This is a genomic window from Enterobacter quasimori (genome assembly GCF_018597345.1).
GTDB lineage: Bacteria > Pseudomonadota > Gammaproteobacteria > Enterobacterales > Enterobacteriaceae > Enterobacter > Enterobacter mori.
The window spans coordinates 458,159-503,814 of the sequence record NZ_JAHEVU010000004.1 but is presented as its reverse complement, the minus strand read 5'-3'; the positions used below and the strand labels follow the sequence as shown (position 1 = coordinate 503,814).

44 protein-coding genes, 3 tRNA genes and 1 rRNA gene (1 of these 48 cut by a window edge) are annotated in these 45,656 nt (G+C 55.5%); 25 read left to right on the top strand and 23 right to left on the bottom strand.

Annotated elements, in window-relative coordinates; genetic code table 11:
- Together rrf and KK102_RS18030 are read left to right on the top strand one after the other, a co-directional pair.
- Nucleotides 1-90 (top strand): 5S ribosomal RNA (gene rrf / locus KK102_RS18035); the annotation flags it as partial.
- A 762-nt stretch (nucleotides 91-852) separates the two neighbouring features.
- The gene (locus tag KK102_RS18030) at nucleotides 853-1,524 is read left to right on the top strand and encodes a DNA-methyltransferase (RefSeq protein WP_216358151.1); all 672 of its coding nucleotides are present in this window, start codon (nucleotides 853-855) and stop codon (nucleotides 1,522-1,524) included.
- 177 nt (nucleotides 1,525-1,701) lie between these two features.
- Here KK102_RS18030 and KK102_RS18025 read toward each other — a convergent pair whose 3' ends face one another.
- The 7 genes from KK102_RS18025 to aspA all read right to left on the bottom strand — a co-directional run bounded on the left by KK102_RS18025 (nucleotide 1,702) and on the right by aspA (nucleotide 8,089).
- Entirely contained in the window at nucleotides 1,702-2,166 is a 465-nt protein-coding gene (locus KK102_RS18025; RefSeq protein ID WP_216358150.1) for a DUF6538 domain-containing protein, read from the bottom strand.
- Nucleotides 2,167-2,295: 129 nt separating this feature from the next.
- A tRNA-Phe gene (locus KK102_RS18020) sits at nucleotides 2,296-2,371 on the bottom strand.
- 127 nt (nucleotides 2,372-2,498) lie between these two features.
- Nucleotides 2,499-3,074: a transcriptional regulator gene (locus tag KK102_RS18015; protein ID WP_089601520.1), complete on the bottom strand. Its 576-nt coding sequence runs from the start codon at nucleotides 3,072-3,074 to the stop codon at nucleotides 2,499-2,501.
- Nucleotides 3,075-3,123: 49 nt separating this feature from the next.
- Nucleotides 3,124-4,821, bottom strand: a complete 1,698-nt coding sequence (locus KK102_RS18010; RefSeq protein WP_216358149.1) for a protein-disulfide reductase DsbD — start codon at nucleotides 4,819-4,821, stop codon at nucleotides 3,124-3,126.
- The gene (gene cutA, locus KK102_RS18005) at nucleotides 4,797-5,120 is read right to left on the bottom strand and encodes a divalent cation tolerance protein CutA (protein ID WP_010427778.1); all 324 of its coding nucleotides are present in this window, start codon (nucleotides 5,118-5,120) and stop codon (nucleotides 4,797-4,799) included. Before cutA ends, KK102_RS18010 begins: the two co-directional genes overlap by 25 nt.
- Nucleotides 5,121-5,233: 113 nt before the next feature.
- The gene (locus KK102_RS18000; RefSeq protein WP_028016415.1) at nucleotides 5,234-6,535 is read right to left on the bottom strand and encodes an anaerobic C4-dicarboxylate transporter; all 1,302 of its coding nucleotides are present in this window, start codon (nucleotides 6,533-6,535) and stop codon (nucleotides 5,234-5,236) included.
- 117 nt (nucleotides 6,536-6,652) lie between these two features.
- Complete coding sequence (gene aspA / locus KK102_RS17995) at nucleotides 6,653-8,089, bottom strand: aspartate ammonia-lyase (RefSeq protein WP_003855923.1); 1,437 nt, start codon at nucleotides 8,087-8,089, stop codon at nucleotides 6,653-6,655.
- 335 nt (nucleotides 8,090-8,424) lie between these two features.
- On the opposite strand from aspA, the gene KK102_RS17990 reads away from it, so the two are divergent.
- Nucleotides 8,425-8,889 carry an FxsA family protein gene (locus tag KK102_RS17990; protein ID WP_010427775.1) on the top strand — a complete coding sequence of 155 codons (465 nt, stop codon included), beginning with the start codon at nucleotides 8,425-8,427 and terminating at the stop codon, nucleotides 8,887-8,889.
- Nucleotides 8,890-8,922: 33 nt separating this feature from the next.
- Here the strand turns inward: KK102_RS17990 and yjeH are convergent, their stop codons facing one another.
- Nucleotides 8,923-10,161: an L-methionine/branched-chain amino acid transporter gene (gene yjeH / locus KK102_RS17985; protein ID WP_216358148.1), complete on the bottom strand. Its 1,239-nt coding sequence runs from the start codon at nucleotides 10,159-10,161 to the stop codon at nucleotides 8,923-8,925.
- 178 nt (nucleotides 10,162-10,339) lie between these two features.
- On the opposite strand from yjeH, the gene KK102_RS17980 reads away from it, so the two are divergent.
- Nucleotides 10,340-10,633: a co-chaperone GroES gene (locus KK102_RS17980; RefSeq protein WP_003855929.1), complete on the top strand. Its 294-nt coding sequence runs from the start codon at nucleotides 10,340-10,342 to the stop codon at nucleotides 10,631-10,633.
- Between the two features lie 39 nt (nucleotides 10,634-10,672).
- Nucleotides 10,673-12,316, top strand: coding sequence for a chaperonin GroEL (groL, locus tag KK102_RS17975; RefSeq protein WP_023310114.1), 1,644 nt, complete (start codon nucleotides 10,673-10,675; stop codon nucleotides 12,314-12,316).
- 65 nt (nucleotides 12,317-12,381) lie between these two features.
- Here the strand turns inward: groL and iadA are convergent, their stop codons facing one another.
- The 3 genes from iadA to KK102_RS17960 are packed head-to-tail and all read right to left on the bottom strand — an operon-like array spanning nucleotide 12,382 to nucleotide 14,660.
- Nucleotides 12,382-13,545, bottom strand: coding sequence for a beta-aspartyl-peptidase (gene iadA / locus KK102_RS17970; RefSeq protein WP_216358147.1), 1,164 nt, complete (start codon nucleotides 13,543-13,545; stop codon nucleotides 12,382-12,384).
- Nucleotides 13,546-13,555: 10 nt separating this feature from the next.
- Nucleotides 13,556-14,017 (bottom strand): YjiG family protein, encoded by a 462-nt coding sequence (locus tag KK102_RS17965; RefSeq protein WP_126545673.1) that lies wholly within the window; start codon nucleotides 14,015-14,017, stop codon nucleotides 13,556-13,558.
- On the bottom strand, nucleotides 13,998-14,660 hold the full coding sequence (locus tag KK102_RS17960; protein WP_126545672.1) for a nucleoside recognition domain-containing protein: 663 nt from the start codon (nucleotides 14,658-14,660) through the stop codon (nucleotides 13,998-14,000). Before KK102_RS17960 ends, KK102_RS17965 begins: the two co-directional genes overlap by 20 nt.
- Before the next feature lie 231 nt (nucleotides 14,661-14,891).
- Between KK102_RS17960 and KK102_RS17955 the strand changes: the two genes are divergently transcribed.
- The gene (locus KK102_RS17955; protein WP_010427771.1) at nucleotides 14,892-15,245 is read left to right on the top strand and encodes a DUF4156 domain-containing protein; all 354 of its coding nucleotides are present in this window, start codon (nucleotides 14,892-14,894) and stop codon (nucleotides 15,243-15,245) included.
- 52 nt (nucleotides 15,246-15,297) lie between these two features.
- On the opposite strand, the gene epmB is transcribed toward KK102_RS17955, so the two are convergent.
- The gene (gene epmB / locus KK102_RS17950) at nucleotides 15,298-16,326 is read right to left on the bottom strand and encodes an EF-P beta-lysylation protein EpmB (protein ID WP_126545671.1); all 1,029 of its coding nucleotides are present in this window, start codon (nucleotides 16,324-16,326) and stop codon (nucleotides 15,298-15,300) included.
- A 40-nt stretch (nucleotides 16,327-16,366) separates the two neighbouring features.
- Between epmB and efp the strand changes: the two genes are divergently transcribed.
- From efp to ecnB, 3 genes are all read left to right on the top strand, one after another.
- A complete protein-coding gene (gene efp / locus KK102_RS17945; protein WP_008502940.1) occupies nucleotides 16,367-16,933 on the top strand; it encodes an elongation factor P in 567 nt (188 codons plus the stop codon).
- A 58-nt stretch (nucleotides 16,934-16,991) separates the two neighbouring features.
- Nucleotides 16,992-17,123, top strand: coding sequence for an entericidin A/B family lipoprotein (locus tag KK102_RS17940; protein ID WP_126545670.1), 132 nt, complete (start codon nucleotides 16,992-16,994; stop codon nucleotides 17,121-17,123).
- A gap of 108 nt (nucleotides 17,124-17,231) precedes the next feature.
- Nucleotides 17,232-17,378, top strand: coding sequence for a lipoprotein toxin entericidin B (gene ecnB / locus KK102_RS17935; RefSeq protein ID WP_003855942.1), 147 nt, complete (start codon nucleotides 17,232-17,234; stop codon nucleotides 17,376-17,378).
- A gap of 40 nt (nucleotides 17,379-17,418) precedes the next feature.
- On the opposite strand, the gene KK102_RS17930 is transcribed toward ecnB, so the two are convergent.
- Complete coding sequence (locus tag KK102_RS17930) at nucleotides 17,419-18,018, bottom strand: helix-turn-helix transcriptional regulator (protein ID WP_126545669.1); 600 nt, start codon at nucleotides 18,016-18,018, stop codon at nucleotides 17,419-17,421.
- A 262-nt stretch (nucleotides 18,019-18,280) separates the two neighbouring features.
- Here KK102_RS17930 and sugE point away from each other — a divergent pair, with 262 nt between their 5' ends.
- Entirely contained in the window at nucleotides 18,281-18,598 is a 318-nt protein-coding gene (gene sugE / locus KK102_RS17925) for a quaternary ammonium compound efflux SMR transporter SugE (protein ID WP_126545668.1), read from the top strand.
- Here the strand turns inward: sugE and KK102_RS17920 are convergent.
- A complete protein-coding gene (locus KK102_RS17920; RefSeq protein ID WP_100165645.1) occupies nucleotides 18,595-19,125 on the bottom strand; it encodes a lipocalin family protein in 531 nt (176 codons plus the stop codon). The genes sugE and KK102_RS17920 overlap by 4 nt on opposite strands.
- A gap of 121 nt (nucleotides 19,126-19,246) precedes the next feature.
- The gene (gene blaACT / locus KK102_RS17915; RefSeq protein WP_216358146.1) at nucleotides 19,247-20,392 is read right to left on the bottom strand and encodes an ACT family cephalosporin-hydrolyzing class C beta-lactamase; all 1,146 of its coding nucleotides are present in this window, start codon (nucleotides 20,390-20,392) and stop codon (nucleotides 19,247-19,249) included.
- Nucleotides 20,393-20,524: 132 nt separating this feature from the next.
- Here blaACT and ampR point away from each other — a divergent pair, with 132 nt between their 5' ends.
- Complete coding sequence (gene ampR / locus KK102_RS17910; RefSeq protein WP_216358145.1) at nucleotides 20,525-21,400, top strand: LysR family transcriptional regulator AmpR; 876 nt, start codon at nucleotides 20,525-20,527, stop codon at nucleotides 21,398-21,400.
- 29 nt (nucleotides 21,401-21,429) lie between these two features.
- On the opposite strand, the gene frdD is transcribed toward ampR, so the two are convergent.
- From frdD to frdA, 4 genes are read right to left on the bottom strand one after another with little or no spacing between them, the layout of a single operon-like run.
- Nucleotides 21,430-21,789: a fumarate reductase subunit FrdD gene (gene frdD, locus KK102_RS17905; RefSeq protein WP_126545665.1), complete on the bottom strand. Its 360-nt coding sequence runs from the start codon at nucleotides 21,787-21,789 to the stop codon at nucleotides 21,430-21,432.
- A 10-nt stretch (nucleotides 21,790-21,799) separates the two neighbouring features.
- Nucleotides 21,800-22,195, bottom strand: a complete 396-nt coding sequence (gene frdC, locus KK102_RS17900) for a fumarate reductase subunit FrdC (protein WP_090419405.1) — start codon at nucleotides 22,193-22,195, stop codon at nucleotides 21,800-21,802.
- A 10-nt stretch (nucleotides 22,196-22,205) separates the two neighbouring features.
- A complete protein-coding gene (locus KK102_RS17895) occupies nucleotides 22,206-22,940 on the bottom strand; it encodes a succinate dehydrogenase/fumarate reductase iron-sulfur subunit (protein WP_126545664.1) in 735 nt (244 codons plus the stop codon).
- Complete coding sequence (gene frdA / locus KK102_RS17890; RefSeq protein WP_126545663.1) at nucleotides 22,933-24,723, bottom strand: fumarate reductase (quinol) flavoprotein subunit; 1,791 nt, start codon at nucleotides 24,721-24,723, stop codon at nucleotides 22,933-22,935. The genes KK102_RS17895 and frdA overlap by 8 nt, the downstream gene beginning before the upstream one ends.
- Before the next feature lie 310 nt (nucleotides 24,724-25,033).
- Here frdA and epmA point away from each other — a divergent pair, with 310 nt between their 5' ends.
- The gene (epmA, locus tag KK102_RS17885) at nucleotides 25,034-26,011 is read left to right on the top strand and encodes an elongation factor P--(R)-beta-lysine ligase (protein ID WP_216358144.1); all 978 of its coding nucleotides are present in this window, start codon (nucleotides 25,034-25,036) and stop codon (nucleotides 26,009-26,011) included.
- 178 nt (nucleotides 26,012-26,189) lie between these two features.
- Nucleotides 26,190-27,689, top strand: a complete 1,500-nt coding sequence (gene yjeM / locus KK102_RS17880) for a glutamate/gamma-aminobutyrate family transporter YjeM (protein WP_216358143.1) — start codon at nucleotides 26,190-26,192, stop codon at nucleotides 27,687-27,689.
- A 36-nt stretch (nucleotides 27,690-27,725) separates the two neighbouring features.
- On the opposite strand, the gene mscM is transcribed toward yjeM, so the two are convergent.
- The 3 genes from mscM to rsgA form a co-directional block, all read right to left on the bottom strand.
- Nucleotides 27,726-31,049 (bottom strand): miniconductance mechanosensitive channel MscM, encoded by a 3,324-nt coding sequence (mscM, locus tag KK102_RS17875; RefSeq protein WP_216358142.1) that lies wholly within the window; start codon nucleotides 31,047-31,049, stop codon nucleotides 27,726-27,728.
- A gap of 19 nt (nucleotides 31,050-31,068) precedes the next feature.
- Nucleotides 31,069-32,037, bottom strand: a complete 969-nt coding sequence (gene asd, locus KK102_RS17870) for an archaetidylserine decarboxylase (RefSeq protein ID WP_126545659.1) — start codon at nucleotides 32,035-32,037, stop codon at nucleotides 31,069-31,071.
- A 96-nt stretch (nucleotides 32,038-32,133) separates the two neighbouring features.
- Complete coding sequence (gene rsgA, locus KK102_RS17865) at nucleotides 32,134-33,186, bottom strand: small ribosomal subunit biogenesis GTPase RsgA (protein WP_185805612.1); 1,053 nt, start codon at nucleotides 33,184-33,186, stop codon at nucleotides 32,134-32,136.
- 107 nt (nucleotides 33,187-33,293) lie between these two features.
- On the opposite strand from rsgA, the gene orn reads away from it, so the two are divergent.
- From orn to KK102_RS17850, 3 genes are all read left to right on the top strand, one after another.
- Nucleotides 33,294-33,839 carry an oligoribonuclease gene (gene orn / locus KK102_RS17860; protein ID WP_126545657.1) on the top strand — a complete coding sequence of 182 codons (546 nt, stop codon included), beginning with the start codon at nucleotides 33,294-33,296 and terminating at the stop codon, nucleotides 33,837-33,839.
- A 196-nt stretch (nucleotides 33,840-34,035) separates the two neighbouring features.
- Nucleotides 34,036-34,111: transfer RNA gene (locus KK102_RS17855), tRNA-Gly, on the top strand.
- A gap of 45 nt (nucleotides 34,112-34,156) precedes the next feature.
- Nucleotides 34,157-34,232, top strand: a tRNA-Gly gene (locus tag KK102_RS17850).
- A 269-nt stretch (nucleotides 34,233-34,501) separates the two neighbouring features.
- Here KK102_RS17850 and queG read toward each other — a convergent pair.
- A complete protein-coding gene (gene queG / locus KK102_RS17845) occupies nucleotides 34,502-35,641 on the bottom strand; it encodes a tRNA epoxyqueuosine(34) reductase QueG (protein ID WP_216358141.1) in 1,140 nt (379 codons plus the stop codon).
- Here queG and nnr point away from each other — a divergent pair.
- The 9 genes from nnr to hflC all read left to right on the top strand — a co-directional run.
- Nucleotides 35,640-37,163, top strand: coding sequence for a bifunctional ADP-dependent NAD(P)H-hydrate dehydratase/NAD(P)H-hydrate epimerase (gene nnr / locus KK102_RS17840; protein WP_216358140.1), 1,524 nt, complete (start codon nucleotides 35,640-35,642; stop codon nucleotides 37,161-37,163). The two genes, queG and nnr, sit on opposite strands and share 2 nt — an antisense overlap.
- Nucleotides 37,156-37,617, top strand: coding sequence for a tRNA (adenosine(37)-N6)-threonylcarbamoyltransferase complex ATPase subunit type 1 TsaE (gene tsaE, locus KK102_RS17835; RefSeq protein WP_126545655.1), 462 nt, complete (start codon nucleotides 37,156-37,158; stop codon nucleotides 37,615-37,617). Before nnr ends, tsaE begins: the two co-directional genes overlap by 8 nt.
- 16 nt (nucleotides 37,618-37,633) lie before the next feature.
- Nucleotides 37,634-38,977, top strand: coding sequence for an N-acetylmuramoyl-L-alanine amidase AmiB (amiB, locus tag KK102_RS17830; RefSeq protein WP_126545654.1), 1,344 nt, complete (start codon nucleotides 37,634-37,636; stop codon nucleotides 38,975-38,977).
- A gap of 9 nt (nucleotides 38,978-38,986) precedes the next feature.
- The gene (gene mutL, locus KK102_RS17825; protein WP_216358139.1) at nucleotides 38,987-40,831 is read left to right on the top strand and encodes a DNA mismatch repair endonuclease MutL; all 1,845 of its coding nucleotides are present in this window, start codon (nucleotides 38,987-38,989) and stop codon (nucleotides 40,829-40,831) included.
- Nucleotides 40,824-41,774, top strand: a complete 951-nt coding sequence (gene miaA, locus KK102_RS17820) for a tRNA (adenosine(37)-N6)-dimethylallyltransferase MiaA (RefSeq protein ID WP_126545652.1) — start codon at nucleotides 40,824-40,826, stop codon at nucleotides 41,772-41,774. Before mutL ends, miaA begins: the two co-directional genes overlap by 8 nt.
- Nucleotides 41,775-41,859: 85 nt before the next feature.
- The gene (hfq, locus tag KK102_RS17815) at nucleotides 41,860-42,171 is read left to right on the top strand and encodes an RNA chaperone Hfq (protein ID WP_008502919.1); all 312 of its coding nucleotides are present in this window, start codon (nucleotides 41,860-41,862) and stop codon (nucleotides 42,169-42,171) included.
- Nucleotides 42,172-42,245: 74 nt separating this feature from the next.
- Nucleotides 42,246-43,526, top strand: coding sequence for a ribosome rescue GTPase HflX (gene hflX, locus KK102_RS17810; RefSeq protein WP_010427502.1), 1,281 nt, complete (start codon nucleotides 42,246-42,248; stop codon nucleotides 43,524-43,526).
- Nucleotides 43,527-43,582: 56 nt separating this feature from the next.
- A complete protein-coding gene (hflK, locus tag KK102_RS17805; RefSeq protein WP_010427500.1) occupies nucleotides 43,583-44,842 on the top strand; it encodes an FtsH protease activity modulator HflK in 1,260 nt (419 codons plus the stop codon).
- Between the two features lie 2 nt (nucleotides 44,843-44,844).
- Nucleotides 44,845-45,656: the 5' portion of a protease modulator HflC gene (hflC, locus tag KK102_RS17800; RefSeq protein WP_010427498.1), read on the top strand. Its footprint extends 193 nt past the window's final position; 812 of the gene's 1,005 nt are visible here — the first part of the coding sequence; its start codon is at nucleotides 44,845-44,847; its stop codon lies off the right edge, out of view.

Genomic DNA, 45,656 nt, shown 5'->3' with positions numbered 1-45,656 from the left:
ACCTGACCCCATGCCGAACTCAGAAGTGAAACGCCGTAGCGCCGATGGTAGTGTGGGGTCTCCCCATGTGAGAGTAGGGAACTGCCAGGCATCAATTAAGAAGAACCCCGTACCGAAAGGTGCGGGGTTTTTTGCTTTGTGCGTCAGAAATGATGCCGGGTGGCTTTGTAGGCCCGGTAAGCGCAGCGCCAGCGGGCAAATTAGGCCACACGATCTTACTGGAATAAAAGCAGGGAAGGTTTTGATAAACGCAGAAAAGCAAAAACCCAGCCATAGGCTGGGTTCTTTAAATAGTGGTGCCCGGACTCGGAATCGAACCAAGGATTCGTTTCTAAAACAATGAAATCACCGAATAACGGTAAGTTACCCACACGTTTCAATTCCGAATGTACCACCGCTCTGTACCATTACTCAAGCTTTCTTAGCGGGAAATCATGAACGTTTATTTTATGTGATAACCCCCAAAAATTTGGGGCCGTTAATAGTTGACTAAGTTTAGTCAATCCTCGATAAAGTTAGATTTCAGGATTTCTCTTACGAGCGAATCATTTTTATCAGGTTTGTAAAGGAGTTACAGATGGCGAAATGTAGTTGTTGTGGTAAGGTACTGAACCGCGGGATTTGGACTGCTGATGGGAAACATAAAAGCTGCCCGTTGTGTTCAGCTACGCATGGGGTTCAGCACGTCTTCCGACGTTACCCTGAGGATTTTGGCACTACTGATGCCCGAGTCACAGCGTCAAATCCTGATGGTGCTCAGAGTTATTGTATTGACTGTCGCGGAGTTGATACAGGACAACCATCTCCGGTCGATCTCACCAAACAGAGATTGTGTAATACAGTGAAAACTTAATGATTTTAAATCAATTAGATGCAGTCGAGTGGTTGAAGACACTCCCTTCTGGGAGTGTTGATCTGTTTGTCACAGACCCTCCGTATGAATCCCTAGAAAAACATAGAAAAATCGGTACAACAACACGATTAAAAGTTAGTAAATCTTCGAGTAATGAATGGTTTGCAATCTTTCCAAATAGTAGATTTGGAGAGCTGCTGACTGAAATGTACCGAGTTTTGAAAAATAATCGTCATTTGTACATTTTCTGTGATCAGGAAACGATGTTTCATTTGAAGCCAGTTGCCGAAGAGGTTGGGTTTAAGTTCTGGAAGCCGATCGTTTGGAACAAGATGGCCATCGGTATGGGGTACCATTACCGCGCCAAGTACGAATTTGTCCTGTTTTTCGAGAAAGGGAAGAGAAAACTCAATAACTTAGGCATACCCGATATTTTAGAAGCCAAGAGAGTTATGCGTGGTTATCCGACTGAAAAACCAGTTGATCTCATTAAGATTTTGATCGAGCAAAGTACCATTCAGGGTGAGTCTGTATGTGATCCTTTTTTTGGGTCTGGTTCTGCCCTGATTGCCGCTTCTGAGCTAGAACGTACGTTTATGGGGAACGATATCTCTTCATCAGCACATGATTATTTTAAAAAAAGGTTGTCTGAAACGGTTCCTGGTAAATGATGTTTTTTATGATAGTACGCCTTTAACTACTAATTCTGGCTCGTACACCAGATAGTTTTATTGCATACATCAAGGCAGGAGGTGAGGTTAGGTTGTCACTGTGCACTTAGTTGACAAGCACGGTCATTCCTGGTGCGAACACCTAACCTCAAAAGCTTTTAAATCAAACACTAACTATCATACGGTCATCATTTTGCAGATGGATTCGTCACATTCAGTCTGCAATGCTTCTGATTTGTAGAGGGGCTTGCGTTTGCTGTCTTCCAGCCAGTCGTGAATTATGTCGTTTTCCGGCGAGTGGAACATTCCTGTTTTACCATTGAGTACGTCTTCAATGATGTATCGCTCCCGGATTAGCTCGTCATTCTGCATGGCACGTGAAGCCCATACATCAGCGATCATCTCGATATCGGCATCAGTTAATGACTCTTCCGCTTCAAGCTGCTTTTCTGCCAGCCTTAGCATCATGTCGATCTGAATGATTTTTGCGGGTGCTCGTTCTCTGGCCTCCCTTACGTCTTTGGTATCAAGGGTAAACTTGATCTCACGTTTATTGAGGATGCCTTGCAGGTGTTTTGGGACGGCCTTACGGACGAGGTAAACGCCGAAGCAGTTCTTTGTTGGCTGTATCATAATGCCCATTTTGTACCACCTTTCTGTACCACCGGGTAGCGGGGCCGGAGGAAATTAAAAAGAGGTAACTACTGGTAAACCAACAAGTTGTTGACCTAAAAAGCAAAAACCCCCGCCTAAGCGAGGGTTCCAAATGAGTGGTGCCCGGACTCGGAATCGAACCAAGGACACGGGGATTTTCAATCCCCTGCTCTACCGACTGAGCTATCCGGGCAACGGAGCGCATTAAACCGCAATCACGCTCGAGCGTCAACATTATTTCGGGAAAAGCTGTTCAACTGCTTAAGTTTGCGGCAATCTGGCGGTTTACGCGCCGAATACGTCGAATTTAACAGGTTCGCTTAAGTCAGTGCCCCGCCCATACGGCACTGGGCGAAGCGCAGAATGTCCTCCGCCAGACGGTGAGCAGTATCCACATCCGCCTGACTACGGTTCACCAGCATGCGGCTCAGGCAACCTTCCAGCACCAGCTCCATCTGCTTCGCCACCATCGCCGGGTCATCCACTTCAAGCGTGGTCAGCAGTTCGTGGGTAAAATCATGCGCCGCACGTTTTTGCTGATCCGCCAGCTGATGGATGGGGTGGCCTGGATCGGGGAAGTACGTACAGGCGGCAATGAACAGACAGCCCGGATAGCGGTTGTTGCTGACGCATTCCGTCAGGGCGGTATAACGCGCCAGCAGCTTTTGCTCTGCCGTGAGCTCTTCATTCAGCATCAACTGCCTGCGCCAGATATCCACCTGCTGGCTGAGGTAGCGCAGGGCGTCATAGAGCAGCGCCTCTTTATCGGGCCAGAAGCGGGTAAGCTCGTCCAGAGGGTAATCGATACGGTCGGCGACCATCTCAAGCGTGGTGCTGGCGATCCCTTGAATCTCAAGTAATTGCAGGGCTTGTCCCAGTACGTCTTCACGTTGCACGGTTATCTCCTCCGCTATTCCCAACGGTTTGTCCCGTTTAAAGTGTTGTTTACGGTTGGCGATTGCGCAAATGCGCGTTAAATGCCGCTGCATCCATAAACCCGGTTACACGCTGTTCTGGCTGCTCCTGACCCTGCTGATTGAAGAACAGAATGGTTGGCAGCCCGAGCACGTTAAGCTGCTTCAGCAGAGCCTTATCCTGCGCATTATTGGCGGTCACGTTCGCCTGAAGCAAAACGGTCTCTTTCAGGGCACTTTGCACCTGCGGATCGCTAAAGGTATATTTCTCAAACTCTTTGCAGGCAACGCACCAGTCGGCATAGAGATCGAGCATCACCGGTTTGCCTTTTGCCTGTGCGAGCGCGCTGTTGAGCTCATCAACGTTCTTAATCTGGATGAAGTTCAGATGCGCCTGCGTCTGGCCTACCGGCGAGCCGAACGCCCAGTCCTGAAGAGGACGCACGCTCACCAGCGCGGCGGCGAGCAGGAGGATTTGCACCAGGCGCATCCACGTTTTTTTTGCGCCCAGGCTGACGATAAATGCCCAGGCGAAGAAGGCCACGCCGAGCATTGCCCACAGGCGAATGCCCCAGGCGTCACCGATGATGCGCTCCAGCAGAAACACAGGCAGCGCCAGAATCACAAAGCCAAACGCCGTTTTTACCGTCTCCATCCACGGGCCACTCTTCGGCAGCAGACGGTTGCCGAACACCGTCACCAGAATCAGCGGCAGGCCCATGCCCAGCGCGTAAAGGTACAGCGTACCGCCGCCGAGCCACATGTTGCCGCTCTGGGCGATATACAGCAGGATGGCGCTCAGCGGCGCGGTGGTGCAGGGGGAGCAGATCAGCCCTGCTATCGCGCCCATCGCAAACACCCCGCCTGCCGAACCGCCCTGCTGACGGTTACTCATCAGCGTTAAGCGGGTTTGCAGCGAGGAGGGCAGCTGCAGCGTGAACAGGCCAAACATCGACAGCGCCAGCAGGATAAACACCACCGACAAGCCAATAAGGACGTAAGGATGCTGCAGTGCGGCCTGGAACTGTAACCCGGCAGCGGCAACCACAAGGCCGAGCGCGGTGTATGTCAGCGCCATACCCTGCACGTAGATGAAGGCCAGCAGCAGCGCGCGGGCGGTAGAGAGGCGTTGTTTGCCGCCCAGCACGATGCCGGAAATGAGCGGGTACATCGGCAGGACGCACGGCGTAAAGGCGATGCCGATGCCGATCAGTAAGGCCCACAGCGCGGAGAACGGAAGGTCTGACGCGGCTTCACTTTTACCGCTCTCCCCAGAGGGGAGAGGGGAGAAATCGGCGGCAGCCTTAACTTCGCTGAGCGGAACGACCTTCGTTTCAGGCGGATAGCAGAATCCGGCATCCGCGCACCCCTGATAGGTCACCGTCAGGGTCGCACCTTTATCGGCCTGATTCACCGTAACGGGCACGCTTAAGCGCTGGCGGTAGATTTCACTCTTACCGTAAAACTCGTCCTCGTGCCACTCGCCCGCGGGCATCTGCAGTGCGCCCACCTTCGCCTGGGCAGGCGTAATGCTCACCTGCTTGCGGTAGAGGTAGTAACCTTCTTTCACCTGCCAGGTAAGATTGAGATCGTGCTTGTTTTGCTGAAAGTCGAAAACGAACGCCTGGTCGGCAGGAATAAAGTTCGAACGGCCGGGTGCGTCAAACAACCCGGCAAAAGCTGACGTGCTGCACAGCAGCAGGATCAGCGTAAGGAAGCGTTGAGCCATGAGAGATAGTCGTTATCGCCGTGGACCACTGGCAGCACCAGCAGTTCCGGAGTTTGGTAAGGATGATGAGATTTGAGGCAGTCGAGAAGCGCCTGCTGATTCGCCGGATTGGTTTTGAGCAACATCTGGACTTCGTACTCCTGCTCCAGCTTGCCTTCCCAGTAATAAAGGGAGGTGGCTCCGGGGAGGAGCGTCACGCAGGCAGCCAGTTTTTCGGCCAGCACTTTGGCGGCGAGATCCTGGGCAGTGGCTTCATCAGGGGCGGTGCACAGTACGACAACAGCATCAGGCGTGTTCACAAGTCGACCTCCTCATCACGAAAGTCTTCACTATATCACGCAAGGCAGTTGGTCATTAATGAAACGGGCCGCAGAGCGGCCCGATTTTAACTATTTTTACAACGGCAATCCGTTTACAGCACAATGCCGCCGATGATAAAGCCGAGGATCACGCAAAGCGTAATAGCGACGACGCCCGGGATCAGGAACGCGTGGTTAAACACGTACTTACCGATACGCGTTGAACCTGTGTCATCCATTTCAACCGCCGCCAGCAGGGTTGGGTAGGTTGGCAATACGAACAGCGCAGAAACCGCCGCGAAAGAGGCAATTGCCGTCAGCGGCGTCACACCCAGCATCAGAGCCGCAGGCATCAGCGCTTTGGTGGTGGCGGCCTGAGAGTAGAGCAGGGTCGCCGCAAAGAACAGCACGACGGCCAGCAGCCACGGATAGTTGTGCAGCAGGTCGCCGGCAACGGTCTGGATGTCGCTGATGTGCGCTTTCACGAAGGTATCACCGAGCCAGGCTACGCCCAATACGCACACGCAGGCGCTCATACCGGACTTGAAGGTGCTGGCGTTCAGCACTTCGCTGGTGTCAATTTTACAGGTGATGCTAATCAGCGTTGCGATGGTCAGCATGAACACCACAATCGCTTCGTTACGCGGCAGGACCGGGTTCTGGATCAGGCCCACGGTGTCGCTGATGGCGGTCGCGTAGAACATGACCGCGACAATACCGATCAGGAACAGCAGCACGGAGCGTTTTGCGTGTGGCTTCAGCTCGAAGACCTGGCTGCCGCGCAGCTTCACTTCACCTTTCGCCAGGCGTTCCTGGTAAACCGGATCGTCTTTCAGCTCGGCACCAAGGAAATTACACAGCACGGCGGTGATCATGACCGCAATCAGCGTCACCGGAATACAGATCGCCAGCAGCGTCAGGTAGCTCACGCCCATCGGCTCAAGGATACCGGCGAAGAAGACCACCGCAGCGGAAATCGGCGAGGCGGTAATCGCAATCTGGGACGCGACGACGGCAATAGAGAGCGGACGCGACGGGCGAATACCTTGTTCCTTCGCCACTTCAGTAATCACTGGCAGCGTAGAGAAGGCGGTGTGGCCCGTACCGGCGAGAATGGTCATAAACCAGGTCACCAGCGGGGCAAGGAAGGTAATGTATTTTGGATGGCGGCGCAGCATACGCTCCGCCAGGCTCACCAGGTAGTCCATACCGCCTGCGACCTGCATGGCCGCGATAGCCGCAATAACAGCCATGATGATTTCGATAACGTCAAAAGGGATTGCGCCGGGTTTAATCTGAAAGATAAGGGTAAGAACGAGCACCCCGAGACCCCCGGCAAAACCGATGCCGATCCCCCCGAGTCGTGCGCCCAAATAAATCGCCAACAAGACGATGACGAGTTCTGCTCCAAACATAAGTGCCTTCCTTGTTTATTAACAAGTTGATATTGAAATGTTGTGTAATTGGTAATGCTTAAAAAGAAAAAAGGCACGTCACAAGTGACGTGCCTTTCGGAAGCTTAGCCTGAACTGTTACTGTTCGCTTTCATCGGTATATCGTTTCGCTTTATACGCCGGGTGCATCAGGTTCTGGGCCGAGAAGATATCGTCCAGCTCAGCTTCGGTCAACAGTCCGCGCTCCAGCACGACTTCACGCACGCTCTTACCGGTTTCGGCACAGATCTTACCGACAATATCGCCGTTGTGGTGGCCGATGAACGGGTTGAGGTAGGTGACGATCCCGATGGAGTTATAGACGTAGCCTTCACACACTTCTTTATTCGCGGTGATACCGTTGATGCATTTTTCCAGCAGGTTGTAGCAGGCGTTGGTCAGGATATGAATGGATTCAAACATCGCCTGGCCAATCACTGGCTCCATCACGTTCAGCTGCAGCTGACCCGCTTCAGAGGCCATGGTCACGGTGGTGTCGTTACCGATGACTTTGAAGCAAACCTGATTCACCACCTCTGGCACGACCGGGTTCACCTTGGCCGGCATGATGGATGAACCCGCCTGCAGTTCTGGCAGGTTGATTTCATTCAGGCCAGCGCGCGGACCGGAAGAGAGCAGGCGCAGGTCGTTACAAATTTTGGACAGTTTCACCGCCAGACGTTTCAGGGCGCTGTGAACCATGACGTAGGCGCCGCAGTCGGAGGTCGCTTCAATCAGGTCTTCTGCAGGCACAACCGGCAGGTTGGACACTTCAGCCAGCTTCTGTACCGCCAGCTGCTGATAGCCATCCGGGGTGTTCAGGCGTGTACCGATGGCGGTGGCGCCCAGGTTCACTTCCAGCAGCAGCTCGGAGGTACGCAGCAGGTTTTTGGTCTCTTCGTTCAGCAGCACGTTAAACGCGTGGAATTCCTGACCGAGGGTCATGGGTACTGCGTCCTGCAGCTGGGTACGACCCATTTTCAGGATATCCTGGAACTCAACCGCTTTACGCTGGAAGCCATCGCCCAGCTGGTTGATTGCGTCCACCAGTTTCACCACGGAGGCATACACCGCGATGCGGAAGCCGGTTGGGTAGGCGTCGTTGGTAGACTGACACTTGTTAACGTGATCGTTCGGGTTGAGGTACTGGTATTCACCTTTCTGGTGTCCCATCAGCTCCAGGCCAATGTTTGCCAGCACTTCGTTGGTATTCATGTTGACGGAGGTGCCCGCGCCGCCCTGGTAGACGTCAACCGGGAACTGATCCATGCATTTGCCGTTGTTCAGCACTTCATCGCACGCGGCGATAATCGCATTTGCAGCGCTCTTAGGAATGGTCTGCAGCTCTTTGTTTGCCAGTGCTGCGGCTTTCTTCACCATCACCATGCCACGGACAAACTCAGGGATGTCGCTGATTTTGCTGTTGCTGATGTAGAAGTTTTCAATCGCTCTCAGAGTGTGAACACCGTAGTAGGCATCCGCTGGAACTTCCCTGGTACCCAACAAGTCTTCTTCGATACGAATGTTGTTTAACATGTGAACCTTCTTTTCAAGCTGCCGATGGATTGTACTAAACACACAGTATATATGTGGTTTTGAATATTTTCTGACCGACGATTATTCCCTCAATCGGCCAGATGCTCGAGATCATATGCTGATGATAGCGAATTGCCGTAAGCTGGATCACTTATTATCGTCCCGATTCCATGATAATTATTAATCTGTGAAATGTGTCACCGCTTTAATATTTCCGAAAAAAATATCCGTGCAAACCGATTGAATTTTGGCTAAACGTCGCCATCTCTAAAAAACGCGTTTTGCGAACACATTCAGACAGGGGCCAGATGGCGCCTGCCCTACAGGAGATGCCAGTGCGCTGGATACCGTTTATTGCTTTCTTTCTCTATGTTTACATTGAGATTTCGATTTTCATTCAGGTTGCCCACGTGCTGGGCGTGCTGCTGACGTTGATTCTGGTGATCTTCACCTCCGTCATCGGTATGTCGCTGGTGCGTAATCAGGGTTTCAAAAATTTCCTGTTAATGCAGCAGAAGATGGCCGCGGGCGAGAGTCCGGCAGCCGAGATGATCAAAAGCGTGTCGCTGATTATTGCGGGCCTGCTGCTGATCCTGCCGGGGTTCTTTACCGATTTCCTCGGCCTGTTGCTGCTGTTACCGCCGGTGCAGAAGCACCTGACCATGAAGCTGCTGCCGCATCTGCGTTTCAGCCGCATGCCGGGTGGCGGGTTCAGCACCGGGCCGGGCGATACGTTTGAAGGGGAGTATCAGCGCAAGGATGACCAGCGCGACCGGTTAGATCATAAAGACGATCGGTGATTTTTGTGCCCGGTGGCGCTTCGCTTACCGGGCCTACGTATTCTGCCGTTTCGCTAAAAACAGCCACAGCCCTGCCAGCATGACAATCGCGTACAGACTCTTCCATCCCACCATCGCCAGCAACAGCAGGCAAAGCACACCTCCGACGACCGCCAGTGCTTTGTAGCGACCTTTCAGAAGACGACAGCCCGCCAGCATGCACAGCAGGTAGATCATGATGAAAATGCCGTTGGCGTAAACGATCAGCGCGTCCAGATTGATATCCAGCGCGTAAATACACAGCGAACTTAGGACGCAGCAGCCCAGCACGGCATTCAGGGCATTCAGCGGAAGCTGGCGTTTAGACAGGCGCGCGAGGCGATTCTCAGGTTTGTCGAGCGCCTGCGACCACACCAGCCGGGCAAAGCTCTGGATATAAATATTCAGGCTGGCAAAACAGGCCAGATAGCCGATGACGCAGGCGATCCACAGCGCTTTCACACCGAACAGTTCAACCACAATGCCCGGCAGCGATGCCGCGGCGGCGAAATCGGCTCCGAAAGCCTTGAAGTGTAATACCAGCACGGTACACGCCCAGTAGACCGTACCCGCCAGCAGCAGGCCGATCATCAGCGCGCGGGGGAAATCACGTTCAGGCTGCTTAAATTCCGACGCCAGATGGGCAAAGGCTTCCAGGCCCACAAAACACCAGAACATGACGGAGAGCGCGGCGAAAAGCTGTGAATGGTCGACGTCTGTTATCGCCGGAAAGGGAATTTCCTTTATTGTGATATCGCCCGCCCACCAGATAGCGGCAACGAGCGCGACAATCAGCACCGCAACCAGCGTCTGCAGGTTGGCGTTGGAGCTGGCTCCGCGCGAGCCCACCCACCAGACGATAGCCAGCGTGCCCAGTTCTGCCAGCAACAGCTGCTCGTCATGCCAGCCAAACAGCGCCTGGCCAAAGCCGGTCGCAATATGCAGCGCCGCCGGAAGGCCAACCGGAATGACGGAGAGAAACAGCCAGCCGGTGACGCGCTCAAGGCGCGGACCAAACGCCATGCCAACAAAATGCGCCACGCCGCCCGCGCTGGGAAAATGCCGCCCGAGGATGGCGAAGACAATTGCCACCGGGAAAACCAGCACTATCAACACAGGCCACGCCCACAGGCTGTTATTCCCCGCGACTAGCGCCGCCAGCGCGGGAACCGCAAAAACGCCCGTGCCTAACAAAGATGTTGAGAGTAAGCCAATGCCCTGCGCCAGCCCCAACTCCTGCTTGAGTCCACTCATTTCCATCGTCCTGCCACCATCCAAAGAGAGGCGATGGTAACACTTTCGCAAATTTTTTTTCGATTCCCCCTTGAAGGGGGAAAAAGCTATCCCCATCTCTCAGGGCACTAGCCGGAAAACCGCGTGCGGCCCGGCGTCATCCATAACTGATAATGACTTTCTCAAAGGAGAGCTATCAATGAGTATTCGTCCGTTACATGATCGTGTGATCGTCAAACGTAAAGAAGTTGAAACCAAGTCTGCTGGCGGCATCGTTCTGACCGGTTCTGCAGCAGCCAAATCAACGCGTGGCGAAATCATCGCTGTCGGTAAGGGCCGCATCCTGGAAAACGGAACTGTGCAGCCGCTGGACGTTAAAGTTGGTGACATCGTCATTTTCAACGATGGCTACGGCGTGAAATCCGAGAAGATCGACAATGAAGAAGTGTTGATCATGTCCGAGAGCGACATTCTGGCAATTGTTGAAGCGTAATTTACGCACGAAACTGTACGAATTTGAGGAAATAAGAACATGGCAGCTAAAGACGTAAAATTCGGTAACGACGCTCGTGTAAAAATGCTCCGCGGCGTAAACGTATTGGCAGACGCAGTGAAAGTGACCCTGGGTCCGAAAGGTCGTAACGTAGTGCTGGACAAATCCTTCGGCGCGCCAACCATCACTAAAGATGGTGTTTCTGTTGCACGTGAAATCGAGCTGGAAGACAAGTTCGAAAACATGGGCGCGCAGATGGTGAAAGAAGTGGCCTCTAAAGCGAACGACGCTGCAGGCGACGGTACCACCACCGCGACCGTACTGGCGCAGGCTATCATCACTGAAGGTCTGAAAGCCGTTGCGGCGGGCATGAACCCAATGGATCTGAAACGTGGTATCGACAAAGCTGTCGCCTCCGCTGTTGAAGAACTGAAAGCGCTGTCCGTACCGTGCTCTGACTCTAAAGCCATTGCTCAGGTTGGTACCATCTCCGCTAACTCCGACGAAACCGTAGGTAAACTGATCGCAGAAGCGATGGATAAAGTCGGTAAAGAAGGCGTGATCACCGTTGAAGACGGTACCGGTCTGGAAGACGAACTGGACGTGGTTGAAGGTATGCAGTTCGACCGCGGTTACCTGTCCCCATACTTCATCAACAAGCCAGAGACTGGCGCTGTTGAGCTGGAAAGCCCGTTCATCCTGCTGGCTGACAAGAAAATCTCCAACATCCGCGAAATGCTGCCAGTGCTGGAAGCCGTTGCGAAAGCAGGTAAGCCGCTGGTTATCATCGCTGAAGACGTTGAAGGCGAAGCGCTGGCGACCCTGGTGGTTAACACCATGCGCGGCATCGTGAAAGTGGCTGCGGTTAAAGCACCTGGCTTCGGCGATCGTCGTAAAGCGATGCTGCAGGATATCGCTACCCTGACCGGCGGTACCGTGATCTCTGAAGAGATCGGTATGGAGCTGGAAAAAGCGACCCTGGAAGACCTGGGCCAGGCGAAACGCGTTGTGATCAACAAAGACACCACCACCATCATCGATGGCGTGGGTGAAGAAGCTGCTATTCAGGGCCGCGTTGGTCAGATCCGTAAGCAGATCGAAGAAGCGACTTCTGACTACGACCGTGAAAAACTGCAGGAGCGCGTAGCGAAACTGGCTGGCGGCGTTGCGGTAATCAAAGTCGGTGCGGCGACCGAAGTTGAAATGAAAGAGAAAAAAGCACGCGTTGACGATGCTCTGCACGCGACCCGTGCTGCGGTAGAAGAAGGCGTGGTTGCGGGTGGTGGCGTTGCGCTGGTGCGCGTGGCCGCTAAACTGGCTGGCCTGACCGCTCAGAACGAAGATCAGAACGTGGGTATCAAAGTTGCGCTGCGCGCAATGGAAGCGCCTCTGCGTCAGATCGTGTCCAACGCCGGTGAAGAGCCATCTGTGGTGGCGAACAACGTGAAAGCGGGCGAAGGTAACTACGGTTACAACGCGGCAACTGAAGAATACGGCAACATGATCGACTTCGGTATCCTGGACCCAACTAAGGTAACCCGTTCTGCTCTGCAGTACGCGGCCTCTGTTGCGGGTCTGATGATCACCACCGAGTGCATGGTGACCGACCTGCCAAAAGGCGATGCGCCTGACTTAGGTGCTGCAGGCATGGGCGGCATGGGTGGAATGGGCGGCATGATGTAATCATGTTGTTCTGAACCTCTCAGAACGAACCCCGGGCAGAAATGCCCGGGGTTTTTTATTGCTTGCTATTCGAAGGTCCCTTTGACGCACACGGCACCTTCACGCACCATCTGGCGGCCTTTGGCCCAGACTTCGCGGATCTTCAGGTCATCCGTCAGCACCAGGAGATCGGCATCGCATCCGGGCGCGATCCGTCCCTTATGCTCCAGACCGAGAAACGCCGCCACGTTTTGCGTAAACGGAAGAAGCGCCTCTTCCAGCGGCAGCTGATGTCGGCTGACCAGCTGCTGCAGCGTTTCGAGCAGAGACTCGAACCCCGCCACGCCCATACCCACCAGATTGCCGCTCTCATCAAATTTTGGCTGGCTGCCGTTGCCGTCCGAACTGAGCGTAAGCCGGTTAAACGGCACCTGCGCCTCGAGGGCCATCACGACGGCGCTGGCGGCGTCAATCGGTTCGCTGATGCTGGTCGTGATATCGATAAAGCCGCCTTCACGGGCATAGTTCAGTGCGGCATGGAAGAGCGCCTGGGCGCGGTTAACGTGGGTTGGCAGCAGTTTTACGCGGGGAACGTCGGCGTTATTCAGGATGCTAAATAGCGGCTCCAGCAGCGTTGGGCTGTTGCCGAGGTGAAACACGGATATGCCCGCTTTGGCACCCAACAGCCCGCCTACGCGGGACTGGGCAGCCATGCTGGCGAGCTGGTGGTCGGCGGGCGCGGAAGAGCGATGGTCAGAGATTGCGCATTTCACGCCGATAATTTTATCAATGAGCGCCACGTCTTTTTCTACGCTGCCGGTGATTGTCGGCGAAGGCAGCCCGTACGCGCCCGTCAGCATCCATGCGCTGATCCCTTCATGTTCAAGCGCCCGCGTTTTTGCCAGCAGCGATTCAGGATGGCGGGTTACGCCGTCGGTACCGAGAAGGCCCACAACGGAGGTGATGCCTGCGGCCACGAGTGCAGACAAGCGAACCTCTGGCGTGCGGGTGTGAGGGCCTGCCTCACCGCCGCCCCCGATCAAATGCACATGCTGGTCGATAAACCCCGGGCAAACCACCGCCCCGGCGAGATCGCTTTCCGGGCAGTCTGGCCTCGTTGTTTCGTGGCCTGCTTTTTCGATCGCCACGATTTTCCCCGCAGCGATCAGCAGATCGCAACGTCCTTTATCCTCCGGGGCGTACAGATGTGCGTTGCGGAAAAGGTGGGGTTTCAGCACTGAAAAATCCATTTTAATCTCCTCAGAAGAGTAGCTGCATCACCCACATTGAGATCAGGGCGTTAATGACGCAAAGAGTAATAATATGCGGATAATATTTCGGGTTCACGCCGGCGGTTCCCAGGCAGCGGCCGGTGTTTTGCACCGGATTGCCCATCAGATAGATGGCGGGCAGCAGGACGGTGGCATCGTGGCCGTTGAGCGTGCCGGCGGCGACCAGGCTGGCGCAAACGCCCACGCCGCCCCCCATACTCATCACCGAGGCCAGAAGAACCGTTGCCGCCGCGCCCGGAAGGCCCCACAGCGCCATAATCGGCTCACATATCTTGCCGACGATATCCAGCAGGCCGGTGACCTTGAGCGCCTGAATGATGACAAACGCCATGACGACGTTCGGCAACAGGCTGGTGGTGGCGATGGTAAAGCCGCGGCGGGCGCCATCAATAAACATATCCATGATATTTTTACGCGGCTGGGCGATCATGTTCTTCCTCCTGAAGATGATTTTCCATGTGGGCGATCCACAGGCGAAGGACGTTCGCGCCAACAAATTTAAACACCAGTATGACGGCCAGCGGCGTGATTACCGGAACGGTTATAAAGGTAAAGAGCGCGGCACCGGAAGAAAAATAGTTGGTAATGATGGCGCTACCGCTGGTCTGGAAGGTGGCGAAAATAGCGCGCTCCTGGTCCGTAATCGCGCCTTCATCGGTTAACTCTTTGGTCATCCCTGCCGCTGCATCGGTGTTTTGCAGGTTGGCAATCAGTGCCAGAGAGCAAACGCCCGGCACACCAAGCAGCGGACGTAAAACAGGCGTCATAAGCTGCTGCGCGGCACGCAGCCCGCCCAGCCCTTCGGTGACGGCAATAATACCGAGCGATAAGATGACCGAGGGAGCCAGCTCAAGGGCAAACAGGAAGCCGTCTTTCGCTCCCGTTCCGCCCGTTCCGCGAAACGTCAGGGCGCCATTAACCGGCCCAAAGCTGCCATTTAAGACGGTAAAGTCCAGTACGCGCCACCAGTCGGTGCTTTTTGCAAAAAAACCGGAGAAAAAAACGATGGTCAGCACAAACGCCAGATAGCCCACCCATGTCACTCTTTCCTCTCCTGAGGATGATGCACTCATGTAACCTCCTTTTCGTTGCGTACAAAAGTTGTACGTCGCATCACTAAAAACGATCGGAGAAGAAAACACGATATCCCAAAGGCCAATATCAGAATTCATTTAGGATATCAGGGAAGGGATGACTGGAATCAGGCTCGCAGAATTGCTCAACGTTTTTCTTTTGGTCATCTTTTAGGTATAAGGTTTACACACGGACAACTACTGTCCAGCTTATTGAAAACGAGGAATAACATGCGCGTAAAAGTCTGTGCAGGGATTGTAGGGGCAGCATTGCTGCTGGCGGGTTGTAGCTCCAGCAATGAGCTGTCGGCAGCGGGCCAGGGCGTTCGCTTTGTGGAAGATAAGCCGGGTAGTGAATGCCAGCTGTTAGGCACGGCAACCGGTGAGCAAAGTAACTGGATGTCAGGTCAGCATGGCGAAGAAGGTGGCTCTATGCGCGGTGCGGCGAATGCCCTGCGTAACCAGGCTGCGGCAATGGGCGGTAACGTGATTTACGGCGTGAGCAGCCCAACGCAGGGTATGCTGTCCAGCTTCGTGCCGACCGCCAGCCAGATGAATGGCCAGGTCTATAAGTGCCCGAACTGATTGCCTTTTCCCTCTCCCTGTGGGAGAGGGTTAGGGTGAGGGTGAGGGGAAACTAGCACTGCCGCAGCTGCAAATCCAGCGGCGTCTTGCTCGGCTCACCGCCAATCTCGCGCGCCAGCTTCGGCACCATATAGCCTGAAACCAGCGTTAACAGTTCGCGCATAATCTGCCGGGCTTCTTCGTCCGTCACCATGAAATGGGCCGCGCCCTGAACGCGATCCAGCACGTGCAGGTAATAGGGCATTACGCCTGCATCAAACAGGGCATTGCTCAGATCCGCCAGCACCCGGGCGCTGTCATTCACGCCGCGCAGCAGCACGCTCTGGTTCAGCAGCGTCACGCCCGCTTTACGCAGTCGCGCCATCCCCGCGCGAAACGCATCGTCAATTTCGTTCGCGTGGTTAATATGGTTCACCAGCAGCACCTGCAGGCGGGACTGCTCAAGGCGTGACACCAGGCCGTCGGTGATACGTGCCGGAATGACAATCGGTAAGCGGCTATGAATGCGCAGGCGCTTAATGTGCGGGATGGCTTCAAGCTGCGTCAGCAGCCAGTCCAGCTCATGATCTTTCGCCATCAGCGGGTCGCCGCCGGAAAAAATGATCTCATCCAGCTCCGGATGGGCGGCGATATAGTCCAGCGCGACCTGCCAGTTGCGTTTATTGCCCTGATTTTCGGCGTACGGGAAGTGCCGGCGGAAGCAATAACGACAATTTACCGCACATCCGCCTTTGACCAGCAGCAGGGCGCGGTTGAGATACTTATGCAGTAAACCGGGCACCACGCTGTTCTGCTCTTCCAGCGGGTCGGTGCTGTAACCCGGCGCGGTGACAAACTCATCCTGCGAAGTAAGCGTTTGTTTTAATAACGGATCGTCGGGGTTGCCTTTCTCCATCCGCGCCACAAACGCACGGGGAACGCGCAGGGCAAAAAGGCGCTTTGCCTCGCGGCCTGCAAGCAACTCTTCGCGTTGATCGAGGTCTAAAAGACGCAGCAATTCATCAGGACTGGTGATTACATCGGCAAGTTGCGATAACCAATCTTCTCTGGACGGGGTGTTTAGGGTTACAATATGCGCCATTTTGTGGCTTAGCTACCAGTTAACAAATTTAGAGGGCCTTATGGCAACGTACTATAGCAACGATTTTCGTGCTGGTCTTAAAATCATGATGGACGGCGAACCGTACGCGGTTGAAGCCAGCGAATTCGTTAAACCAGGTAAAGGTCAGGCATTCGCACGCGTTAAGCTGCGCCGTCTGCTGACCGGTACCCGTGTTGAGAAAACCTTCAAGTCTACTGACTCCGCTGAAGGCGCTGATGTTGTTGATATGAACCTGACCTATCTGTACAACGACGGCGAGTTCTGGCATTTCATGAACAACTCCACTTTCGAACAGCTGTCTGCTGATGAGAAAGCGGTAGGCGACAGCGCTAAATGGCTGCTGGATCAGGCTGAGTGCATCGTGACCCTGTGGAACGGCCAGCCTATCGCTGTGACCCCACCAAACTTCGTAGAATTGGAAATCGTTGAAACCGATCCAGGTCTGAAAGGTGACACCGCAGGTACCGGCGGTAAGCCAGCTAAACTGTCTACCGGCGCTGTGGTTAAAGTGCCACTGTTCGTTCAGACAGGCGAAGTGATCAAAGTGGATACCCGCTCTGGCGAATACGTGTCCCGCGTGAAGTAATTTACGTCATGATTAAAGGCGCAGCGCCCGCTGCGCCTGATTTTTGCAGGCAGGGATGATGAAACGTACCGTTAAAATTCTGCTTCTGTTAGCGCTGACCAGCGCACTCCTTTCTGGATGCAATACCGCGCGCGGCGTGGGTGAAGACATCAAAGATCTTGGCCACGTCATTTCTAATGCAGCCAGCTAATTTCGTCTAATTTTCTTAAAAATGCTTCCTGCGCCGTCAAATGACGGGATCTTGTCTATCCTTAAGTTGCTATACACAAAACAACTTTGGCTATAAAAGGAAGATATTATGGTTAAGAAAACAATTGCAGCGATCTTTTCTGTTCTGGTGCTCTCTTCTGTACTGACTGCATGTAATACCACCCGCGGTGTAGGGGAAGATATCTCCGATGGTGGCAATGCTATTTCTGGTGCAGCCACTAAAGCTCAGAACTAATGACGCACTGACGGTACGGCGCACCACTCTTACCGTACCGTCAATTCTCTGCTTCCTGCAGGGATAAAAACGGAGAATAGCGCGTGTCCATATGCAGCTTCATCCTGATATTACGCTTGTAGGTATAAACCGTTTTTCCGTTAATACTTAAATGGCTGGCAATCTTCTGGTTGCTCGCGCCGTCCATCCACAGCGTTAGCACTTTCTCCTCCTGACGAGTCAGCAGCGGGGCGACAATCTGCGGCATTTCAACGCTTGCGCATGACGTTAGCGCGTCATTAATCACCATCGCCACTTCTTCTAAATCGGCATTTTTCAACAGCGAAGCCCATACCGGGAATTGTGTCAGGTAGTTTGTCATGTCTTGTTCTTCGCCCGACTGGAGTAAAATAAAGGGCTGCGTTTCGCTGGCAATCATCAGGGAAGAGAGTTGCTGAAAATGATGAAAATCGTGTCGAAAACCGTGTAAGTCAGCGATAACCAGCGTCGGTTTCCACTGCAGGATATGCTCTCTGGCGAGGAAGAGATTATTTAACCCGGTCACGACGAAGTGACCCGGAAAAAGACCAGAATGATTGAGCCATGCTTCAAAACCCGTACGGGTGAAGTGGCAACGGTCAATCAAAAGAATTTTGAACATAGTGGATTCGCAGTCGGCTAGTGGTTTGGCTTCCTGCCATCAGAAAGCACATCATCATAGAGAAGTCGGATGAGTGATAAATGCCTGAACTGCGCGCCATACTGCGGCTATTTCTTGCCTTAACATATTCAGCACAAAGGGATTGAAAAAAAAGCGCACTCTATCCACAATATTGAGCGTAATCTCTGCCTTTCGGGACGACCCGTAAGCGCTTCTTTCACCGGGGACGGCCCCAACTTGTACTTAAGTTAAGGAGCCTGAAATGTCCTGGATTATTCTTTTCATTGCCGGTTTGCTCGAAGTGGTTTGGGCAATTGGTCTGAAATATACCCACGGTTTTACCCGCCTGACGCCCAGCGTCATTACCATTACCGCAATGATTGTCAGTATTGTCATGCTGTCATGGGCAATGCGTACCCTGCCTGTTGGGACGGCTTATGCGGTCTGGACTGGAATTGGGGCGGTAGGCGCGGCCATCACCGGCATTCTGTTGCTGGGAGAGTCAGCGAGTCTGGCGCGTATTGCCAGCCTCGCCCTGATTGTTGCCGGGATCGTTGGCCTGAAGCTCAGCACGCATTAATGCGGCTGTTCAACCCAAACTAATTTCGCTACATCAAACCCTTGCCGGGTCGCCACGTCCAGCATCTGCTGTTTCATTTCAGGTGAAATGGTCGGGGTGCGGGAGAGTATCCACAGGTAGTCGCGATCCGGCCCGCACACTAATGCGTGACGATATTCTCTGTCGAGTGCAATCACGTTATATCCACCGTAGAACGGGCCGATGAAAGAGACTTTCAACGCGGCACGGCTCGCGTCGCCGGTGAAGTACGCCTTGCCAACCGACTGTTGCCACATCGCCCGGTCCGGGTTGTAACCACGGTTAACGACCTGAATACCGCCGTCATCCATTGAACTGTAATGGGCTGTGACTTTTTCTAAACCGCGCTCGAACCGATGATCCATTCGGGCGATTTCATACCAGGTTCCAAGGAAGCGTTGTGAATCGAAAGGCGTGACGACGGTGACGCCGGGTGGCGGGGTAGGGGAACTGCAGGCAACCACTAAAAACGCGGCTGTCACTGCGGCGATAACAGGCAGAATGCGCATAGGTGTTTCCTTACTGTTTTCTGTTAAGTGTAGATGACAGCAAGGAAAATGAGGTTTTTGTGCGGCGTCACACCGTGGGTTTTGTCGGCCGGGTAAGGCGAAGCCGCCACCCGGCAATGTTTTACTGCAGCGCGTCGAGGATGCGGTATCCCGTCTCAACGCGTGCCGGGTTCGGATAGCTCTTGTTCGCCAGCATCACGATGCCAAGCTGCTTCTCCGGGATAAAGGCCACATAGCTGCCAAACCCGCCGGTGGAGCCGGTTTTGTGTACCCATGAGGCTTTTACCGGAGGTGCCGGAGGATGCACTTCTCTCGCGGGCAGGGGGGCCAGCGCGATCTTATTGTCGCTACCTTCAATCACGGTTTTGGCATCGACCGGCCAGTTAAGCATTTCCCAGCCTAGCCCTTGATACATGGCCCCCACGCGCCAGTAGCGCGACTGCGCCAGCGTAATGCCCTGCTTAAGCGATGCATTCTGAATGTTATCCGGAGCCATATTGGCCACCACCCAGCTTGCCATATCCTGCACGTTGGTTTTCACGCCGTAGGCTTCGGCGTCCAGCATCCCCGGTGATACGTGGACCGCTTTACCGTCGCGGTATCCCCAGGCGTAATGTGCCTCTTCCGCTTTCGGAACGTTGATCCACGTATGGTCGAGCCCGAGCGGTTTAAAGACCCGCTTCGTCATGGCCTGTTCAAAGCCCATGCCGGAAGGTTTAACTGCCAGTGCGCCAAACAGACCGATGCTGGCGTTCGCATACAGTCGCGTGGTGCCAGGCTTCCACTGCGGCTGCCATGTCTGGTAAAAGCGCAGCAGAGAGGCGTTATCAGTGACCTCATCCGGTACCTGCAGCGGCAGACCGCCAGCGGTATAGGTTGCCAGGTCCAGCATGCGAATTCCCTGCCACTGCTTGCCCGTCAGCTCAGGCCAGTACTTTGTCACCGGATCGCCCAGCGATATCTCACCGCGGGCAATGGCATCGCCGCCCAGCACGCCGGTGAAAGTTTTACTGATAGAACCCAGTTCGAACAGGGTTTGTGGGGTAACAGATTTGTTCGCCGCAACATCGGCTTTACCAAAAGTAAAATAGTGCGGCTGGCCCTGGTAGATCACGGCAACCGCCATGCCCGGAATGGACTGCGCTTTCATCAGGGGGGTAATGTTTTTTTCCACCACGTTAGCCAGCTGTTTCTCTGACATCGACGCAGCAATGCTGGAACATGAAACGCCGAGCAGCAGGGCGCAGCAAAGGGATTTTTTGATCATCAGTTATCTTCCATAATCGCGGTTCAGGGGAGTGTCCGGGCCCATCAGACGAGCGTAGTCTGTGGGATTTGACTGTGGCTGACAAACGGTTAAATTTAGCATTAGCTGTTAATTTTTCTAACGGAACGACAGATGACGCGAAGCTATCTTCCTCTTAACTCGCTTCGTGCCTTCGAAGCGGCCGCCAGGCATCTTAGTTTTACGCATGCCGCCATTGAGCTCAATGTGACCCATTCTGCCATTAGCCAACACGTGAAGGCGCTGGAGCAGCACCTCCACTGCCAGCTGTTTATTCGCGTTTCCCGTGGGCTAACGCTGACTACGGAAGGCGAGAATCTACTGCCGGTGCTCAACGATTCGTTCGATCGTATCGCCGGTCTGCTCGATCGCTTTACTCACCATCTTGCCATGGAGAAGCTGAAGATCGGTGTGGTTGGTACCTTTGCGACGGGGTTGCTCTTTCCGCAGCTGGAGGATTTTCGTCGCTGCTATCCGCACATTGATCTGCAGCTTTCTACGCATAACAACCGTGTCGATCCTGCCGCCGAAGGACTGGATTACACCATTCGCTATGGTGGAGGCGCATGGCATGGCACCGAGGCGCAGTTTCTTTGCCCTGCGCCGCTGGCTCCGCTTTGCACGCCGGATATCGCCTCTGTGCTAAAAACCCCGGCAGACATCCTGAAATTCACCCTGCTGCGCTCCTACCGGCGCGACGAATGGGTTGCCTGGATGCAGGCGGCGGGTGAGCATCCTCCTTCACCGACGCACCGGGTGATGGTATTTGATTCGTCCGTGACCATGCTTGAGGCGGCTCAGGCGGGCGTGGGGATTGCCATCGCGCCTGTTGATATGTTTAGCCATTTGCTGAACAGCGAGCGCATCGTGCAGCCGTTTGCGACGCAGATTGACCTGGGCAGTTACTGGCTGACGCGACTCCAATCGCGGGCTGAAACCCCCGCAATGCGTGAGTTTGCGCAGTGGCTGGTGGGAAAAATGCAGAAATAACAGGCCCGCCGGATGGCGGGCCAGAAGCGTCAGATGGTGACTACCGCAATCAGCGTCACCACGGTCAGGATGGTTGCCAGACCGTAGAACACCCATTTACCGTTTGGTACATGGATTTTCAGGTCATGCATCGCATGGTGAATGCGGTGCAGGCCGCACCACAGCGGTAGAACGATCATCAGGAAGATGAACACGCGACCGATAAAGCTGCTCGCAAAGGCCAGCACGCGTTCGTAGCTCAGCGCATCGCCCGGGAACAGCCCCAGCGGCAGCATAATGCCGACCAGCAGGATAATGACCGGCGCGATGATGGCGCTCCACATGCCGCCTGCGCCAAACAGACCCCAGAAGACCGGCTCGTCAGAGCGTTTTGGATTTGGATTGATCACAGGTGTCTCCTTACCAGAACAGTGCGACAAACAGAATGACCACAGTGACCAGAATCGTCACCGCCCAGAGCCCCTTAATTACCGGCTCTGGCCCCATTTTTTCGTCTTTAACGATGATGTTCGCCGCTTTTGGCGCCAGTTCAAACCAGGTTTTGGTATGAAGCAGCGCGGCCGCGAGCACGATCAGGTTCAGCACCACGATGATCGGGTTTTGCAGGAAACCGACAAAGCTGGCCCAGGTTTCCGGACCGTGCTTGAGGGCAAAAACGCCGTACATCAGCTCAAGGCTGAACCAGACCGCCGGCACCGCCGTGCCTTCACGCAGCATATAGAAGCGATAAAACGGCAGGTTTTTCCACCAGGTGGACGGCATTGGCCGCACATAGGCTTTGCGTTTAGTCGTCATCATGCACTCCTTAGCGTGGTTTCAGGGTAGCGATAAGAAAGTCTTTCGAGCTTTCCACTTTACCCTGCTGAATAGCGGCAGCCGGGTCGACGTGCTTCGGACAGACTTCGGAGCAGTAGCCCACAAAGGTACAGCTCCAGACGCCGTTCTGGCTGTTAAGCTGCGCCATACGTTCTTTTTTACCGTGGTCGCGGCTGTCCTCGTTATAGCGGTGCGCCAGGGTAATGGCGGCCGGGCCAATGAACTCCTTGTTCAGGCCAAACTGTGGACAGGCGGCGTAGCACAGACCGCAGTTGATGCAGCCGGAGAACTGATGGTACTTCGCCATCTGGGCTGGCGTCTGGGTGTTTGGCCCCTGATCCGGCGTGCGCGGGTTGCCAATGATATACGGCTTAATGGCTTCCAGGCTTTCGATAAAGTGGGTCATATCGACCACCAGATCGCGTTCAATCGGGAAGTTGCCCAGGGCTTCGACCTTGATGCCTTTGGTATAGTCACGCAGGAAGGTCTTACAGGCCAGCTTCGGCACCTTGTTGACCATCATGCCGCAGGAGCCGCAGATCGCCATGCGGCAGGACCAGCGGTAGCTCAGGTCTGGCGCCAGGTTGTCTTTGATATAGCCGAGCGCGTCCAGCAGGGAGGTTTGCTCGTCGTAAGGCACTTCATAGAAAGCGCTGTGCGGTGCGGCATCCACTTCCGGGTTGTAGCGCACTACTTCAACTTTGAGTGTTTGCATTTCAGCCATTCGCCTTCTCCTTCTTCTCGGCGGCTTCTGCTTCTGCACCGTACACGCGTTTAGCCGGTGGCAGCGTGGTGATTTTCACGTCGCTGTAGTCCAGACGTGTGGTGCCATCCGCATCGCGCCAGGCGAGCGTGTGTTTCAGGAAGTTAACGTCGTCACGTTCGGTACAGCCTTCGTCCAGACGCTGGTGGGCACCACGCGACTCTTTACGCGCCAGCGCAGAGTGCGCCATACATTCCGCGACGTTCAGACCGTGGCCCAGCTCAATGGTGTAGAGCAGATCGGTATTGAACACGCTGGAGGTGTCGGTGATGCGCACGCGCTTGAAGCGCTCCTGCAGTTCCGCCAGCTTGTCGACGGTTTTCTGCATCAGCTCTGGCGTACGGTAGATACCGCAGCCTTCTTCCATCGACAGGCCCATCTCGTCGCGGATCTTAGACCAGTTCTCGTTACCTTCCTGATTCACCAGATCTTTCAGCCGTTTTTCAACGTCTGCGACCTGGGCGTCCAGCGCGGCACCGTTGGCTTCACCTGCGGTTGCCGCCCGCTCGACCGCGCGTTCGCCCGCCATGCGGCCAAAGACGACCAGTTCTGCCAGCGAGTTCGATCCCAGACGGTTCGCACCGTGCAGGCCCACAGAGGAACACTCGCCTACGGCGAACAGCCCTTTAATGCGGGTTTCGCACTGCTGATCGGTTTCGATACCGCCCATGGTGTAGTGCGCGGTTGGACGCACCGGAATCGGCTCTTTAACCGGGTCAACGCCCACGTAGGCTTTTGCCAGCTCGCAGATGAACGGCAGACGCTCCAGCAGTTTCTTCTCGCCGAGATGGCGCAGATCGAGATAGACCACATCGCCGCGCGGCGTGGAGATGGTGTTGCCTTTGCGCCACTCGTGCCAGAAGGCCTGAGACACTTTGTCGCGCGGGCCGAGCTCCATGTACTTGTTCTTCGGCTCGCCGAGCGGGGTTTCCGGGCCCATGCCGTAATCCTGCAGATAGCGGTAGCCGTTTTTGTTGACCAGAATACCGCCTTCACCGCGGCAGCCTTCCGTCATCAGAATGCCGGAGCCCGGCAGACCGGTTGGGTGATACTGCACGAACTCCATATCGCGCAGCGGCACGCCGTGGCTGAGCGCCATGCCCATACCGTCGCCGGTGACGATGCCGCCGTTGGTGTTGTAGCGATAAACGCGGCCCGCACCGCCTGTTGCCATCACCACGGCTTTCGCGCGGATCTGGACAAGCGTGCCTTCCATCATATTCATCGCCACCAGGCCGCGCGCCTCGCCGTCATCGACCAGAATGTCGAGAACGAAATGTTCATCAAAGCGTTGAATTTGCGGGAACTGAAGGGAGGTCTGGAACAGGGTGTGCAGCATATGGAAGCCGGTCTTATCGGCGGCGAACCAGGTGCGTTCAATCTTCATTCCGCCGAAGCGGCGAACGTTGACGCTGCCGTCCGGACGGCGGCTCCACGGACATCCCCACTGCTCAAGCTGGGTCATTTCCGTAGGACAGTGGTGCACGAAGTAGTCAACGACATCCTGCTCGCAAAGCCAGTCGCCCCCTGCAACCGTGTCGTGGAAATGGTATTCGAAGCTGTCATGATCCTGCGCAACGGCGGCGGATCCTCCTTCTGCAGCAACCGTGTGGCTACGCATGGGATAGACTTTTGAAATCAGTGCGATTTTAGCGTTGGGATTAGCTTGTGCTGCAGCAATTGCAGCGCGTAATCCCGCTCCGCCAGCGCCTATTACGGCAAGATCGGCTTGAAAAGTTTGCACGACATTCCTCCAGATTTTTGTTTTTCCGCAACGCGTTGAACTAAAGGTAGCTCACCTGTCCGAACGGGAAATTGCGAAAGCGATTCCACTGCTCCTTTATGGGTAAAACAGTATAACCGTATGGATGTGAGGGAAATTTGACGTGTTCGATTTTTTTGCTGTTCAGTGCGGTGATTTATCATCGTTATTGATGAATTCCGTTACGTTATTTTTCTTCGTTATGAAAAAGGCGCTTTTACCGCGCAAAATTTGTCTCCGCCCCGGCTTACGAGTAGACTTCGTGCCCTTGTCTGAAATCGGAGAATTACTCATGAGCGAAACGGCCACCTGGCAGCCGAGCGCATCCATCCCAAACCTGTTAAAACGCGCAGCAGTAATGGCGGAGATCCGCCGCTTCTTTGCTGACCGCGGCGTCCTGGAGGTGGAAACTCCGTGCATGAGTCAGGCAACGGTAACGGATATTCATCTGGTGCCGTTTGAAACCCGTTTTGTTGGCCCAGGCCATTCTCAGGGGATGAATCTGTATCTGATGACCAGCCCGGAATACCATATGAAGCGCCTGCTGGCGGCGGGATGTGGTCCGGTGTATCAGCTGTGCCGCAGCTTCCGTAATGAAGAGATGGGTCGTCACCACAACCCGGAATTCACCATGCTGGAGTGGTACCGCCCGCATTATGATATGTACCGCCTGATGAACGAGGTGGACGATCTGCTGCAGCAGGTTCTGGACTGTTCAGAAGCGGAGACGCTCTCCTATCAGCAGGCTTTCCAGCGTTGTCTGGAAATCGATCCATTGTCAGCGGATAAAGCCCAGCTGCGTGAAGTGGCGGCAAAACTGGATCTGAGCAACGTGGCGGATACCGAGGAAGATCGCGATACGCTGCTGCAGCTGCTTTTCACCTTTGGTGTGGAACCGCAGATTGGCAAGGATCGTCCGACCTTTGTTTACCACTTCCCGGCAAGCCAGGCTTCACTGGCGCAGATCAGCACCGAAGATCACCGCGTGGCGGAACGTTTTGAGGTTTATTATAAAGGTATTGAGCTGGCGAACGGTTTCCACGAGCTCACTGACGCGCGCGAACAGCAGCAGCGTTTTGAGCAGGATAACCGCAAGCGCGCCGCGCGCGGCCTGCCACAGCAGCCGATCGATACCCACCTGCTGGAGGCGTTAAAAGCGGGCCTGCCGGATTGCTCCGGCGTGGCGCTGGGCGTAGACCGTCTGGTGATGCTGGCGCTGGGCGCCGAGCAGCTGGGCGATGTGATTGCCTTTACGGTCGATCGCGCTTAAAGAATTGCCGGGTGGCGCTGTCGCTTACCCGGCCTACTCGGTCACTTGGCCCTGCCACATTAAAAACTGCCATATTATTAATACACGGGTCTTTTTCTTAATTTGGCCCTTATAGCCACAATATTAGTCTGGTCTTCTGCTACCATCCGCGCAATTTAATTCCGCTTTGGATGGTTCTATGTCCCACTCACTCAAAAAGATGACCCTCACCGGGCTCATCCTGATGATATTTACCTCGGTCTTTGGCTTTGCCAACAGCCCGTCGGCCTTCTACCTGATGGGTTACAGCGCGACGCCGTTTTATATCGTCTCTGCGCTATTCTTCTTCATTCCCTTTGCGCTGATGATGGCGGAAATGGGATCGGCCTATCGCAAAGAAGAGGGCGGGATCTATTCGTGGATGAACAACAGCGTTGGCCCGCGCTATGCGTTTATCGGCACGTTTATGTGGTTCTCCTCTTACGTCGTCTGGATGGTCAGTACGGCCGCGAAAGTGTGGGTTCCGTTCTCGACGTTTGTGTTCGGTGCCGATAAAACCCAGGTCTGGTCGCTGGCGGGCCTCAGCTCCACGCAGGTGGTGGGTATTCTGGCGGTCTGCTGGATGGTTGTTGTAACGCTGGTGGCGTCTAAAGGCATCAACAAAATAGCCCGGATTACCGCTGTGGGCGGTATTTCGGTCATGGGGTTGAACCTGGTTCTGCTGGTGGTCAGTATCGCCATTCTGTGTCTGAACGGCGGCCATTTCGCGCAGGAGGTGAATTTTGTGTCATCCCCTAATCCGAGCTATCAGTCCGGTCTCGCCATGCTCTCCTTCGTGGTCTTTGCCATCTTTGCTTACGGCGGTATTGAAGCCGTAGGCGGCCTGGTCGATAAGACCGAGAACCCGGAAAAGAACTTTGCCAAAGGCATTATTTTTGCCGCCATCGTCATCTCGATTGGCTATTCGCTGGCGATTTTCCTCTGGGGCGTCAGCACTAACTGGCAGCAGGTGCTGAGCAAAAGCACCACCAACCTCGGGAACATCACCTATGTTCTGATGAAAAGTCTGGGCATGACGCTGGGCCAGGCGATGAACCTGACGCCGGACGCGGCGGCGACGATGGGCGTTTGGTTTGCGCGCATCACCGGGCTGTCGATGTTCCTTGCGTATACGGGCGCGTTCTTCACGCTGATTTACTCTCCGCTGAAAGCCATTATTCAGGGCACGCCAAAAGCGCTGTGGCCAGCGCGCATGACGCAGTTGAATACAACCGGCATGCCCGCTAACGCCATGTGGATGCAGTGTCTGCTGGTATGCGTGTTCATTCTGCTGGTGTCGTTCGGTGGAGATACGGCGTCAGCGTTTTACAACAAGCTGACCCTGATGGCGAACGTTTCGATGACGCTCCCATATCTGTTCCTGACGCTCGCATTCCCGTTCTTTAAGGCGAAGCAGGGGCTGGAACGTCCGTTCGTGATTTTCAAAACCCGCGCAACAACGCTGCTGGCAACCACGGTGGTGGTTTTGGTGGTGGCGTTTGCCAACATATTCACCGTTATCCAGCCCATCATTGAGGCAAATGACTGGAACAGCTCGCTGTGGATGGTTGGCGGTCCGATCTTCTTCTCGCTGCTGGCGATGGGGATTTATGAGAACTATCGTCGTCGCTCGATGGCGTACGTCGCGGAAGTCGCGTAGCGGTAAAACGCCCCTCCCCACAGGGAGGGGCAAGTATTACAAACTTCCCGCCGGGCGTTTGCGCCCCGCTGATGACAGCGTTCGTGACGTTTTAGTCCCGCCGAGGCTTTCCAGACGCATCTGGAACGGTGGGAACGGCATATCAATTCCGTGCTCGCGGAAGCCAGCCAGAATCAGCTGGTGGATCTCATGGCGCAGCGGCATTCGGTGTCCCATCTCGGCGGCGTAGATGCGCAGCTCAAAGATCTGAATACCCTGCTGTAAATCCACAAGGAATACCTCCGGTGCCGGGTTGTCGATCACCAGCGAGCAGCGCTCTGCTGCGGTGTACAGGATCTGCGTCACCTCTTCGCTGTTGGCATCAGACGGTGCCGGTACGGTCAGGACCACTCGGGTGACGGAGTCTGACAGCGACCAGTTGATAAACTGCTCGGTGATAAACGCCTTGTTCGGGACGATGATCTCTTTTCGATCCCAGTCGCTGATCGTGGTGGCGCGCGTATTGATCTTCGTGACGCTACCGGTCAAATCGCGGATGGTCACCGTATCGCCAATACGGATCGGCTTCTCAAACAGAATGATCAGACCGGAAACGAAGTTGGCAAAAATCTCCTGCAGGCCAAAGCCCAGCCCCACGGTCAGGGCGGCGACCAGCCACTGCAGTTTTGACCACTCAATACCAATCATCGAGAAACCTACCAGCCCACCAAACAGCATGATCAAATATTTGGTGATGGTGGTAATGGCGTAGCCCGTGCCGGGGGTTAAATCCAGGTGCTGCAGCAGCGCCAGCTCCAGAAGAGCAGGGAAGTTACGCACCAGCTGCGTGGTGATGATCAGCACCAGAATGGCAATCAGCACCGCGCCTAAAGTGATCGGCTCCAGACTTTCAACACCCTGTACCGTGGACGTCACATCCCACAACGAGATGTTCTCCAGGAATCCAAACGCGGAGTGAATTTCCGACCACAGGAAGATCACCGACAGAAGGGCAACCAGCATCAGGAGGGAACGTACCAGCCGCAATGACTGGGTACTGATGGTATCCAGATCGATTTCGACATCGTCGGCATCCGTTGTCCCTTCAGTACTGTTGACGTGGTTTGGCTCTTCTTCACCGCGTGCGCGCTGGGCCAGAATTTCAGCGCGGCGATGCTTGGCACGGTCAAACGCCAGACGACGACGCTGGATCAGCATTCCGCGGCGGATGACATGGTAGACCACCAGCAGCAGGAACCAGATGGCGACGGAGGTTTCAAGACGTGCCAGCAGCGCCTGCGCGGTCGCCAGATACCCCACGGCTGCGGCCAGAATGGCCACCAAAGGCGCGGAGAGCATCAGGTTCCACAGCATGCGGTTGAGCATGTTATCGCCGCTGCCCGACTTATCGAGATACAGCGGAATGCCGGCGCGTTTAAGGCTGAGTTTCACCATTGCCAGCGCGCCGCAGATGAGGATAAAGCAGAGACGGCCCAGCGAACCGGAGAACTCCCGGTCATTGAGGTTATCGAACATGATCAGCGCCATGATTAGCGGCACGATCAGGCCGATGCTCATCAGGTAGTAACGCATGCCGCGCGCGACGCGGCTGCGCGGCCAGCCAAAGTGGGCGACAAACAGACCGTTTGGACGCGCGAAGGTGGCACAAATCATCACTACCCACAGCAGGGGAACGGTGGCGGTGACGCCATCGCCAATCGCCACCGCCAGCGGATAGGGCCAGGCCTCGCGAAGGCCGTATCCCAGCGTCATCCACAGCACCGGCAGCGGAGAAGCAACAAGAATCGACCAGAATACGGTACGCAGCGTCAGCCAGAAGTGATCCTGCGTCACTTTCCCGACGCGCGCGCTGGAACGTTCGAGGAAGCGCGTAAAGTGCCTGCGGGAGTAGATGCTGAAGCCCACCAGAATCAGCGCGCCCAGCAGCGGGAAGATGGTCTCCTTACTGGTAATCATCATCACGCTGGCCTGGCCCAACTGGCTGAAGGTATCCAGCGAAATCAGGCGGCGCAGATCCTGCACAATCTCTATCGGCCACGAGAAGGTCATTGGCCGCACGTCGGACGTCCAGAAGAGATAACGGTGCGTCGCCTCGTTGACCTCTTTCAGTGCATCTTCCAGCTGGCTGTTTGACACTTTCAGCTTGGTTAGCTCAAGGATCAGCGTATCGCCGCCCTGCAGCAGAGAGTTCAGCAGTTCACGCTGGGTGCGCAGCTGGGCTTCAAGGATGCGGTTCTGCTCACCGGTAAGCGGTTGTCCATCGGCCTGGCGGATCTGGCGGATTTGCGGCTGCTTATTGAGGAGGTCTTCAAAATGCAGGCGCTGGACGCGCAGCTGCGCCATCTCGGTATCAAGCTGCTGCGGCTTTGGCATTTCCGGCAGGCGGGCAACCTGGGCGCGTAAGGCTTCACCCAACAGGTTGGAGGACCCCAGCCACTGGGATTGCTCACGCAGGGTGTTAAGCGCCTGACGTACCTGCAGTGTTTGATTGGTCGCCTGTCGCTGCTGCGACGCAACCAAATCCATACGCTGCGCCTGCTGGTTCAGCGCGGCTGAAAGCTCGCGGTTAACCTTGAACTGATCGACGATGCCGACAGGCAGATTTGCGCTGTTTTCCGCGAGGAGTTCTGTACTTTCCAGCGCGCGTTCGGCTTCGCGCTGGCGCTGGCTATTTAACTGGTTGCGCAGGCTCTGCAGATACGCGTCCAGCTGTTGGCTCTGCTTCTGCGCCAGTTCAGCGCGCATGCGCGACAGTTCCTGGCGGTTGTTGGCAGAAAGCTGCGCCAGCTCCAGCTCATCAACCAGCGCTTTGAGCCTGGCGGATTCCGCCTGTAGCCCAAGATTTTGCGCCTGGCTCTGTGGCGTATTACCGGCTTGCGTGCCGACGCGACGCTCGACCTCGTTCAGCTGACGGCGGGCATCGGTCTGCTGCTGCGGTAGCTGGCTGAGCGAGTCGGCGATTTCACGTGCGCGCTCTTGTTCCTGCTGCGCCTGGCGGCTCTTTTCCAGAAGCTGACTGCTAACCTGGAGGATCTCCTGGTTTAGCGCATCGGACGTCAAGCCTACAGGTACTGCGCGCGGTTCATCGCGCAGGTTATTAAGCTGCGAGCGCAGCGTTTGTGAGAGTTTCGGGAAGTTGTCGATAACCTGCTGGTATTGCTGGGCACGCTCGAGGGAGCCTTTTCGCTCCTCAAGCGCGTTCAGGGCAGACTGGAGCGACTCGACGGTCTCTGGCTGAGCGGGTTTCGCCGCTTTTGCCTGCTCCAGTTCCTGGGTTATCTGTTTGGCGTCGGGGGCTGTCGCTGCGTACGCCCCCATGCTGAGGCACCAGGCCATCAGTAGAACGATAATCGGGCGCACGTCAGCGATCCTTCTGTTGTTAGCCTTCGTCTTTTTTGTCGTCAACCAGCGGGCTGGCGTCATGCTCGGCGTTGATCTCTTCTTCAGGCAGCGGCGCAGGCTCTGCATCCGGGGTGATGAAGGTTTCGGTAGACACCGCCAGCGGTTGGCCCAGCTTGGTCACCGACAGGCTTTCCAGCTGTTCAACCAGGTTCACTTTACCCGGTGCAAACAGGTTGATCACGGTAGAGCCCAGCTTAAAGCGGCCCATCTCCTGACCTTTCAGCAGGGCTACAGAGCCTTCCGCTTCACCGGCAGGCCAGGTCCAGCGCTTGATCACGCCTTCGCGTGGTGGGGTGATGGTGCCCGCCCAGACGGTTTCGATGCTGCCTACAATGGTAGCACCCACCAGAATCTGTGCCATTGGGCCAAATTCAGTATCAAACAGGCAGATGACGCGCTCGTTACGGGCGAACAGGTTCGGAACGTTCTGTGCGGTCAGGTGGTTCACGGAGAACAGATCCCCCGGCACGTAGATCATCTCACGCAGAATACCGTTACACGGCATGTGTACGCGGTGATAGTCGCGTGGCGACAGGTAGGTGGTCGCGAAGGAACCGTTACGGAACAGGTCTGCCATCAGGTAGTTACCTGCGAGCAGCGCTTCCAGGCTGTAGTTGTGGCCTTTGGCCTGCAGAATTTTGTCGTCTTCGATCTTACCGAGCTGGCTGATCACACCGTCCGCAGGCATGACCAGCACGTTAGGGTCGGTATTTAACGGGCGCACTTCGTCGCGCAGCGGGCGCACGAAGAATTCGTTAAACGTGCGGTAGCTGGCGGTGTCCGGCTTCTGCGCCTCTTTCATGTCGACCTTGTAGTATTTCACGAACAGGTCGATGACCAGTTTGGTCAGCCATCCCGCTCGTTTGCTCGCGCCCCAGCCCGCCAGGCGAGTGAGCCACAGTTTTGGCAGAATGTATTGAAGCGAAAGTTTGAATGAGTTTAACAAGGTAGCCTCCAGGCCATTGTTTTGTCGTTCCTGATCCGGCGGAAAAGCGCCGGAACCTGAAAAAGGGGACGATTTTAGCGATGCTTAGCTTAGTTGTCAGTTATCAGAATCAGAAAAGTTTTTACGCGTTTTTACGTCTTCCATGCTCTCAAGAATGCGGTGATAGTTTTCGAAGCGGGTTTCCGCAATTTCACCGTTCTCAACCGCCTCGCGGATAGCGCAGCCAGGGTCATTGTCGTGCTTACAGTCGCGATATTTGCAAGCGCCTAAATAGTCATGGAATTCGACAAACCCGTTGAAGATTTGTTCCGGCTCAAGGTGCCACAGCCCAAACTCACGCACGCCCGGCGAGTCAATCACGTCGCCGCCGTGCGGGAAGTGATAAAGACGCGAGGCGGTGGTGGTGTGCTGGCCCAGACCCGAGACATCAGACACATCGTTGGTGAGGATCTCTTGCTGGAGACCGAGAAGGTTGTTCAGCAGGCTCGATTTACCTACGCCAGATTGACCCGCAAAGATGCTGATGCGATCGGTCAGCGCCTCTTCCAGCGGTTTCAGGCCATCTTTGGTATAGCTGGAGACCATCAGCACGCGATAACCGATCTTGCGATAGATATCCATCTGCTCATTGACGAAGGCCATGCCGTCGTCGTCCAGCAGATCGATTTTGTTCAGCACGATAATCGGTTCAACCTGCAGCGTTTCGCAGGCGACAAGGTATCGGTCGATAATATTGAGCGAAAGCTCAGGTAAAATCGCCGAAACGATGACGATCTGGTTAATATTGGCGGCGATGGGTTTAACACCGTCGTAGAAATCAGGACGGGTTAATACGGACGTGCGCTCATGGACCGCTTCAACGATACCTTTTACCGTCACGCCTTCCGACGCTTCTTTACCCGGTCGCCAGACGACACGGTCGCCGGTCACCAGAGAACGAATGGTCCGGCGGATGTTGCAGCGGTGAATCGCACCATCGGCGGATTCCACGTCAGCGTGCATACCGAAACGGCTGATGACTACGCCTTCCGTTGGGTCGCCAAACAGATTGTCGTCGTAATCCGGCTTCTCCGAAGTGGTTTTAAGACGGCGCTGGTGGTTGGCGTTTACGCGGCGCTGCTGCCCTTTGGAGAGTTTATTTTTACTCAATCGCGCTGGCTCCTGGTCGCCCGTAAGGGGCAAAACCTCTATGATACACTCTAATTAATACTAGTTAACCTGCTACTGCCGGTTATGCGAGAAGGGTGGAAAATAACATGAGCGCGGATGAAAACAACCTGATTTGGATCGATCTCGAAATGACCGGGCTGGATCCCGAGCGCGATCGCATTATTGAAATTGCAACGCTGGTCACTGATGCCAACCTGAATATTCTGGCGGAAGGGCCAACCATCGCGGTACACCAGTCTGACGATCAACTTGCGCTAATGGATGAATGGAACGTGCGTACCCATACCGGCAGCGGGTTGGTAGAGCGCGTGAAGGCCAGCACCCAGGGTGACCGTGAGGCAGAGCTGGCGACACTTGAATTCCTGAAACAGTGGGTTCCTGCGGGCAAATCGCCTATCTGCGGTAACAGCATTGGTCAGGATCGTCGCTTCCTGTTTAAGTACATGCCGGAGCTGGAATCGTATTTCCACTACCGCTATCTCGATGTCAGCACCCTGAAAGAGCTGGCGCGTCGCTGGAAACCGGAAATTCTCGACGGCTTTAAAAAGCAGGGAACACACCAGGCGATGGACGACATTCGCGAGTCGGTTGCGGAGCTGGCGTACTACCGCGAAAACTTTATAAAGCTGTGATTTTGAGACCCGGCGCCTTGCGTGGCCGGGTTTTTGTCGTTAAATTGTTCAGCTTGCCGATTAAATAAGCATTTGAACGGAATTTCAAAAAAATCGCTTTAAGGGGGGTTGCAGCTAAAAGGATTTCTCGTATAATGCGCCTCCCGTAACGACAGAGAATTACACGTTACGACAGCAACAAAAGCAGTGCAGATTTGCGGGAATAGCTCAGTTGGTAGAGCACGACCTTGCCAAGGTCGGGGTCGCGAGTTCGAGTCTCGTTTCCCGCTCCAAAATTTGAAAAGTATCTCAGGATACGTCAGCACCAGAACACCCAAGCGGGAATAGCTCAGTTGGTAGAGCACGACCTTGCCAAGGTCGGGGTCGCGAGTTCGAGTCTCGTTTCCCGCTCCAAATTCTTCTTATATTCAAATTATCCACAGCGAAATACTTCGTTGGGGACGTTTTCTATTTCATCTGAAATACTCTTGTAAACAGAGTTATCCACAGAACCTGCCGCTGATCTGTGAGTGCCAAACGCTTCGCAGGGTGAATAGTATCTTTGTAATTTTTTGATTTATAAAAAGAAAATATCATTTCAAAATGTTAGCGAGATCACTTGACCTCTTAGCCAGCCCTGATGGCGCCTGAGTTTTTAATTTTATTCACAGGCTGTGAATAGTTCAGGCATCTCGCGTTAGCCCTTTTTCGATCACCCGCACCAGCCGCTGTTTTTTTGGTAACTGCACTTCGACCACGCAGGCATTTCGCTTCTCAATTTGCTGTGCAACCGCCCACTCTATGTGTTCATCGAGAAGTGGGTGCTCACCTCTACGGCTTTCGAGTGCCTGAATATTCGCTTCATCCCACGGGGCATTGCCCAGCGCAACGGCAACATTTCGCAGCCAACGCAAATGACCGATACGGCGAATGGCCGAGCCTTCCGTCACTTTCAGGAACCAGGCTTCTGTCCAGGCGAACAGCTCAATAAGCGGTGGTGCATGCAGCGCCTGACGCGGGCTGAAATCCTCTTCGTCCGTGAGCTGCGAATAGCGGTTCCACGGGCAGATCAGCTGGCAGTCGTCACAGCCGTAGATCCGGTTGCCGATAAGCGGTCGGAACTCCTCTGGAATGGCCCCTTCCAGTTCGATAGTGAGATAGGAGATGCAGCGGCGCGCATCGACGGTATAAGGCTCGACGATAGCGCCTGTCGGGCAGATGGTCATGCAGGCTACGCAGCGGCCGCAGCCTTCCTCTACCGGGCCGTCTACCGGCAGCGGTAAATCTATCAGCAGTTCACCCAAGAAAAAGAACGAACCGGCATCGCGGCTAAGGATAAGTGAGTGCTTACCTGTCCAGCCAAGCCCCGCTTTTTCAGCAATCGGACGCTCAAGAATAGGCGCGGAATCCACAAAGGGTCTAAAATTCAGCGAAACACAGTGCTGCTGAATCATTTCCCCAAGTTTTTTTAAACGGTTACGCAGAAGCTTATGGTAGTCGCGCCCCAGGGCATACCGGCTGACGTAACCCAAAGAGGGATTTTTGAGCGTGCGCGCAAAGGCCGCATTGGCGGGCAGGTAGTTCATGCGCACGCTGATGACGCGTAATGTGCCCGGCAACAGCTCGTGTGGACGAGCGCGCATCATGCCGTGACGCGCCATCCACTCCATCTCGCCGTGGTACTGTTTGTCCAGCCACGCCTGCAGCTTGGGCTCGCTGGCGGAGAGGTCGGTGTCGGTGATGCCCACCTTCTGGAAGCCAAGCTCAGCACCCCACTGTTTTATATTTTGCGCTAACTGATTGAGATCGAGGGGCTGTGACATGACGGACCATACGGTGAAGAAAAACCCCGCAAGTATACCACATTCCATCTGGCATGCGGATGACCTCCGACGCGCCGAAAAAGAGGCCGCAGACAGTCTCGGCATTACCCTTTACGAACTGATGCTCCGCGCGGGTGAGGCGGCGTTTAACGTTGCCCGCCGCGCGTACCCGCATGCTGCTCACTGGCTCATTTTATGCGGGCACGGTAATAACGGCGGCGATGGCTATGTCGTCGCCCGTCTGGCCGTGGCGGCAGGCCTTCGCGTCACGTTACTGGCCGTTGAGAGCGAACATCCGCTGCCGGAAGAGGCCAGCGCGGCGCGGGAGGCCTGGCTTAACGCAGGCGGCGTGATTCATGCGCCTGATATCGTCTGGCCGGAAGAGGTGGATCTGATCGTTGATGGTCTGCTGGGCACCGGTCTCATGCGCGCGCCCCGCGACAACGTTGCCGCACTCATTGAACATGCTAACAGACATTCCGCGCCGGTAGTCGCCCTGGATATTCCCTCTGGCCTGATGGCACAAACCGGCGCGACGCCGGGGGCGGTGATTCAGGCTGCCCATACGGTGACCTTCATCGCCCTCAAGCCGGGGTTACTGACCGGTAAAGCGCGAAACGTCGTTGGCGTGCTGCACCACAGCGCGCTGGGGCTGGAGAGCTGGCTCGCCGGGCAGGAAATGCGCATCGCGCGTTTTGATGCATCGCAGCTTGCAGCGTGGCTCCCGCCGCGCCGGCCGACGTCCCATAAGGGCGATCACGGCCGGCTGGTGATTATTGGCGGCGACCATGGTACGGCAGGTGCGATTCGCATGGCCGGCGAGGCGGCTTTACGCAGCGGCGCCGGATTAGTGCGAGTGCTCACTCGCATTGAGAATATTGCGCCGATCGTCACAGCCCGACCGGAGCTGATGGTGCATGAACTTACGCCGCAGACGCTGGAAGAGAGCCTCGAATGGGCCGATGTCGTGGCGATCGGCCCCGGACTTGGGCAGCAGGCATGGGGTAAACAAGCCCTGCAAAAGGTCGAGAATTTTCGTAAACCGATGCTGTGGGATGCCGACGCGCTTAACCTTCTGGCAATAAACCCGGATAAGCGTCACAATCGCATCCTGACGCCACACCCCGGCGAGGCCGCACGCCTGCTTAACTGCAGCGTGGCAGAAATTGAAAGCGATCGCTTACTTTCTGCCCAGCGTCTGGTAAAACGTTACGGAGGTGTTGCTGTTTTGAAAGGCGCGGGAACCGTTATCGCCTGCGAGGATGCGTTGGGTATTATTGATGCCGGAAATGCGGGCATGGCGAGCGGGGGCATGGGCGATGTGCTTTCCGGCATCATTGCCGCATTGCTCGGACAGAAACTTCCCCTTTATGATGCTGCCTGTGCGGGCTGTGTGGCCCACGGCGCAGCGGCTGACCAGCTTGCTGCACGCTATGGTACGCGCGGTATGCTGGCCACCGATCTTTTTTGCACGCTGCGGCGTGTTGTTAACCCGGATGTGATTGACGTAGAAAATGACTAATCGAGCGATTCTTTTACCTGATGAACAAGCCACTTTAGATCTCGGCAAGCGCGTGGCGCAGGCCTGTCAGGGGGCAACCGTCATTTATCTGTATGGTGATTTAGGTGCGGGTAAAACCACCTTTAGCCGGGGATTTTTGCAGGCGTTAGGCCATAACGGGAATGTCAAAAGTCCTACCTACACGCTGGTAGAGCCGTACACCCTTGAAAATCTGATGGTGTACCACTTCGATTTATACCGCCTTGCGGATCCTGAGGAGCTGGAATTTATGGGGATCCGTGATTATTTTGCCAACGACGCCATTTGCCTGGTGGAGTGGCCGCAACAAGGTGCGGGTGTGCTGCCTGACCCGGATGTCGAAATTCACTTAGATTACCAGGCACAAGGGCGTGAGGCACGCATCAGTGCTGTTTCCTCATCAGGCAGTTCCTTACTGGCGCGACTGGCCGGTTAAGCGTAGGGATGACGGGATGATAAATCGCGTTAAAGGTTGGTTGTTGGCTGCCACGGTGCTGCTGTGCGCGCAGGCCGGGGCGGCGAGCCTCTCAGATATTCAGGTATCGAACGGCGAAAGCCAGGCCCGGATCACGTTCAGCTTTATGGGCGATCCTGAGTATGCGTTTTCACAGCCAGACAGCCACAGCGTGGCGCTGGATATCAAGCAGACTGGCGTGATCCAGGGGCTACCGCTGCGGTTCAGCGGTAACAACCTGGTGAAAAGTATCCGTTCGGGAACGCCTCAGGATAGCCAGTCGTTACGCCTGGTTGTCGATCTGACCGAAAAGGGCAAAACGAAGGCGGTGAAGCAGCAAAACGGGGCGAACTATACGGTGGTCTTTACCATCAATGCCGACGCACCGCCGCCACCTCCACCGCCTGCACCAGCGGTGGCGAAGCGCGTGGAAGAGCCTGTGTATACGCCGCGTCCGTCTGAACCTGCCCGTAACCCGTTTAAGTCGCAAAACGATCGCATCACAGCGGCAACCAGCAGCAATACGGTGACGCGTCCGGCAGCCAGCGCGCGACGCGCGGCGGTCAGCGGTGACAAAGTGATCATCGCCATCGATGCAGGTCACGGCGGGCAGGATCCGGGCGCAATTGGCCCGGGCGGTACGCGAGAGAAAAACGTGACAATCGCGGTAGCCCGCAAGCTCAGGACGCTGTTAAACGACGATCCGATGTTCAAAGGCGTGCTCACTCGCGACGGCGACTATTTTATCTCCGTAATGGGACGCTCGGACGTGGCGCGTAAGCAAAACGCAAACTTCCTGGTCTCCATTCATGCGGATGCCGCGCCGAATCGTAGCGCGACCGGTGCCTCTGTTTGGGTACTGTCGAACCGTCGCGCCAACAGTGAAATGGCAAACTGGCTTGAAGAGCATGAGAAACAGTCTGAACTGTTAGGCGGTGCGGGTGATGTGCTGGCTAATAGCCAGTCTGACCCGTATCTCAGCCAGGCGGTGCTGGATTTACAGTTCGGTCATTCCCAGCGCGTCGGGTATGATGTCGCCACTAACGTACTGAACCAGCTACAGGGCATCGGGGCATTGCACAAGCGCCGTCCGGAGCATGCGAGCCTGGGCGTTCTGCGTTCGCCGGATATTCCATCGATCCTTGTGGAAACGGGCTTTATCAGCAACAACGGTGAAGAGCGCCTGCTGGGAAGCGACAGTTACCAGCAGCAGATTGCCGAAGCGATTTATAACGGTCTGCGTAACTATTTTGAAGCCCATCCGCTTCAGTCCGCGCCGCAAAGCGGCGCAGGCCAGACGGCCAGTGCCGCGCTGCCGGGTGAGATGACCGCCACAAATTAAGGAGAATTCATGCCGATTCAGGTTCTGCCGCCGCAGCTTGCGAACCAAATCGCCGCCGGTGAGGTGGTGGAGCGCCCTGCGTCGGTGGTGAAGGAACTGGTGGAAAACAGCCTCGATGCGGGGGCAACCCGCATTGATATTGATATCGAACGCGGCGGCGCAAAGCTAATTCGTATTCGTGACAACGGCTGTGGCATCAAAAAAGACGAGCTCGCGCTGGCGCTAGCCCGTCACGCCACCAGTAAAATTGCCTCTCTGGACGATCTGGAAGCCATTATCAGCCTTGGTTTTCGCGGCGAAGCGCTGGCGAGCATCAGTTCCGTCTCCCGCTTAACCCTGACCTCCCGTACTGCGGAACAGCAGGAGGCCTGGCAGGCCTACGCGGAAGGGCGCGATATGGACGTCACGGTCAAACCTGCGGCGCACCCTGTCGGCACCACGCTTGAAGTATTAGATCTCTTCTACAACACCCCCGCCCGACGCAAGTTCATGCGTACCGAGAAGACCGAATTCGGACACATCGACGAGATCATCCGCCGCATCGCGCTGGCGCGATTCGATGTCACCATCAACCTCAGCCATAACGGCAAGGTGATGCGTCAGTATCGTGCGGTGGCGGAAGGTGGGCAGAAGGAGCGCCGGCTAGGGGCTATCTGCGGCACGCCGTTCCTTGAAAAAGCGCTGGCGATAGAGTGGCAACATGGCGATCTGGCGCTGAGCGGCTGGGTGGCCGATCCGAACGCGAGCAGCGCCGCCTTTGCCGAGATCCAATACTGCTACGTGAATGGCCGCATGATGCGCGACCGCCTGATCAACCACGCCATTCGTCAGGCCTGTGAAGACAAACTCGGCGGGGACCAGCAGCCCGCGTTTGTGCTTTATCTGGAGATCGACCCCCATCAGGTGGATGTGAACGTCCATCCTGCAAAGCATGAGGTGCGCTTCCACCAGTCACGTCTGGTTCATGACTTTATTTATCAGGGTGTTGTCACGGTATTGCAGCAGCAGGCGGAGCCAACGCTGCCGCTGGAAAACGACGCCCCGGCACCGCGTCCGCTGCCGGAAAACCGGGTGGCGGCGGGCCGCAACCACTTTGCTGAACCCGCCGCTGCCCGCGAACCGGCGGCACCGCGTTTCTCCGCGGCGGGCAGCCCGCCTCGTCCTACGGGGGCGAACTACCCCAACGCTCAGCCGGGTTATCAGAAGCAGCAGGGGGCGTTGTACCGCAAACTGCTTGATACGCCCGCCGTGGAGCGTAAAGAGCATATCGAGGTATCGCCACCTTCACTGGACGGGCATAGCCAGAGCTTTGGTCGTGTACTGACGATTGTTGCTCTGGATATGGCATTGCTCGAACGCGAGGGGAAACTGATGCTACTGGCGTTGCCGGTGGCGGAACGCTGGCTTAAACAGGCGCAGCTGACGCCGGGGGAAAACGCCGCCTGCGCGCAGCCGTTGCTGATCCCGGTCCGGTTAAAAATAACCCCTGAAGAAACAGGGGTTTTGCAGCGTGCACAGGCGCTTCTTGCCGAAATGGGCATTGAAATTGTGCTGGAAGCACAGCATGTGACAATTCGCGCAGTGCCTTTACCCTTACGCCAACAAAATTTACAAAACTTGATTCCTGAACTGATAGGCTACCTGGCGCAGCAAACGTCGTTTGATGCCGCCAACACCGCGCAGTGGATCGCTCGCCATCTGGCCAGCGAACACTCACCCTGGAGTATGGCGCAGGCGATTACCGTGTTGGCAGAGGTTGAACGCCTTTGCCCACATCTGGTGAAAACGCCGCCGGGTGGATTATTACAACCTGTTGATTTAAAAACGGCGATGACCGCCCTGAGACATGATTGACGTAAGTAAGGCGAGCCTGCCTAAGGCGATTTTTTTAATGGGCCCTACGGCCTCCGGTAAAACAGCGTTAGCCATTGAGTTACGTAAAGTTTTGCCTGTAGAGTTGATTAGCGTCGATTCCGCCCTCATTTATCGAGGAATGGACATCGGCACGGCGAAGCCAGACGCAGACGAACTGCGCGCGGCACCGCACCGTTTGCTGGATATTCTCGACCCGGCTCAGGCGTACTCCGCAGCAGACTTTCGCCGCGATGCCTTAGCCGAGATGGCCGACATTACCGCTGCGGGACGAATACCGCTACTGGTTGGCGGAACCATGCTCTACTTCAAGGCGCTGCTGGAGGGGTTATCGCCTCTGCCATCGGCAGACCCGGACGTACGAGCCAGGATTGAGCAGCAGGCGGCAGAGCAGGGATGGGACGTTTTGCACCAGCAGCTGGCGAAGATTGACCCGGTTGCGGCAGCGCGAATCCATCCGAATGATCCGCAAAGGCTTTCCCGGGCACTGGAAGTTTTTTTCATTTCGGGTAAAACTTTAACGGAACTGACGCAAACGTCAGGAGACGCTCTGCCGTATCAGGTGCATCAGTTCGCCATCGCCCCGGCGAGCCGTGAACTGCTCCATCAACGAATTGAGCAGCGTTTTCATCAGATGTTGGCTTCAGATTTTGAAGCAGAAGTGCGGGCGCTATTTGCCCGTGGAGATTTGCATACGGATATGCCTTCCGTTCGTTGTGTGGGATACCGCCAGATGTGGTCGTATCTTGAAGGTGAGATTTCATACGATGAAATGGTTTATCGAGGTGTTTGCGCCACGAGGCAGTTAGCGAAGCGCCAGATCACCTGGTTACGCGGTTGGGAGGGCGTTCACTGGTTAGACAGTGAAAAGCCGCAACAGGCGTTAAACGAAGTGATTGAGGTTGTTGGTGATATCGCTGACTGAATGTGTACAATTGAGACGTATCGTGCGCAATTTTTCAGAATCGCAAGGTTCTAAGTACAAAACAAGCATATAAGGAAAAGATAGAATGGCTAAGGGGCAATCTTTACAAGATCCGTTCCTGAACGCATTGCGTCGGGAACGTGTTCCAGTTTCTATTTATTTGGTGAATGGTATTAAGCTGCAAGGTCAGATTGAGTCTTTCGATCAGTTCGTGATTCTGTTGAAAAACACGGTCAGTCAGATGGTCTACAAGCACGCTATTTCTACTGTTGTTCCGTCCCGTCCGGTATCTCATCACAGCAATAACGCTGGCGGCGGCACTGGTAGTAACTACCATCATGGCAGCAACGCGCAGGGTTCTTCAACGCCTGCGCAGGACAGCGACGAGACCGAATAAGGTTTCGCACTGTTATCCAAACGGGGAGCCAGGGATCCTGCGTTCCCCGCTGATCTTTTTAGAGAGGTTTACGCTTGTTTGACCGTTATGATGCCGGTGAGCAGGCGGTGCTGGTACACATCTATTTTTCGCAAGACAAAGATATGGAAGACCTCCAGGAGTTTGAATCTCTGGTCTCTTCCGCCGGTGTCGAAGCAATGCAGGTGATTACCGGTAGCCGTAAAGCGCCGCACCCAAAGTATTTTGTTGGTGAAGGTAAAGCAGTCGAAATTGCGGATGCCGTAAAAGCAACCGGCGCGTCAGTCGTGTTGTTTGATCATGCGCTGTCTCCAGCCCAGGAGCGCAACCTGGAAGCCCTTTGCGAATGCCGTGTTATCGATCGCACGGGATTGATTTTAGATATTTTTGCTCAGCGTGCGCGTACCCATGAAGGTAAGCTGCAGGTTGAACTGGCGCAGCTGCGCCATCTGGCAACGCGTCTTGTGCGTGGCTGGACACACCTTGAAAGACAAAAAGGCGGGATTGGTTTGCGCGGCCCGGGTGAAACCCAGCTCGAAACCGACCGTCGTTTGCTGCGTGGCCGTATTACCCAGATCCTCTCACGTCTGGAAAGAGTTGAGAAACAGCGTGAGCAGGGACGTCGGGCGCGAACGAAAGCCGATATCCCGACGGTGTCGCTGGTGGGGTATACCAACGCCGGTAAATCCACCCTGTTTAACCAGATCACCGAGGCCCAGGTTTATGCCGCAGACCAGCTGTTTGCGACGCTGGACCCGACGCTGCGCCGTATTGACGTTGCAGACGTCGGTGAGACGGTGCTGGCGGATACCGTAGGGTTTATCCGCCACCTGCCGCATGACCTGGTGGCGGCGTTTAAAGCGACGTTGCAGGAGACGCGACAGGCGACTCTGCTGCTGCACGTGATTGATGCGGCAGACGTGCGCGTTCAGGAGAACATCGACGCGGTGAACGTGGTGCTCGAAGAGATCGACGCTCACGAAATTCCAACGCTGTTGGTGATGAACAAGATCGATATGCTGGACGATTTCGAACCGCGTATCGACAGAGATGAAGAGAACAAACCGATTCGGGTCTGGCTTTCTGCCCAGACCGGTATCGGTGTGCCACTGCTTTTCCAGGCTTTGACAGAACGTCTTTCCGGTGAGGTCGCCCAGCACACGCTGCGATTGCCGCCACAGGAAGGCAGGCTGCGCAGCCGGTTTTATCAGCTTCAGGCGATAGAAAAAGAGTGGATGGAGGATGACGGCAGCGTGGGGATGCAGGTGCGTATGCCGATCGTTGACTGGCGTCGCCTCTGTAAACAAGAACCTGCGCTGGCGGACTATATCGTCTGATCAGAAAGGGGAAGCCTGAATAATTCGCCCTTGCATAACAAATATGGAGCATATACATGGCGTGGAATCAGCCCGGTAATAACGGACAAGACCGCGACCCGTGGGGAAGCAGCAATAATCAAGGCGGCAACTCTGGGGGAAATGGCAACAAAGGTGGTCGCGAGCAGGGGCCGCCGGATCTGGATGATATCTTCCGCAAGCTGAGCAAAAAGCTCGGTGGCCTTGGCGGAGGAAAAGGTTCTGGCTCGGGTGGTAATTCCACTCAGAGTCCGCGCCCGCCAATGGGTGGCCGCGTAGTGGGCATTGTGGCCGCTGCGGTGGTAATCATCTGGGCAGCCAGCGGGTTCTACACCATTAAAGAAGCTGAACGCGGCGTGGTCACTCGTTTCGGTAAGTTCAGCCATCTGGTTGAACCGGGCCTGAACTGGAAACCGACCTTCGTTGACAACGTCACCGCGGTTAACGTGGAGTCCGTCCGTGAACTGGCGGCATCTGGCGTGATGCTGACCTCTGACGAGAACGTCGTGCGCGTTGAGATGAACGTGCAGTACCGCGTAACCGATCCTGAGCGTTATCTGTTTAGCGTGACCAGCGCCGATGACAGCCTGCGTCAGGCGACCGACAGCGCCCTGCGCGGTGTGATCGGCAAGTACACCATGGACCGTATTCTGACCGAAGGTCGTACCGTTATTCGTAGCGATACCCAGCGCGAGCTGGAAGAGACCATTCGTCCGTACAACATGGGTATCACCCTGCTGGACGTCAACTTCCAGGCTGCGCGTCCGCCGGAAGAGGTGAAAGCCGCATTTGACGATGCGATTGCTGCCCGTGAAAACGAACAGCAGTACATCCGTGAAGCTGAAGCGTACACCAACGAAGTTCAGCCGCGTGCTAACGGTCAGGCGCAGCGTATTCTGGAAGAAGCGCGCGCGTATAAGACCCAGACCATCCTGGAAGCTCAGGGTGAAGTGGCTCGCTTCGCGAAGATCCTGCCGGAATATAAAGCGGCACCGGAAATTACCCGCGAGCGTCTGTATATCGAGACCATGGAAAAAGTGCTGAGCCACACCCGCAAAGTGTTGGTTAACGACAGCAAAGGCGGAAACCTGATGGTCCTGCCGCTTGACCAGATGCTGAAAGGCGGTTCTGCACCGGCTGCGAAAGACACCAGCGGTGCGAATAACCTGCTGCGCCTGCCGCCCGCCTCTTCAGGCAACGCCAGCGCGAACACAACGCCTTCTTCGAACGATGGTGACATTATGGACCAACGCCGCGCTAACGCGCAGCGTAACGACTACCAGCGTCAGGGGGAATAAGGATGCGTAAGTCAGTTATTGCGATCATCGTCATCGTACTGGTCGTGCTGTATACCTCGATCTTTGTGGTGAAAGAAGGCGAGCGTGGGATCAAATTCCAGTTCAGCAGCGTCGTGCGTGATGGTGACAAACGCCCGGTGATTTACGAACCGGGTCTGCACTTCAAGGTGCCGTTCATTCAGTCAGTGAAAACGCTTGATGCGCGTATCCAGACCATGGATAACCAGGCCGACCGTTTCGTGACCAAAGAGAAGAAAGACCTGATCGTTGATTCCTACATCAAATGGCGTATCAGCGACTTCAGCCGTTACTTCCTGGCAACGGGCGGCGGTGACGTTTCTCAGGCAGAAGTGCTGCTGAAACGTAAGTTCTCTGACCGTCTGCGTTCTGAGATCGGTCGTCTGGATGTGAAAGACATCGTGACCGACTCCCGCGGTCGTCTGACGCTGGAAGTTCGCGATGCGCTGAACTCCGGTACAGCGGGCACGGAAGACGAAGTGGAAACGCCAGCAGCGGATGACGCGATTGCTAAAGCCGCTGAACGCGTTCAGGCTGAAACCAACGGTAAAGTGCCGGTGATCAACCCGAACAGTATGGCCGCGCTGGGGATCGAAGTCGTTGACGTGCGTATTAAGCAAATCAACCTGCCAGCGGAAGTGTCCGAGGCGATCTACAACCGTATGCGCGCCGAGCGTGAAGCGGTAGCCCGTCGTCACCGTTCACAGGGCCAGGAAGAGGCTGAGAAGCTGCGTGCAGCAGCGGATTACGAAGTCACCAAGACGCTGGCGGAATCTGAGCGCCAGGGCCGTATCCT

Coding starts and splice junctions, on each gene's coding strand:
- orn (WP_126545657.1), top strand. CDS start 33,294: ATGAGCGCGGATGAAAACAACCTGATTTGGATCGATCTCGAAATGACC.
- KK102_RS17930 (WP_126545669.1), bottom strand. CDS start 18,018: ATGTTCAAAATTCTTTTGATTGACCGTTGCCACTTCACCCGTACGGGT.
- nnr (WP_216358140.1), top strand. CDS start 35,640: ATGACGGACCATACGGTGAAGAAAAACCCCGCAAGTATACCACATTCC.
- KK102_RS17920 (WP_100165645.1), bottom strand. CDS start 19,125: ATGCGCATTCTGCCTGTTATCGCCGCAGTGACAGCCGCGTTTTTAGTG.
- groL (WP_023310114.1), top strand. CDS start 10,673: ATGGCAGCTAAAGACGTAAAATTCGGTAACGACGCTCGTGTAAAAATG.
- tsaE (WP_126545655.1), top strand. CDS start 37,156: ATGACTAATCGAGCGATTCTTTTACCTGATGAACAAGCCACTTTAGAT.
- KK102_RS17960 (WP_126545672.1), bottom strand. CDS start 14,660: ATGAGTGCATCATCCTCAGGAGAGGAAAGAGTGACATGGGTGGGCTAT.
- KK102_RS18025 (WP_216358150.1), bottom strand. CDS start 2,166: ATGGGCATTATGATACAGCCAACAAAGAACTGCTTCGGCGTTTACCTC.
- KK102_RS17980 (WP_003855929.1), top strand. CDS start 10,340: ATGAGTATTCGTCCGTTACATGATCGTGTGATCGTCAAACGTAAAGAA.
- ecnB (WP_003855942.1), top strand. CDS start 17,232: ATGGTTAAGAAAACAATTGCAGCGATCTTTTCTGTTCTGGTGCTCTCT.
- blaACT (WP_216358146.1), bottom strand. CDS start 20,392: ATGATCAAAAAATCCCTTTGCTGCGCCCTGCTGCTCGGCGTTTCATGT.
- mutL (WP_216358139.1), top strand. CDS start 38,987: ATGCCGATTCAGGTTCTGCCGCCGCAGCTTGCGAACCAAATCGCCGCC.
- KK102_RS18010 (WP_216358149.1), bottom strand. CDS start 4,821: ATGGCTCAACGCTTCCTTACGCTGATCCTGCTGCTGTGCAGCACGTCA.
- KK102_RS18030 (WP_216358151.1), top strand. CDS start 853: ATGATTTTAAATCAATTAGATGCAGTCGAGTGGTTGAAGACACTCCCT.
- iadA (WP_216358147.1), bottom strand. CDS start 13,545: ATGGATTTTTCAGTGCTGAAACCCCACCTTTTCCGCAACGCACATCTG.
- efp (WP_008502940.1), top strand. CDS start 16,367: ATGGCAACGTACTATAGCAACGATTTTCGTGCTGGTCTTAAAATCATG.
- epmA (WP_216358144.1), top strand. CDS start 25,034: ATGAGCGAAACGGCCACCTGGCAGCCGAGCGCATCCATCCCAAACCTG.
- frdC (WP_090419405.1), bottom strand. CDS start 22,195: ATGACGACTAAACGCAAAGCCTATGTGCGGCCAATGCCGTCCACCTGG.
- KK102_RS18000 (WP_028016415.1), bottom strand. CDS start 6,535: ATGTTTGGAGCAGAACTCGTCATCGTCTTGTTGGCGATTTATTTGGGC.
- yjeH (WP_216358148.1), bottom strand. CDS start 10,161: ATGAGTGGACTCAAGCAGGAGTTGGGGCTGGCGCAGGGCATTGGCTTA.
- epmB (WP_126545671.1), bottom strand. CDS start 16,326: ATGGCGCATATTGTAACCCTAAACACCCCGTCCAGAGAAGATTGGTTA.
- yjeM (WP_216358143.1), top strand. CDS start 26,190: ATGTCCCACTCACTCAAAAAGATGACCCTCACCGGGCTCATCCTGATG.
- miaA (WP_126545652.1), top strand. CDS start 40,824: ATGATTGACGTAAGTAAGGCGAGCCTGCCTAAGGCGATTTTTTTAATG.
- ampR (WP_216358145.1), top strand. CDS start 20,525: ATGACGCGAAGCTATCTTCCTCTTAACTCGCTTCGTGCCTTCGAAGCG.
- aspA (WP_003855923.1), bottom strand. CDS start 8,089: ATGTTAAACAACATTCGTATCGAAGAAGACTTGTTGGGTACCAGGGAA.
- KK102_RS17965 (WP_126545673.1), bottom strand. CDS start 14,017: ATGATCGCCCAGCCGCGTAAAAATATCATGGATATGTTTATTGATGGC.
- KK102_RS17895 (WP_126545664.1), bottom strand. CDS start 22,940: ATGGCTGAAATGCAAACACTCAAAGTTGAAGTAGTGCGCTACAACCCG.
- KK102_RS17940 (WP_126545670.1), top strand. CDS start 16,992: ATGAAACGTACCGTTAAAATTCTGCTTCTGTTAGCGCTGACCAGCGCA.
- sugE (WP_126545668.1), top strand. CDS start 18,281: ATGTCCTGGATTATTCTTTTCATTGCCGGTTTGCTCGAAGTGGTTTGG.
- amiB (WP_126545654.1), top strand. CDS start 37,634: ATGATAAATCGCGTTAAAGGTTGGTTGTTGGCTGCCACGGTGCTGCTG.
- hfq (WP_008502919.1), top strand. CDS start 41,860: ATGGCTAAGGGGCAATCTTTACAAGATCCGTTCCTGAACGCATTGCGT.
- KK102_RS17955 (WP_010427771.1), top strand. CDS start 14,892: ATGCGCGTAAAAGTCTGTGCAGGGATTGTAGGGGCAGCATTGCTGCTG.
- hflK (WP_010427500.1), top strand. CDS start 43,583: ATGGCGTGGAATCAGCCCGGTAATAACGGACAAGACCGCGACCCGTGG.
- queG (WP_216358141.1), bottom strand. CDS start 35,641: ATGTCACAGCCCCTCGATCTCAATCAGTTAGCGCAAAATATAAAACAG.